Raw genomic sequence first — 56134 nt, 5'->3', positions numbered from 1 at the left:
AAGGTGGCGCGAAGCGCCGGATGAGGGGTCTCCGTCCGCGAGTTCGTTGCAAGAAATTCGTGCGCGGAGAGATACCCCTCACCCGTCTCGCCGCTGCGCGGCGATCCACCCTCTCCCACAAGGGGAGAGGGGAAGCACGCATCGCGCTTCACGAAGGCATTGCCCCCACATAGGACGAGCTCGGCCGGATCAACCGCCCCGTGCGCTGCTGCTCGCGCGCATGCGCGGTCCATCCTGCGGCGCGCGCCACCGCGAAGATCGGCGTGAAGGCCTGCCTCGGAATCGCCAGCGCATCGAGCAGGATCGCGGTGAAGAACTCGACGTTCGTCTCCAGCGGCCGCTCCGGGTTCTTCTTGCGCAAGGCGCTGCGGATATAGGCCTCGACCTCGCCGGCAAACGGCAGGTCGGCGCCGTTGGAGGCAAGCGCCTCGACCGCGGTCTTGAGCACGTCGGCGCGCGGATCGCGGACGCGATAGACGCGGTGACCAAAGCCCATCATTCGCTCGCCGCGGGCGAGTGCCGCGTCCACCCAGGGCTGGATGCGCTCGCGCGAGCCGATCGCATCGAGCATTTCCAGTACCGGCTCCGGCGCGCCGCCGTGCAGCGGCCCCGTCAGCGCGCAATAACCGGCGGTCACCGCCGCAAACAGGTCGGCCTGCGTCGAGGCGACCACGCGTGCGGTGAAGGTTGAGGCGTTCATGCCGTGGTCGCTGGCGGTGACGAGATAGGCGTCCAGCGCGGTGACTTCGCGCGAGGCGGGGGCGCGCCCGTGCAGCATGCGAAGCGTATCGGCGGCATGGCTCACGTTCGGATCGGGGGCGATCGGCTCGAGCCCTTTGGCGCGCCGGACCAGCGCGCCCGCGATCACCGGGAACGCGCCGACAATGGTCGCTTCATGCGCGAGCCCGTGCTCGGCGCGAAGTCCCGCGACGGCCGCGCGAAACCCGTCAACGATGCCCATGCCGCGCGTCGCCGGCAGCAGCTCGTCCAGCCGCGCGAAGGCCCGCTCGCGCGCGGCCCCCAGGCTCGCCCGCACATTGGCTTCGCTCAGGCTGGTCTTGCTGGCGCCGTTCCAGAGCCGGGCGGTGACGCCCTCGAAGCTCGAGATAGCGGCGAGGCGTCCGACATGCTCGCCAGCGATGATCAGTTCGCCGCGCTCGCCATCGACATGGCTCAGCACGGTTTCAGCCGCGGGAACGCCGTCCAGCCCGATCTGGCTTTTGGTGAGGTGGATGTTCATGGCCCAAATCTCCTTGTTCACGGGAGAAAAATCGGGCCTCTCGACAGATTGATCAATCTTGATTACATAAATCAATATGAAAAATTCCGATGGGCTCTACCTCTCCGCCCGGGAAGCCGCCGCCGAGCTCGCGATCTCGCCGGCAACGCTCTACGCCTATGTCAGCCGCGGCCTGATCCGCTCCGAGCCGACGCCGGACTCGCGAAAAAACCGCTACCGCGCCGAGGACGTCCGCTCCCTGAAGGAGCGCCGTGTCCCGTCGCCCGAGCCGCGCGGCCTGCGCAGCTTCGACGCTGACCTTCCGGTCATGGACACGGAGATCTCGACCATCACCGAGGACGGTGCGATCTACCGCGGCGTCAATTGCGTCGATCTCGCCGAGAATGACACGCTGGAGCACGCCGCGACGCTGCTCTGGGACGTCTCCGACGTCGATCCGTTTGCGCCGGACAATCAACCCGAGATCTCCGACGAGATGCGCGCGATCGCGGAAGCCGCACGTCGCGCGGCTCCGATCGACCGCGCCATCGCCGTGCTCGCGCTTGCCGCGAGCGCCGATCCCCGTGCCTTCACCCGCGCGCCCGATGGCCGCGCGATGGTCGGCGGGCGCATCGTCAGGCTCTTGGTTGCAACCATGCTGAACGCCGAGCCCTCATCCGAGCCGCTGCATCAGCAGATCGCGAAGGCCTGGGCGGCGGACAACAAGCATGCGCCCGACCTGATCCGCCGCGCGCTCGTGCTGCTCGCCGATCATGAATTGAACGCTTCGACCTTCACCGCACGCTGCGCGGCCTCGACCGGCCTCAATCTCTACGACTCCGTCATCGCCGGCCTCGCAGCGCTGAAGGGACCGAAGCACGGCGGCGCCGGTGTGCTGGCCTCGCAGCTGGTGAAAACGCTGATCGATCGCGACGTCGGCCCGATGGTGCGCGAGCGCGTCGCGCTTGGCGAGCGCTTTGCCGGCTTCGGCCACGGCGTCTACAAGCGCGGCGATCCCCGCGCGCAATCGCTGCTGAATGCGCTCACCCGCGCCGGCGCGCCGCGAAAATTCACCCGCGAAGTGCCCGAGCGGATCGTCGAAGCGACCGGCGAGCTCGTCAATATCGACTACGCGCTCGCCGTGCTCGTGCATGCGCTGCGACTGCCGGTGGGCAGCGAGCTCGCCTTGTTCGCCATGGCCCGCAGCGTGGGCTGGATCGCGCACGCCAGCGAGCAATTGCAGTTCGGCAAGCTGATCAGGCCACGGGCGAGGTATGTTGGGCCCGCGCCGGGGCGGAGAATGGGGGCGGCGGACTCCAAAAGCTAAACCCTCATGGTGAGGAGCGCGGAACGCGCGTCTCGAACCATGCAGGCCCGGCTATCGCCTGCGGCCATTCTTCGAGACGCCGCTTTGCGGGCTCCTCGGGATGAGGTCAGAGTGCTTGGATGCAGCAGATTCAGGCTGGTGGCTTCGCAGTCGCGACCGCACCGCCGCCGCTCCGCCGGCGATAGATCCACACCCCCACGCCCAGCACGATGGCGACGCCGACTACGGTCAAAATCCACATGTGCTTGCCGATATGCTCGTGGTGCGGCAGTCCGGCATATTCATGCAGGGCCGACACGGCCAGCACGCCCGGCAGCACATGGGCCGGTGCCCAGACCAGGATCGCCGGGATGTTGACGGCGTAGAAGCGCACAGGCGGCATGCCGAGCGCGCCGGCGGTCACGGGCACGAAGGCGCGGATCGGCGGCACGAAGCGGGCGAAGAACACGGCCCAGGTGCCGAAGCGGTTGAAGAAGCTTTCGCTCTGCTCGACCACACGCGGATAATTGGTCAGCGGCCAGGTGTTGAGGATCTCGCGTTGCTGCCGGTGCCCGATCCAGTAGGCCGAGCCGTCACCCAGCACCGCGCCGAGCGCGGCGGCCAGTAGCACCCACTGCAGCTTCAACTCGCCGCCCGGGATCAGGGCGCTCAGCGCCAGGATGATGGTCGAGCCGGGGATCACCGATCCCACCACCGGAACGGCTTCGAGCAGCGCTGCCAGGAACAGGGTCAGATAAGCCAGCCACGCATGGGCCGAAACGAACGAGATGAGGGGATCAAGGAAGGATGTCACGACGTCTTTCGTGTCGGCGGCGGGTCCAGGGGTTCAGAAGGGTTCAGAAGAGTTCAGGCCCTTAAGGGCCCAGACCCTACATAAGTAAGGAGAGACGGGAAAAGTGCCATTCGCATGGGCAGACCCGTTACCCCGCCCGAAATTCGAGCGTGATTCGCAAGGCAGCCCTCCAAAAACTGCGTTCCTCGCCTATCTAAATGAAAAGACAACGGAACTTTGATTGTGGGGCGGGCTTCTGCCCGCACGTTGTCTCTGATAGGTTCGCAAACGCACCCAGCCGCAGCCACCGTGCAAATAACTGGTCTCGGGATCGCCCGGGACCTCGGAGGATTGATGACGACCGCCGCTCTGTCCAAAGTTGAGGAAGTTTCCGGTTTGCCCGACATGAAGGTGTCGGTCCGCCAGGTGTTCGGGATCGACAGCGATCTCGAAGTGCCGGCCTATTCCGAAGTCGATCCTCATGTGCCCGAAGTCGATTCCGACTACCGCTTCGACCGTGCCACCACGCTCGCCATTCTCGCCGGCTTCGCCCGCAACCGCCGCGTGATGGTGACCGGCTATCACGGCACGGGCAAATCCACCCATATCGAGCAGGTCGCCGCCCGCCTGAACTGGCCCTGCGTGCGCGTCAACCTCGACAGCCACATCAGCCGTATCGACCTCGTCGGCAAGGACTCGATCGTGGTCCGTGACGGCAAGCAGGTCACCGAATTCCGCGACGGCATCCTGCCCTGGGCACTCCAGAACAACGTCGCGCTGGTGTTCGACGAATACGACGCCGGCCGCCCGGACGTGATGTTCGTGATCCAGCGCGTGCTGGAAGTCTCCGGACGCCTGACGCTGCTCGACCAGAACAAGGTGATCAAGCCGCACCCGTCGTTCCGGCTGTTTGCGACCGCCAACACGGTCGGCCTCGGCGACACCTCGGGCCTCTATCACGGCACCCAGCAGATCAACCAGGGCCAGATGGACCGCTGGTCGATCGTCACGACGCTGAACTACCTCAGCCACGACGAGGAGGTTGAGATCGTGCTGGCCAAGGCCAAGCACTATCGGACCCAGGAAGGCCGCGACATCGTCAACAAGATGGTCCGCCTTGCCGATCTCACCCGTAACGCTTTCGCCAATGGCGATCTGTCGACGGTGATGAGCCCGCGCACGGTGATTACCTGGGCCGAGAACGCCGACATCTTCAGCGATATCGGCTTTGCGTTCCGCGTCACCTTCCTCAACAAGTGCGACGAGCTCGAGCGTCCCCTGGTCGCCGAGTTCTACCAGCGCTGCTTCAATGCAGAGCTGCCGGAATCCTCGGTCAACGTGGCACTCAGCTAGTCCATGGCCACCATCACCGTCGAGCGCACCATTGGGACGACCAAGAAGGCTGTGCTCGCCGGGCTCGGCGCCTATAACGACGAGCACTTCGGGAAGCAGAAGTTCAAGGGCATCGCGGTCTCGCTGAAGGACCGCGGCAAGATTGTCGGCGGCATCGTCGGGCACCTCTGGGCCACGGTTCTGTTCATCCAGTATTTCTGGATCGATCAGAAGCAGCGCGGCAAGGGCGTTGGCACGAAGCTGATCGCGGCGATCGAGGACGAGGCAAGACGGCAGGGCGCGGTCCAGGCCCATGTCGATACGATGAGTTTCCAGGCGCCGGGCTTTTATCGTTCCTGCGGGTACGAGGAATTCGGCACCCTCAAGGGCTATCCCGGCGGCGTGACGCGCCATTCGTTTACGAAGTCGCTATGAGCACATCATCATCCAACTCCAAATTCCGTAACACCAAGGAAGCGCCGACCGAGCCGTTCAAGCGCTCCGTCGCCTCCTGTCTCAAGGCGATCGCCAAGTCGCCGGAGCTCGACGTCTCCTTCGCGGCCGAGCGTCCGGGCCTCGCGCCCGGCAAGGCGCGGCTGCCGGAGCCGGCGCGCAAGATGACAAAGCGCGACGCCGCGATCGTGCGCGGCCACGCCGACTCCATCGCGCTCAAGATCGCCTGTCACGATGCCAAGCTGCATCGCAAGCTGATGCCCGGCAATCCGCAGGCGCGCGGCGTGTTCGAGGCGGTGGAGCAGGCCCGCGTCGAGGCAATCGGCGCGCGCCGCATGGCCGGCGTTGCCAAAAATCTCACCGCGATGCTCGACGACCATTTCCATCGCGGCAAGTTCGACGAGATCACCGACCGTGCCGATGCGCCGCTGGCCGATGCGCTGGCGATGCTGGTGCGCGAGCGCCTGACCGGCATGGCGCCGCCGACGGCCGCCAAGAAGATGGTCGACCTCTGGCGTCCGATTCTCGAAGACAAGATCGGCAAGCGGCTCGACCGGCTTGATAACCTCGTCGAGGACCAGACCAGGTTCGGCGACGCGGTGCATGACCTCCTGACGGCGCTCGAACTCGGCGACGAGCGCAGTGCCGACAGCGAGGACAATGACGACAACGACGAGAACCAGGACGGCGACAACGATCAGTCCGGCGCCGAGGGCTCGCCCGATTCCGATGCCGCGCAGGAGATGAGTGCCGACCAGGCGCAGGCCTCCAGCGAGGAGATGAGCGACAGCGCGATGGAAAGCGCGCAGGCCTCGACCTCCGACACCTTCGACGACGGCGAGCTCGGCGACGACGAGACGCCGGGCGAGGCGACGCGTCCGAATTCGCACGGCAAGAACGAGCCGCGCGGGCCGGAATACCACGCCTTCGCGCCGAAATTCGACGAAATCATCGCGGCCGAAGACCTCTGCGACCATGACGAGCTGGAGCGCCTGCGCGCCTATCTCGACAAGCAGCTCGCGCATCTGCAGGGCATCGTCGCCCGTCTCGCCAACCGGCTTCAGCGGCGCCTGATGGCGCAGCAGAACCGCGCCTGGGAGTTCGATCTCGAAGAGGGCATCCTCGATCCCGCGCGCCTGTCGCGCGTGGTGACCGATCCCCATCACCCGCTGTCCTTCATGCACGAGAAGGAGGCGACGTTCCGCGACACCGTGGTGACGCTGCTGCTCGACAATTCCGGCTCGATGCGCGGCCGCCCGATCACGGTCGCGGCGACCTGCGCCGACATTCTCGCGCGCACGCTGGAGCGCTGCGGCGTCAAGGTCGAGATTCTTGGCTTCACCACGCGCGCCTGGAAGGGCGGGCAATCGCGTGAGGCGTGGCTTGCCGCCGGCAAGCCGGCCAATCCCGGCCGTCTCAACGATCTCCGTCACATCATCTACAAGTCCGCCGACGCCCCCTGGCGCCGTGCGCGGAAGAACCTTGGCTTGATGATGCGCGAGGGGCTGCTGAAGGAGAACATCGACGGCGAGGCGCTCGACTGGGCGCACAAGCGCCTGCTCGGCCGGCCCGAGCAGCGCAAGATCCTGATGATGATCTCGGACGGTGCGCCGGTCGACGATTCCACGCTGTCGGTCAATCCCGGCAATTATCTCGAGCGGCATTTGCGCCACATCATCGAGGAGATCGAGACCCGCTCGCCGGTCGAGCTGATCGCGATCGGCATCGGCCATGACGTCACGCGCTACTATCGCCGTGCGGTGACGATCGTGGACGCCGAAGAGCTCGGCGGCGCCATCACCGAGAAGCTCGCCGAGCTGTTCAGCGAGACCAACACCGCGCCAACCCAGCCGGCCGGTCGCCCGCGACGCAAACTGCATTCGTGAGCACGCAATCGTCCCGCCGCGGCTTTCTTGGCCACGCGGCGGCGGGATTTTCCACTCTCGCACTCTCGCGCCTCGCGCAGGCGCAAGCCACGACCGAGCCGCCGCCGCGCCCGCTCCAGGTCGAGCACGCCGTCACGGATCCCGTCAGCGTCGAGGTCAACGCGCGGCCGATCCCGAATTTCGAGCCGCGTGACCGTTCGCGCACCCGCTTCGGCGCGCTGGAGTATCGCAGCGGCCTGGTGCTGACCTCGTCCTATCGCGGCTTCGGCGGCCTGTCCGGCATCCGGCTCGACGCGAAAGGCGAGCGCTTCCTCGCGGTCTCCGACCAGGGCGGCTGGTTCACAGGCAGCATCCGCTATTCCGGCGGCAAGATGGTCGGGCTCGACGACGTCGAGGCCGCGCCGGTGCTGGCTGCCGACGGACGGCCGATCACGGAGAAGCGCTACTGGTACGACACCGAGTCGCTCGCACGCGACGGCTCCGTCGTCTATGTCGGGCTCGAGCGCGTCAACCAGATCATGCGCTTCGATTTTGCCAAGGGCGGCACCCGCGCCCGCGGCGAGGTGGTGCCGACGCCCGCGGCGATCCGCAAGCTGCCGTCCAACAAGGGGCTGGAGGCGCTGGTCTTCGTGCCCAGGGACAAGGGCCAGCCGCTCGCCGGCACCCTGATCGCGTTCTCCGAGCGCGGGCTGGACGCCGACGGCAATCTGGTCGCGTTCCTGATCGGCGGTCCCACGCCCGGCCAGTTCAGCGTGCGCCGCACCGAGAAGTTCGACATCAGCGATGCGGTGCTGCTGCCCTCAGGCGAGCTGTTGATCCTCGAACGCAAATTCTCCTGGTTCACCGGCGTCAATATCCGCATCCGGGCGATCCCGCTCAAATCGATCGCGCCGAATGCGCTGGTCGACGGCCCCGCGCTATTCAACGCCGATCTCGGCCACGAGATCGACAACATGGAAGGCATCGACGCCCACGTCACGGCGGAGGGCGAGACCGTGCTGACGCTGGTGTCGGACGACAATTTCTCGCTGCTCCAGCGCACGCTGCTGCTGCAATTCACGCTGGTGGAGTGATCGTCCGCTTGACCCTGGCAATTCGATTGCGCGATGATCGAGGTGTATTTGATCGATTGTGACCGCATTGATTGAGGGGTGGGCATGATGTCCGGGCTCGAGGCGCTCGTTTGGATCGTCGTTCTATTCATCCTGTTCGGACTGAGATATTTCGATTTTGGGACCGCCGGTGACGTCGAAACGATCCCCGGGGAGCACAAGATCCTGGTGGTTTACAGTCCTGCACTCGGGGGGCGAGCCTCGAGGCCAGATCTCGAAAAGCTGGTGCGGGAGGCTTACCCGTCCGCCGACGTGCTCATCCCGACTTACAGCCATGGCTGGGCGTCCAACATCGATCCCTATGACATCACGCAGACGATCGAGACTGCGATCGACAGGGCTCAAAACACGCATGACTATGAGAAGATCATCCTGTTCGGTTACAGCACCGGCGGGCTTCTGCTTCGCAAGGTTCTGCTCTGGGGGCACGGTTTTGAGGACCGTCCCCAGCAGCGCGCGAGCGGTCGGCATGACTGGGTAGGTCGCGTGGAGCGCTTCGTGTCGCTCGCGGCACCGAACCGCGGCTGGCCGAGCCACAAGCCGAAGAACCTGATTTTCCCCAAATACGTCTTCGGCCAACTTGCGGTAGAGATCGGCCGATTGACGGGGACGGGCCGGTTCATAGCAAGCCTGATGCAGGGCTCACCTTTCGTCGCCAACATGCGGGTGCAGTGGATCGAGCTGTTTCGAGCGCTGCCGGACGACGAGCGGCCGCTGGTTATCCATCTGCTCGGCGCCAAGGACGAGTTGGTCGACCGCGACGACAGTATAGACCTCGAAGCAGGGTCTCCTGACAGCGTGATAATCAAGACGCTGGAGGGCCTCTCGCACGCCGAGATTGCTTCGCTTATCTATCGCGATTCCGAAAAGAAGGATCTTACGCCGTCGGGCGAAGCTATCCAGATGGCGCTGACGACGCCGAGAGGTGCGTTTCCGCACTATTGGGCCGACAAGATCACGGCGCTCAAGACCGACCCGAACATTACGCACCTTATCTTCGTCATGCACGGCATCCGTGATGAGGGCACTTGGCCGGCCGAGCTGATGTGGACGATCGAGCGGCAGATCGGCCCCGCTGCGGTGCAGGTCAAGATCGTCCCGCCGCTCTACCGCAGGTTCGCGATGCTGCCGTTCCTGTTCTACTGGGACCGTCAACGCAACGTGCGCTGGTTCATGGATCAATACACGCAGGCGAGAGCGATGTATCCGAATCTCAAGGCGACCGGTGTTGACTATGTCGGCCACAGCAACGGCACCTACATTCTCACAAGTGCGCTGCAGAATTACGTGGTCCTGAAGATCAGAAACGTGTTCTTTGGAGGCAGTGTGGTGCCCGCGCATTTCCGTTGGGACAAGTTTATCGCCGCCGAACGCGTGACGGGGCGGGTCTGGAATATCTGTGCCGCCGGGGACTGGGTGGTCGCGCTCTTCCCGCAGTTCTTCCAGCATATCTCGGATTTCCTGAAGATCGACGAGCCGAAGCCTGGGCTGCTCGACATCGGCTCGGCCGGATTTCGCGGCTTTCGTCATGGCATCGGGGCTAACGGGAAAGTGTTCAACGTGAAATACATCGCGGGAGGCCACGGCGCCGCCTTTGAGCCTTCGAGGTTCGACGATATTGCCCGCTTCGTCGTGCTCGATCCCATGCTGGATTTCAATGCGCTCTGGTGGTCGAAGGACGGGCCGCAGCCCCAACGCCTCGAGATCGCATCCAACCTGTGCTGGGTGATGTGGATCGGTGGCCTTGGTGTGATCGCGTTTTTAGGGGTCGAGAGCTATCGCGAGAGTTGGACCATCTTTGTCATTTATTGGGTGGTGCTGCTGGGTGTCCTGAACTCATGGTGAACATAGCAGGCCAACGGAACGGTTCTTGCAGCGCTCGGGTGATTGAAACGGAGTTCTCGATGAACGGGTTTCTTCGGGCGTTTTGCGTCCTTGTCGGTTTCTGGACAGCCACTGCAGCACAGGCAGAAGGCTGGCCGACGCGGCTGATCAAGGCGACCATCCCGTTCGGTCCGGGCAGCGCGGCCGACGTGGTGCCGCGGCTGGTGTTCGAGCGTCTCTCCGCCGAGCTCGGTCAATCCATCGTGGTCGAAAACCGCGCCGGCGGCGGCGGCGTGGTCGGTTCCGCGCTGGTCGCGAAATCCGATCCCGATGGCTACAGCCTTCTCGCCCAGTCGTCGGCGCTGACCGTCGCACCCCTGATTTTTCCGAGCGCGAGCTTCGACCCCACCCGCGACCTCGCCTCGGTGTTCATGATCGGATCCAGCGCCAATGTGATGATCGTGCCGAAGGAGCGGCCCTGGAAAACCATCCAGGACTTCATCGCCGACGCCAGGGCCAAACCCGGCTCGATCTCGTTCGGTTCGGTCGGCATTGGCAGCGCCGTGCATATCAGCACCGAGAAATTCCGCTTTGCCGCCGGCATCGAGGCCACGCATGTGCCCTATCGCGCAGGCCCGGAAGTGATCGCTGACATTCTCGGCGGCCGGATCGACCTGTACTTCTGCCCGCTCGCGACCGCGCTGCCGCTGATCCGCGAGGGCCAGGTCCGTGCGCTCGTGGTCTCGACGCCAAAACGCGTCGCCGATCTGCCTGATGTGCCGACGCCGGTCGAGATCGGATTGAAGGACGCCGACAGCGTGATCTGGTTCGGCGTGTTCGTGCCGGCGAAGACGCCGCGCGAGATCGTCGAAAAATTGCATGCGGCGGGCGAGAAGGTGCTGGCCGATCCGCAGATGCAGGCGAGCCTGAAAAAGCTCGGCATTGAGCCGATGCCGATGAAGCCGGCCGCGATGGACGATCTCGTCAAGCGCGAGACGGCGGCCAATCTGGAGCTGGTCAAGGCCGCGGGCATCAAGCCGTAGGGGGAGGGTTGCGCGCCGGCGGCTTGAGGAGAGGGAAGAGGCTCGCTAGCATCGCGGCCAGCTTTCCCTCCATTCCCCGGAACTCCCCGCATGAGCGCCCTGTTTTCCCCGATCAAGCTGCGCGGCCTGAATTTGAAGAACCGTCTCGTGGTGTCGCCGATGTGCCAGTATTCGGCCGAAGACGGCGTTCCCACCGACTGGCATTTCACCCACATCAACAATCTCAGCCTGTCGGGCGCGGCGATGTTCTGCATCGAGGCGACCCATGTGGAGGCGATCGGCCGCATCACGCCGGGCTGCCTCGGGCTCTACAGCGATGCCGCCGAAGCCGCGCTGAAGCAGATCCTCGCCTCCGTGCGAAAACATTCCACCACCGCGATCGCGATGCAGCTCGCCCATGCCGGCCGCAAAGCCTCCAGCGCGCGGCCCTGGGACGGCGGCCAGCTGATTCCGGTCAGCGAAGGCGGCTGGCAGACGGTGGCGCCATCGGCGCTGCCGCACAAGGAGGGCGAGGCCGCCCCGCTGGCGCTCGATGCCGCGGGCTTAAAACGCATCCGCGATGCTTTCGTCGATTCTGCAAAGCGCGCCGAGCGCATCGGCATCGACGCCATCGAGCTGCACGGCGCGCACGGCTATCTGCTGCATCAGTTCCTGTCGCCGATCTCCAACAAGCGCACCGACGAATATGGCGGCTCGCTCGAGAACCGCATGCGCTTCCCGCTGGAGGTCTACGATTCGGTGCGCGCGGTGTTCCCGCACGACAAGCCGGTCGGCATGCGGGTATCCTCCACCGACTGGGTCGAGGGCGGCTGGGACCTGGCGCAGACGATTGAATTTGCGAAGGCGCTGAAGGCGCGGGGCGTCGACTGGATCGATGCCTCCTCCGGCGGCGTCTCGCCGCTGCAGAAGATCGCGCTCGGCCCCGGCTATCAGGTGCAGTTCGCCGAGGCCATCAAGCGCGAGACCGGATTGCCCACCATCGCCGTCGGCCTGATCACCGAAGGCAGGCAGGCCGAGGAGATCGTGGCCTCCGGCAAGGCCGACATGATCGCGCTCGCCCGCGGCATGCTCTACGATCCCCGCTGGGGCTGGCACGCCGCCGCTGAGGTCGGCGGCGAGGTCGAGGCCCCGCCGCAATATTGGCGCTCGCAGCCGTCCACGCAAAAGGCGCTGTTCGGCAAGACCACGTTCGGGGCGCGGTAGGCGCTTCGCGCGTGTTGCAGGTGTGGTGCGAGGCTCGCGCCACACACTCCGTCATTGCGAGCGAAGCGAAGCAATCCAGAATCCCTCCGCGGAAACACTCTGGATTGCTTCGCTGCGCTCGCAATGACGATGGGGAGGCAGACGTGCGCCACACGTCAAGGTCGCGTCCTTGCGAAATCAGGGGCCGATCCCCTCACGCATCCGTAAACCTCCTCAGCTTCCACCCCCCGCAAAACTGGCCTAACCTCCGCTCTGTTCAACGCCTCACGGAGGCCGGCCATGCGTTTTCGTGTTCGTAAAGCAGCTCACATGCTGGAGCGCCTCGGCCTCGCGATGGCGGGGGCGGCGTGCGGGCTGTTCGTCGGCGCCTATGTCGGCTCGGCGATCGCGCCGCTGACCACGCAAGGTTTTCTGCTGGGGATGATGGCGCTGGGCGCGGTCGGCTTCTATCTCGGCATCGACACGCCGCAGCTGCCCTTCGACGAGGCCCACAGCAGCATCGATGCCGCCGAGCTGCTGAGCTCCGCCGGCACGCTCTGCGCCACGCTCACTGCGCTTGCCTCCGTCGCCGTCATCGTGCTCAGGCTCGAGCCGCACATCCTCTGGACCTGGCTCGCGCTGTTCGGCTGGATCGCCGGCGTCGCCATGCAGATCGTCGCCGGCGCGAAGGCGAGGATGCGGAAATAGGGCGGCTTACCCTCTAAAACACCACGCCCACCCGCGTGCCGCGCTTCCAGGCGATGCGGCAGCGCTTCTTGGTGTTGACGTGCAGCAGCTCGAACCGGTCGGGGATGCTCACCTGGCCGCCGAGATCGACGCAGGCGCCGCCGGGCGAATAGTCGACCAGCGTGCAGGGGATCACGGGCGCGCGCGGGTCGGTGATGATCTTGGCCTGGCGGGACACCAGGCCCGCCGGTTTGACGCGGGCGAACTTTCGCGGATGCATTGGCACTCTCCTCCAATTCCGCAGATGGCGCGGCGGGTGGTCTGCCCCCATGATGGAAAGGAGATGATGCGATCCGGCTAAGGCGGGCGCGAGAATTTTAATGAAAAGTAGCGGCGAATGCGGAAAGTGGCGGTAGTGGGGTGCCCCGCGACTGCCTCACCCCCGTCATTGCGAGGAGCCCGCGACAAAATTGCGAAGCAATTTTGCGCTGGCGACGACGCAATCCAGACCGTCTCCGCGGCGCGCTTCCGGATTGCTTCGCGGCGCTCGCAATGACGAGGAGAGAGCGCCTCCTCCTCACCCCGCCACCCCCTCATCCACCGCCGTCCCCACTGTCGCCCGCACCGGCATCGGCACCGTCTCGTACCGCGTCGGCAAATTCACCGGCCTGTACTTCGGATCCACCTCCCTCCGCTTCAACACGCTCTCATGCACATAGGCGCCTTCGGGGATGAGGCGCGGCTCGCAGCAGGGAATGTAGACGCCGAGAAACACCTTCCGCTTCGGCCATTCCCGGTACTTGGCGCTTTTCGGAATGACCTCCAGCGCGCGCCAGGCCCAATTCATCGAATTGTGCAGCTGGCCGGCCTCGCCCTGGTAGGTCGGCGGCACGTATTTGAACGGCGAGTTCTTGCGCTCGTCGCCCCAGGCGAGCTGGTTCACGGCGCTGGTGCTGAACCTCAGCCCGGCCTTTTTCGCCTCGTCGATCATCCAGATCAGCGGATATTTGGACTCGCCGCTCTCGGCCTCCGGATAGCCGCCGCCAACGTCGCAATGCACGCCGGCGAACCACACCTGCAAGATGTCCTGCGGCACCTTCTTCTCGTCCGGCACGTAGCGGTTGCTCCAGAACTCCTGCGGCTCCTCGTATCTGTTGAGGCGGAACATGCGCCGCCGCTCGTCGATCGCGATCGCCTGCCGGAAGATGGCGACGCTCGGATTACGCCGGGTGAAGGCAAGCTCCTCCAGGCTGAACACGAGGAAGAGATTGTCGCGCCGCGGCACGATCACGCTCGCCACCGTGTCCCACACGCCGATGAAGTGGATGGTCGGCCAGCGCGTCGAGGTGATGCGCGCGAACTGGGCTGCGAGGTCGAATTTGCCCTGCGGCAGCGGCCCCTGGTCGTCTACGGCGATGTCCTTGAGGTCGTCGACGTCGTTGCCGCGCCCGGTGCCGGAATATTGCTTGTAGGCGACCATGCCGCTTCCGGCGAGGTTCACCTGCTCCGGCGAGATCAAACCGATTTTGTGGATCAGCGCCGCCAGCACGCGCACCGTGTAGGCGCCGCGCGAGAAGCCGAACAGATAGATCTTGTCACCGTGCGCGTAATGCTCGACCAGGAAGCAATAGGCCGACAGCACGTTGTCATCGAGCCCGTAGCCGGTGGCGAGCCCCAGCACCAGATTGATATTGGCCTTCCAGCGATGCCACGTCGTCGGCTCCGTCACCGTGCCGACGCCGGGATCGTAGAACACCATCTGCCGCGGCGACGTTTTGTCCGTCTTGCGCAGGCAGCGATACAGCTTCAGGACGTTGGAGATGTTTTCCGAGATCTCGTTGCCGGTGCCGTCACAGCAGATGACGAGGTTTTTCGGATCGGATTTGTGATCGTGCTCCACAGGTCAGCCCCTCCCGGTGATACTACCGGAGCGAGTATAGCCGAAAAGCGCGACGGGGAAGAGACGATGGTGGTTGCCGCGACGGAGGTGCGCTCCCTCGCCCCGCTTGCGGGGGCGCGACGAGCTTCGCTCGCGCTGGGAGCGTTGGGGTGAGGGGTGCTTCCACAATCACGGTGAGAGTTGGACTCGCGGAGAGTCCCCCTCACCCGGAATTTGCTCTCGCAAATTCCGGCCTCTCCCCGCAGGCGGGGAGAGGCGAAGAACCGCCGCCTACTTCTTCTTGCCCGGGCCGAAATCCGGTTGCCACGCCGCGTCCTTGCGGTTCGGCGCTGCGGCGATGACCTTGGCCTTTTCCTTCTTCGGCTTCTTGGTTTCGCGATTGCCCTTTTGCTGTCCCTTGGCCATGGCGTCGGTCTCCTCTTGAGATTTGTGTGGGGGTTTGAGTTCGTCCAGTTCGTCCGATTGCAGCACGCGTCCGCGCGGCGTGCAGACGCGCACGTCCATGTAGCCTTCGCGCAGCAGCTTTCGCGCCAGCCGCAGCGCCACGGTCGCGCTGCCGCGGCCGACATTGGCGCAGCCATATTCGGCGGTCGCCCAGACGAGATAAGCCACGCGCGCTGCCCTAGCCATTGAGGACCGCCGCGGCACACACGAGAAGCAGAAGGCACAGCGCGATGTCGGCCTGTGGCAAGATCTGTGGCAAGATCCATTCCGAGGCGCGAAAACGCGGCATCGCATACTCCTGCCGGAGCATGAGGACATCATGCCCGAACGACGAGTCTGTCGGCGGGAGCGCAAATGACCCTCAGTCACCGGTCGAAATGCCGTAGCGAAAGTTGCGGTGATGGCAAGGACCGTACGCCTGCCTCGGAGCAATAGCGAGGACTAAAGCGCCGCGGCGACGATAGTGCTGGCTATTGCGGGGCAGGAAGCGCATGCTCGCCACAGCTGGCGTCGGTTGGGGCCCCTTGCGCAGGAAGGCAGGCAGACATGACCATCCGCTCGCGGCGAGAAACCGTCACGTTCAAGCATCCATTCCGCATCCACGGCATCGAGCGATTGCTGCCGGCGGGCGGCTATGAGGTCGTCACCGACGAGGAGATGATCGAGGGCCTGTCATTCCCGTGCTGGCGCCGTGTCGCCACCATGATCACGGTGCCCGCCGAAGGCGCGGGCGGCGGCGTGACGGAAATGCTGTCGATCGGCTCCGTCGATCTCGCGACCGCGCAGGCCGCGGATGCGCAGGCCGCGCCTGCGAGCCTCGCCCATGACTGACATTCCCGTTGATCTCGACAGGCACCGCGGCATGGCGGCGCAGAAGGCGACTGATTTGCGCCGCGCGCTGGCCGAGGTCGAAAACAATGTCAGGGAGCTGCGCGAGCGCGAGGCCGATCTCGAGAACCGTTTGATGACGGTGCCCGCGACCTCGTGGGCCGAGGCCGCGGTGAAGGCGCGCTACCTGCTCAACCTCTATGCCGCCAGCCTGTCCACCGAGGACACGCGCCACCGCGCGCTGGTGACGGCGCTGTTCGACGATTTCGCCAGGCTCTCGGGGGAGAGCTGAGGCGATCTCGGCCGCTCGCGTCCCGCCACGCGCAGGCCGCGGTCGGCACGCGGGCGGCCGGCCACGGCCGGTGAGGGCTCTCTCCACACGGGGAGTGTTTAACAATGCAATCGCGTAGGGAGTAAGCCATGACGCTGACCAGCAGCCGCTTCGTCGGCTACGAACAGGACCGGGGCATCGTCCAGTTCCTGATGCAGGACGGATCGAAGGAGATCGCCTGCGCGATCTCGACCTCCGCGATGGACTATCTCGAGCGCGGCCCGCAGACGCGGCCCGAGCAGCGCGAAGCCCAGTTCACCCGCCTGCGCGACCGCATCGAAGCCCGCGCCGCGAGCAAATATCGCGCGACGGAGTTCGAGGGCACCCCGCCGGGGATCGTGCTGCGGAGCATTGATTTTCGGGGGTAGGGGGCACCCAAGAACCTCTCGGAGGTGTTGTCGTCAAGCTCGCCGTCGTGCGTGAACTCAGCAGATCGATGTAGGCCTTCGATCTGTGCCGCGTGGTCAATTCCGGGACGTCTCGGCAGCATAGAAGACCATTTGCCGCGATTACGCCCTGGCGTTGCCGTGCAGTTATGGCAGATGACGAGTTTTTGGTTCGGTCTTGTGGTCTTGCTGCGCGGTACGCCCTCCCAGCGATGCGACCGGAGCGAGTACAGCAACTTAGTTGGTAGCGACCGCGCTAGGTGTGGGGTTAGCATCGACGCCAGCCTACGAAATAGTGGATCGTTTATTTGACTCGGGACTTGTTCGCCCAATCTATGAGATAGATGCATAATAACGATTTGTTCTTAGTTTGTTCTTATGATAGCTAGCTGCGGAGAACAGGAATAACCCTATGGAACTTGATCTCGGTTCACCAACGGAGCGCAAGCTTGGCATCTCGCCTCAAGAAGAGATGGGAGCTTATGAAGCGCTATGGGATGAAGCGGGAGCAACGTTCAAAACTATATCGGAAAAGCTGAATAAGCGTCCGAACACCGTTCCGTCAGACCTTGTCGAGCCGCAACGGGTGGACCTATACGGCGAAGCGGTTCGAGATGTTCTCGCGAAAGCGAAGGTCCAGCATGTTGGCATTCGAGTCTTAGGTGCGGGCGAGTATCCATCTGGCTTACGTGATGCAGAGTATCCTGTCGCTGTACTCTACTATCGAGGTTGGTGGGACTTAGTTAATTCCCGTTGCGTGGCTGTCGTGGGGACGCGCGCTCCGAGCGAGGATGGTCTCAAGCGAACCCGTGCGCTAGTCCGAAATCTTGTGAATGACGATTTCACGATCGTTTCTGGCCTCGCGAAGGGAGTTGATCGCGTCGCGCACGAGACTGCGATGGCCGCGGGCGGTCGAACGATTGCTGTGTTAGGGACCCCCATCAGCCATGCGTATCCAGCTGAAAATCGCGAACTACAGGAAAACATCGCCAGAGACTTTTTAATAATATCGCAGGTGCCAATTAAGCGTTGGCAAAATCAGGGGCCCAAGCAGAACAGGATTTTCTTCCCTGAACGGAACATAACGATGTCCGCGTTGACCGAGGCCACGATCATTGTAGAGGCGGGAGAGACTTCCGGAACGCTTGTACAAGCGCGCCATGCTTTGAAGCAGAAGCGGAAGCTCTTCATTCTGGATAGTTGTTTCAATAATCCGGACATCACTTGGCCGCATCGATTTGCGGAAGAGGGGGCCATCCGAGTGCGCACTTATGACGACATCTCAAAGCACCTTTCCTAGCCGGCTTACCCAGATTGACGATTTGACTCGGCCACACCACCATTACCTTGGTGCGGGGGACCAATGTCTATTTCTCGGCGAGTACACTGCCAGGAAGGGATTTAGCTTTAGCGCGACGAACCAGGTCATTCTCAATTTCAAGAAGTCGGTAGATCGTCGCGGCCGGGCTGAGTGGCAACATAAAGAGCGCGCGATACGCGAAGTGGGGCAAGCGTTTGCAAATGCAATTGCGGCGCACTGGCTGACTAGCACCACGCTAGTACCAATACCTCCCTCGAAACAGAAGGATGACCCACTCTACGACGACCGTATGCTAAGAATGCTGCAGGCGATCCCCGCAGCACAACCATTGGACATTCGCGAACTTCTGACACAGCGGCATACTATGGAAGCCGCGCATGACGCTGACGTTCGTCCGGGGCCCGATGAGATAGCGCAATGTTACCAGATCGATGGCAGCCTGTGTCAGTCAATTCCCAAGACGATTGCGTTGTTTGACGACGTCATTACTACCGGGGCGCACTTCGTCGCCGCACGACGCCTTATAGAAAACCGCTTTCCAGGAGTGCCAATCTACGGCTTCTTTATTGCCAGGCGTGTTCCGGAAACGACCGATTTCAGTGTGTTCCTTAGAGATCCGAGTACCGATCCGTAGTTTTATTTCAACTCAGGCAACGCAGCATACTTGTACTTGAAGGCATTAATCGAAAAGCCGAAGTTGATTTTCATCTGGCTTCGAAACGTTCTCTTCTTGTCCGGCTGTTGATGTCTTGGATTGGCCGTTGAGAGTCTCAACGGCCAGGAAGTAGCCCTCAGCAAATGCCTCTAGCATTTGAGTCTTACGAGCTTCGTCGATCGGCGGAATTTCCTTCGCATCAACTACCCGAAGAATCCGCGGCTGTTTGGGCCCAAGGCAGCTAAAGTCAAGTATCTCGAAACGCGCATTTTCTAGATCCGGGTCTTGCATCATCACATCGCGAACAATCGCGATGAATAAGGCGAGTCGCTCCCTGGCTAGCGGGTTCTGTCGCCAAAAGCTGAACCACGGAAAATAGAGCTGCCCTCCCACGCCATAAATCATTGGCGGTTCAAATGGGACCATTAATCCACGGGCAATAGGATAGTACCGCCGTTCAATCGATTGAAAAAAATCCGGCGTAATGCCGGCGAAATGATCTCGGATCAGCGGAAGCACGCTCAGCAAATTTTCGCGAACGTTTGCCCGTTTGATCTTCTTGATACCTTCAACAACTTGATCGTACGGAACGTTCAAGATCAGAAGGTCGCGCACCGCGCCGTATAGCGGATTGTAGTTGAAGAGCGGCGGATTCTCAGCAAGCCGAACGAGGATCTTTGCGATCATCGTCGGATCAGCTCGCCAATTGCGAGCCAGATGTTGAACCGTGGGAATATGCAATTCCGCCATTGGTCTACACCATCATTGGATTGAGAATGGCCGAGTAGCTTTGGAATAGAACCTCAATATTTCCGAATCGGCGATTCTCATGCCGGGGTTCACTATTTCTCCGTGATTCCATACCTTGTGCCAAGGTCCTCCATCAACATGAGTGAGTTTAACTAGCTCGCTTGAACGCAAGCGGCTGTAAAACTCCGTGATTCTTTGCAGCAATGCTTCAGTTTGTGAGTCGATTCGATATTCGGCGACAGAAATTTTACCATCGGTTTGACTAAGTTTATTAGCTCTCCCGGTTATGGGGGACCGATCAAACGATTTGAATTCTCGGTAAAGGTAAGGCAGCACAGGGCCAAGTTCCCAAGCTTCGAACTTATGACGGATTAGCGGTCGACCCAGTTCAATCAGGGACCATACGTGGCAGAAGTACACAATTTTCTGAAGTGAGAGATTAGTAACCGGCCGACCTCGGCTACTGCAGTAGTCGAGGATGAAGTTCGCTATTTCGCGGCCGTCGTATTCCACCATTGGCACCGTTGGAAGGAGTTTCAGTTCACTTAAGTCGAAGCTCTTACAGAACGGCGAATGCCGAGCCCGGCGGCGCACAAAGACACGAATGACAAAGCGAATCCTACAACTGCGAAAATGAGACCGTCAGATGAAAGCTGCAATCCGCCCTGATAATTTTCCCAAGTTCGTTCTGCCAACGGCCGGTCGTAATTGAGAGCGAAATAGGTAAAGCGGCCGAACGAAGACCCTTGTCGCATGATCACCTGCTGCTCACGCAGCGTCTGAAGGCGGTTGATTGTTTCTTGCATTCGGACGCTTTGATCGCGGACAAGCTGTTCGGGATTTTTTGCCATGAGTTGAAGTGCGTCTGATCGCTCAAAGCCAGAGCGGCGAGCATCATCTTCGAAGTGCTGGACTATTAGCTGTAACTCATCAACAGCTCCTCCGAGTCTCTGCGCATACTGCTGCATAAATTCGGGTGCTTGGCCAAATATTACAGCAGGGAAGATCGAGATAATCAGAAAGACTAGTGCACCCTGCATGGGCATGCTCCGAGTCGCGCGGAACGTTCCAATAGTATACCACCAACGCAGCACGATCTGCTGAACCCGGCCAAAACAAAAACGGCCGGATCTTCCGATCCGGCCGCAACGCAAAACTCTACTTGGCTAAGCCTACGCCACGCGACGCAACTTAGCCCCCGCCCGATTGCAAAATTGGATTAGCTGGCCTTCTTGACCGGCGCGGTGACGCCGACCTTCTTCTGGATGGCGCGCTTCAGTTCGAGGGCGCGCGGCGACAGGACGTCGGCCTTGGCCTTGAGCAGGAAGGCGTCGAGGCCGCCATTGTGGTCGACGCTCTTCACCGCGTTGGTGGAGACGCGCAGGCGCACGTTGCGCTCCAGGGCTTCGCTGATGAAGGTCACGTTGACCAGGTTCGGCAGGAAGCGGCGCTTGGTCTTGATGTTGGAGTGGCTGACCTTGTGGCCGACGAGGGGGCCCTTGGCCGTCAGTTCGCAGCGGCGAGACATGTCACAAATCCTTCGTTCGAGCCCCCAACGATCTGCGGCCGCCATCCGGGGCGCCACGGGGAGCAAATTCTCTGTCCTTGCAGGGAGCGGGCGGACGTATAGGGGGGAAGCGGCGGGACGTCAAGGTTTTGGGTGGTCTTTTCGCCTCTCCCCGCGTGCGGGGAGAGGCCGGAATGCGCGCGATTAGCGCGCATTCCGGGTGAGGGGGAGTCTCCGCGGGGGAGGAGCGGGTCGAGTGCACCTTGCTCTCACCTCCCCCGCGGAGAACCCCCCTCATCCCGACCTTCTCCCCGCGCGCGGGGAGAAGGGGAAGAAAGAGCCCCGATCACCAAAACGGCAATGTTTAAAACGCCTTACCATCACATAAAGGGCGTATTCGCCGCCGAAAAGTCCGGTGGAGTTCCCGGCCTGATACGCCCGGACGCATTGTTTGCCGCGGTTTTTGGCTTAAGTAACAACCGTTCGCGCCCCGATTGGATCGTTTCGTGCTCAAAACCACCCCTTATTGGCCCCGGCTGGGCTCTGCCGGCCGGCTGGGCTCTGCTTGCAGGGTCGCCTTGGCGGCCCTTTGCGGGCTCGCTTTGGCGTGGGGAGAAAAACCTGCGGCGGCGCAGGGCAAGCTCGAGGCGCAGTATGAGGCGACGCTGGCGGGCATTCCGGTCGGCAAGGGCGCCTGGAACATCGACATCCAGGACGACGTGTTCGCGGCGGCCGCTTCCGGCGGCACCACGGGGCTTTTGAAATCGTTCGCGGGCGGGTCCGGCACCGGCGCCTCGCAGGGACGCGTGGTCAACGGCGCGCTGGTTGCGACCGGCTACCAGGCCTCCACCACGACGTCGAAGAAGACCGAAGAGATCCACATCACGCTCGACAAGGGCAATGTGAAGGAGTTCGGCATCGTGCCGGAGCCGCCGGTCGATCCTGACCGCATCGTCGTCACCGACGCGCATCGCCGCGGCGTCTGGGATCCGATGACGGCTTCGCTGCTGCGCGTGCCCGGCAGCGGCGATCCCGTCACGCCGGACGCCTGCCACAACGCAGCCCCCGTGTTCGACGGCCGCATGCGCTACGAGCTCAAGCTCGATTTCAAGCGCATGGAGACTGTGAAGGCCGAGAAGGGCTATCACGGCCCTGTCGTGGTCTGCTCGCTGTTTTTCGTGCCTGTGGCCGGCTACATCCCCGACCGCCCCGTGATCAAATACCTCGCCGCCCAGCGCAACATCGAGGTCGCGTTCGCGCCTGTCGCCGGCACGCGCATCCTGGTCCCGTTCTGGCTGAAAGTGCCGACGCCGCTCGGGCCGGCGATGCTGGAAGCCACCAGCTTCCTGACGTCAGCCCAGCCGCCCAAGGTCGCGAAGACGCAGTAAGGCTGCGGCCACCGGCGGCCGGCTCCAGGTCGAAAATAAAGCTCAATGAATTCAATGACATGTCTACTGTGCATGGGGTTGTTTTCGCGAAAATGAGTTTGGCGGCCAAGGTCCGGGAATCCATTTGACTCCTCCCCGATTCTGATTCGACTCCGCGCCGTCCCCAATTTTAAGGAACTCGCCCTCAAATCGTCGCTTGTACGGCAGCCCAAAACTCCATCTAGTGCGATGAAACACAGGGCGCCGCGACATGTTGCGTGAACGTAACAGGACTCCCGGGGGAGTCAGCGATTCGGCCGCGATTCGTTCTAGAGTCGTTCCGAAGCTTAAGGACAACGGGAAAAGCGTCGCAAAGTGAGACAGTTGCGCGGGAATTTGAGGGAGGCTCCCACACACTCCGCTGTCATGCCCCGGCTTGACCGGGGCATCCAGTACGTCGCGGCCTCTCGGTTCAGCCATCGCCGTCTCGGCGTACTGGATCGCCCGGTCAAGCCGGGCGATGACAGCAGCGAGTGTGGCCACAGCACAGCGTTCGGAGACATGGTCGACACCTCGGAGTCGCCGCCCCGCCCCAAACAGCACTGACATTCGCCCAAATCGGCACTACCTAATCCCCCAGATGCCCTTTTCCTCCTCCCCCTTCGGCTCCGAGCGCGCCCCTTCCGGTCGGGTCCCCGGCGCCGGCGTCACTGCGGTGCTCGGGCCGACCAACACCGGCAAGACCCATCTCGCCATCGAACGGATGCTCGCGCATCCCTCGGGCCTGATCGGCCTGCCGCTGCGGCTGCTCGCGCGCGAGGTCTACAACAAGATCGCCGCCAGGGTCGGCAGCGAGGCGGTCGCGCTCGTGACCGGCGAGGAGAAGATCAAGCCGAAGAACCCGCGCTATTGGGTCTCCACCGTCGAGGCGATGCCCAGGGATCTCGATGTCTCCTTCCTCGCCGTCGACGAGGTCCAGATCGCCTCCGATCTCGAACGCGGCCACGTCTTCACCGACCGCATCCTCAACCGCCGCGGCCGCGACGAGACGCTGCTGCTGGGTGCTGCGACCATGCGCCCGATCATCGAGCGGCTGCTGCCGGGCGTGTCCATGATCACGCGGCCGCGGCTGTCGCAGCTGGAATTTGCCGGCGATCGCAAGATCACGCGCCAGCCGCGCCGTACTGCGATTGTCGCCTTCTCCGCCGACGAGGTCTACGCCATCGCCGAGCTGATCAAGCGCCAGCATGGCGGCGCCGCCGTGGTGCTGGGCTCGCTGTCGCCGCGCACGCGCAATGCGCAGGTGGAGATGTTCCAGAACGGCGACGTCGATTATCTCGTCGCCACCGACGCCGTCGGCATGGGCCTCAATCTCGACGTCGACCACGTCGCGTTCGCCTCCGATCGCAAGTTCGACGGCTACCAGTTTCGCCGGCTGACGCCGTCCGAATTCGCGCAGATTGCCGGCCGCGCGGGGCGCGCCACGCGCAACGGCACGTTTGGGACGACAGGGCGCTGCGCGCCGTTCGAGCCTGAGCTGGTCAACGCACTCCAGAACCACACCTTCGAAAACGTGAAGATGCTGCAATGGCGCAATTCGAAGCTGGATTTCTCCTCGCTCGGCGCGCTCCAGGTGTCGCTGAACCAGTCGCCCGGCCATGAGGCGCTGACGCGGGCGCCCATTGCAGAAGACATGCGCGTGCTCGACCACGCCGCCCGCGACGCCGATGTGCGCGATACCGCACATGGCAAGGCCGCCGTGGAGCGGCTGTGGGAGGCCTGCCAGGTTCCGGACTACCGAAAACTGTCGCCGGCGGCCCATGCCGAGCTGGTGACCACGCTGTACGGCTTCCTGATGCAGAAGGGATGCATTCCCGACTCCTGGTTTGCCGCCCAGATCGACCAGGCCGACCGCGTCGACGGCGATATCGACACGCTGTCGGCCCGGATCGCGCAGATTCGCACCTGGACCTTCGTCGCCAACCGCCCGGACTGGCTGAAAGACCCCGAACGCTGGCAGGGGATCGCTCGCGAGGTCGAAAATAAATTATCGGATGCGCTCCATGAACGCTTGACTGAGCGTTTCGTTGATCGCCGGACCAGTGTATTGATGCGCCGCCTGCGGGAGAACACGAGCTTGAATACGGAAATCGGCAAGACCGGCGAAGTCATCGTCGAAGGCCATGTCATCGGCCGCCTCGATGGCTTCACCTTTGCACCGGATGCGGCGGAAGCCGGCTCCGATGCGAAAGCCTTGCAGGCTGCTGCGCAAGCGGTGCTCGCCGGCGAGATCAACACGCGCGCCGAAAGGCTGGGCAACGCGCCGGACGATCAGTTCGTGCTGACCTCGGAAGGCACCATCCGCTGGACCGGCGATGCCGTGGCGCGACTGTCTGCCGCAGAGGAGGCGCTGCATCCGCGCATCCGCATCATCTCCGACGAGCGCCTGACCGGTAGCCCCCGTGAGAAGGTGCAGGCCCGGCTCGACCTCTGGCTCAAGACGCATATCGAGAAGCTGCTCGGGCCGCTGTTCGAGCTGTCGAAGGCCGAGGACGTCACCGGCATTGCCCGCGGCATCGCCTATCAGCTGGTCGAGGCGCTCGGCGTGCTCGAGCGGCCGAAGATCGCCAACGAGCTGAAGGATCTCGACCAGCCCTCGCGTGCCGTGCTGCGGAAGTACGGCGTGCGCTTCGGCGCCTATCACATCTATTTCCCCGGCCTGCTCAAGCCCGCCGGCCGCGCGCTCGCAGCACTGCTGTGGGCGCTGAAGCAGGACAATGTCGATCTGTCCTCGCTGTCGGGCGCGCAGCATCTGGCCTCTTCGGGCCGCACCTCGTTCCCGGTCGACAAGGCTCTGCCGCGCGATGCCTATCGCGTGCTCGGCTACAAGCAGGCCGGCGAGCGTGCGGTGCGCGTCGACATCCTGGAACGTCTTGCCGATCTGATCCGCCCGGCGCTGGCCTGGCGCGAGAACTCGCCGGGCGAAAAGCCCGCCGGCGCGTTCGACGGCCGCAGCTTTATCGTGACGCAGGCGATGACCTCGCTCACCGGCTCCGCCGGCGAAGATTTCGCTTCGGTGCTGCGTGCGCTCGGCTATCGCATGGAGAAGCGTGCGCCGCTGCCGGTGAAGCCGGCCGCGGCTGTCGCGGAGACGCCGGCTGCTGAAGCTTCTGCCGAGACGCCCGCGACAGAGGACGCCGCAGTGCCCGCGGACACCGCGATCGAAGCTGCCGCTGAGCCTGTCACCGTCGAAGACGCGCCCGGCATGGAGCAGCACGACGAGCCCGCGCACGACGAGCCGGTGCTCGAAGCATCTCCTGATGCCCCCGTCACGCCGGAAGATGCCCCCGGCATCGCGCCGCCGGCTGAAGAAGCCGCTGCGCCTGCGGAGGCTGCCGCTGAAGCCGCGCCCGCCGAAGCCGCTGCAACGGAAGCCGCTGCAACGGAAGCTGCTGCATCGCCCGATGCGGCTGCGCCCGCGGAAGCCGCCGCAACGCCTGCCGAGCCGGAGCTGGTCGAAGTCTGGCGCCCCGGCGGCCGTCACGAGGACCGCAAGCCGCGTCACGAGCGTCATCGCCACCAGCGTCACCACAACAACCAGCCGCGTCCCCAGGCCGGTGCGGAAGCAGGTGCCGCGCCCGCTGAAGGTGAGGCCGCTCAGGCTGCCGACGGCGAGAAGCGCGGCGAGCGTCATCGTCACGGCGGTCATCGCCGCGATGGGGCCAAGGACTTCCGCAAGCCGCGCGAAGGTGGCGCCGAAGGCGCGCCGCGCCAGGAAGGACGCGATGGGGGTCGCGACGACAGGAACCGCAGCTTCCAGGGCAAGGATCGCGATAACAAGGATCGCAACAAGGGCAAGTTCGGCGGCGATCGCGACAAGGGTCGCGACAATCGTGGTCGCGACCGCGACAAGGGCCGCGACCGCCAGGGCGGTCCGTCGCTACGTCCCTACGCCTCGAGCGCGACCCCGCGCGAGCGCGATCGTCCCGCCGATCCGAATTCGCCCTTCGCAAAACTTGCCGCGCTGAAGGAGCAGCTGTCCGGTCGGAAGGAGTAATCCCACGACCGAGCGGCAGCGCATCGACAAATGGCTGTGGCACGCGCGCGTCGTGAAGGCGCGCACCTCCGCGGCCGAGCTCGTCGAGTCCGGCCACGTTCGCGTCAATGGTGAGCGCCAGAAGTCACCGGGCCATGCGATCAAGATCGGCGACGTCGTCACCGTTGCGCTCGATCGCACCGTGCGCGTGTTGAAAGTGACAGGCTTCAACGAACGCCGCGGCGACGCTGCCTCGGCGCGCGTGCTCTACGAGGAGCTGAGTGAAGGCAATTCAGATTCTCGGCGCAATTAATTGCGCTTTGAATTCATTTCTTGGTCGATCAATCACATAAAGCCGTCATGATCGGGGTTTCCCGACCTTGCGGCGCCGGGCCATCCGCGCTACGCAAGCCGCGACTTTTAAAAGAGCTTTTCGGAGCGTTGGATGACTTACGTCGTCACTGAAAACTGCATCAAGTGCAAGTACACCGACTGCGTCGAGGTCTGTCCGGTCGACTGTTTCTACGAGGGCGACAACATGCTCGTCATCCATCCTGACGAGTGCATCGACTGCGGCGTGTGCGAGCCGGAATGCCCCGCCGACGCCATCAAGCCGGACACGGAACCGGGCCTGGAAAAATGGCTCCAGGTCAATGCCGACTACGCCAAGAGCTGGCCGAACATCACCCAGAAGAAAGAATCACCCGAAGACGCGAAGGAATTCGACGGGCAGGAAGGCAAGTTCGAGAAATATTTTTCTCCGAACCCCGGCTCCGGAGACTAAATTCCGGCGCAAACTTAACCCTAATACCTTCGTTAGCGTCGAAAACCAGCCCTGAAGACCCCTAAATCATTGATTTTTGCGGGAAATGTGCTATATTGGGCACATTAAGCTGAACCCCCCGTCAGCCCAGTTGGCCCCGTTGGGTTCCCGTGAAACCAAATGTCGAACAGGGGCGTGGCAGTTTCCGCGCGCAGGCTGTGTCACAGAAAACGCGTAAAAAGAGTACTTCAGCGAGGGCTTCCCATAAGGAGGCCAAAAAAGTCGCCGCGGCCAGCCGTAGCGCATCCAAGGGTCGGACCGCGACGAAGGCGCCGGCTGCAAAGTCCTCGAAGAACAAAAGAAGCGCAATGCCTAACAAGACTGCGAAACCGGCCGCGAAAGCGACCGTTGCCAAGCCTGCTGCTGCCAAGCCTGTTCTTGCAAAGGCTCCCGCTGCCAAGCCCGTTGCTCCGAAGGCTCCCGTTGCCGCCACCCCTGCCAAGGCCCCCGTTGCTGCTGCGAAGCCGGTCGTAAAGGCCGCTGCACCCGCGCCGAAGGTCGAGGAAAAGAAGGTCGTGACCCAGCGTCAGGGCTTCAAGGCCAACGAATTCGTGGTCTATCCCGCTCACGGCGTCGGCCAGATCCTGGCCATCGAGGAGCAGGAGATCGCAGGCGCGAAGCTCGAGCTGTTCGTCATCAACTTCATCAAGGACAAGATGACGCTCCGCGTGCCGACCGCCAAGGTCGCCAATGTCGGCATGCGCAAGCTGTCCGAGCCCGCGCTGGTCAAGAAGGCGCTCGAGACCCTCAAGGGCCGCGCCCGCGTCAAGCGTACCATGTGGTCGCGCCGCGCCCAGGAATACGAAGCGAAGATCAACTCGGGCGACATCGTTGCGATCGCGGAAGTCGTGCGCGACCTCTATCGCTCGGAGTCGCAGCCGGAGCAGTCCTACAGCGAACGCCAGCTCTATGAAGCGGCACTCGATCGCCTGTCCCGCGAGATCGCGGTGGTGCAGCACTCGACCGAGACCGAAGCGGTCAAGGAAATCGAGGCCCAGCTCGCCAAGAGCCCGCGCCGCAACGCCAAGGCGGAAGCCGCCGAGGGTGAAGCTGATGCCGAGGGCGAGGCCGACGATACCGATGGCGACGACACCACCGTCGCCGACGAGGCCGCGTAAGCAGCTCTCGCGTCGATTGCAACAGATCAAAAGCCCGGCCGCTTGGCCGGGCTTTTTGTTTGCGCGGGCTTTCGTTTGCGGCTCCGAGCCCGAGCATCGACTTCCACTAAGTTGCGCGGAGACTACCCCGGCAGCGTCAGCGGCTTTCGGCTGTAAAGCGACGTCCATCCGTTGATATCGGCGGCCATGATGCGGGCACTCTCGAACAGGACGCCAGCGCTCAGGTCAAAGTCGAGCCGTTCGAGCGCAATATCGTAGCTATCGTGAAGCAGATCGAGTTGTGCGCCAGTCTTGGCCGACCTCTCGGCGGCGCCCTCGAACTCGCCAGTAAAGCGGATGCCGGCAACCGCCGCCCCGAGTGCGGGAAGCAAGGCGGTTGCCACGGGGACCCCGCGCGCGATCTGGCCGAGGAATGCCGTCAGCGCGTGAAAATGGCCTTCGCCGGAGAATTGGATCATGAGACGTTCGCCGACGAGCGCGGTCAGGAACAGCAGCAGAATGACAAGCGCGGCCAGGAAGCAAAAGTTGCCCGCCCAGTGCAGGCCCAGGTCCTGTGCCCTGCGCAGCTTCAGGTTCGAGGCGTGGTATCGGATCTGAGGGGCCAACTCGGCTGAGAGGGTCGCGCTCAATATCTTACGTTGATATTCCGGGCCGAGATGGCCCGAGGGCATGCCGAGCTCGCGCATCGTCGCGCGGAAATACCACAGCAGCCAGTCGGCCCCTGGTCGCGCCGCGGCCTCGACATAGGAACTCTTCTCGTACTGACCGAAGAGGCTGAGAAATCGCAGGTGCCTGAGGATCTCGGCCAGCGCCCGATAGTCGAGCCAGCGATCGTGCCAGCGTCGTAATCGTCCGCGCCAGACGACCGCGACGATGGCAGCAACGATCAGAAGTTCGGTGACGACGAGCCAGAACTCGCTGGCTGGGACCCCTGAATGTCCGCCGCCGTCGTGCATGACAAGGCTGGCGAGCGCGACGCCAACGGCTACCGACGAAAGCAGATAGGCGGACACATAGGCCGCGCGATAGCTACGGCCATATCGGCGCGCGAGCGCGTCCGCGGCGTGGCAGCGCGGCAGCAGCACATCGGCGAGCCGTGACCTGAAACCGTTCTCGTCGGGTAGCTCCGACAGGAAACTGTCCCACGATCGCTTGGTCCTTTCGTCCGGAGGAGGAACCGATTCGATCAGGAAATCATTCAGCCTGACTGTCGCGTCCGAGCCGTGATGCTTGATATGCCAGACTTCAGGGAGGTGAATGGAGCTCCTGCTGATTGCGAGAGCCTGGTGCACGAGATCAGAGATCGGCCCCGAGGTTGCGTCCGCCATTGGCGTGTCGCGCATGACATCGCTGGTCCGGTTGATGACCCAGGGCCGTTGCGGCCGAACGGCCGCGATCCAGATGACCGGAATACCCGCTTCGGTCGCGTGCTCCACGGTATCGCCGGTGCCGCCTGGAAGTCCGTCACGCGTGCTCCCATCCCACACCGCCACCAGCACATCAATCTGCCGGAGCAGGAGGTCGCGCGTGCGAACCAGCCCCTTGTCGTCGGCCAGCCGCGGTCGTGGCAGGACCGTCACCTGGCTGCAGCGCCGCAGCGCCCCGGTGAATTGGTCGAGCGCCTCGTCGCCGTGACCTGCGGGAGCCGTCGTCTTCAGCGCTCGCTCGTACTCGTCCTGAGGCGAGGGCAGTAAACCAGCGATCGACCAGGTTTGGGGACATTGCCGCACCGCCAAGGCGTCCGTGCCGTCGGCGAGGCCCGACAGCAGCACCATCTGCGGCTTGGTCGGCGCATAGAGGTCGTGCTGCCGTTCCAGCTGCTTGCCGCACTCGTCCTCGATGTTGCGAAAGACGTCCGAGAGCTGATCCTCGATCCGCGTTTCGTGCTCGTGCTTCAGGCGGGCCGAGCGATGACCGGTCACGCCGACAACAAAGGTAAGGACCGGTTTCGCAACCGCCATAATGAATTTGCCTGGAAATATGCGTCCTGCGTCTCAGTTAAGCGGCGGGCGTTTGGGTGCGCAACTGAAATCGGACACGCCGCGGTAGCATGGGGAACAAGCCTCTTACCAAGGCCACGGACGGGGCCAGCCAGGAGCCGGCCGGTCGCGACTACAGCTTGACGTTGTGGCCGGTCCGCGGCTAGCCTGATCGCTGCCGGCCGCCCGCGGGTTACCGCGGAGATTAGCGGAGACTAGATGGCATGACCGATAAGCGCGTCCAATTTTTTATGTCTTATGCATGGAATGACAACCGGCTGCCGCCGGGTGAGCATTCGGACAAGCAGCCATTCGTGTCGGCGCTGGCCGCACAGATCGAATGGTATTTCAACGATGCGAAGCCCAACAGTCCCCTGCTCTGGTGGGATCGCGACAACATCGATGACGGCACTCAGTTCCGTCCGGCCATTCGCGACGCCATCGAGGCGTCGTCCTTTCTCGTCGTCGTGCTGTCCGAGCATTGGCTCGCGAGCGAATACTGCCAACTGGAGCTGAAGCTTTTCCGTCAACGTTGGGAACAGGAAAGCGACTTCGACTTCAAGCATCGCATCATTCTGGTGCACAAGAGTCAGGTGCCAAAGGAGCGTTGTCCCGAATTACTGCCGGAGCAGCGGGGCTTTCAGTTCTTCTCGCGATCGGGGTCCTTCTACCGAATCGGGAAGCCAAGCGACGAGTTCTATGCGGCGGCAGAGCAACTCGCGCAGGTTCTGATTAGACGTGCCAGATCATCCAAGATCGTAGATCCGTCTCCGCCGCCTCAATCTCCCCCGCCGCACGGGCTGAAGGTCTACCTCGCAAAGCCCGCTCCGGACATGCGGGATCAATACATGCGGCTGCACCGGGAGCTGAAGCGCGAGCGCTTTCATGTCGTTCCGGATGTCGCCGATGACATTCCACTCGATGCCGGCGCGATCGACTTCATCGATCGCGAGTTGAAGGACGCCAGGGTCTCGATTCACTTGCTGGGACGCAGCGCAGGACCGGCGCCGACCGACCTCGAGCACATCGCAAGGCTCCAGCTCAGCAAGGCTGCGGAAAGAATCCCGGCAACCGACGCCGACGACAACGCAGCCTTTCATCGCCTGATCTGGGCGCCCAAGACCTTCGAGGACCCGTCGGGGCAGTCGGCCGAGCGCGATCCAATCGAGACCCTGAAAAGCTTCAGCGCGCAACGGCCCGGCGATCGAATCGAAGGAGACAGCCTCAGTCCCTTCATCGCTTTCGTGATGGGGCATCTCGAGAAAATCAGTCCTCCTCCTCAGCCCCCGGTTCAGATTGAGTTCGATCACATCTATCTGTGTCATGACGAGGCCGACACCGAGTACGCGGCCGAGGTGGCGACGCTGCTCGAAGAGCACGAGATCAACTACGTGATGCCGGCCTACTACAACACGACCGATGTCGAGCGGCGGCAATTCCACCGCGAGCGTCTGTCGGAATGCACGGCCGTGGTCATGTGCTGGGCGAGAGCGTCGGAGATGTGGGCGCGCGCGCAGTCCAAGGAACTCCGAAGCTGGCAGACGCTCGGCCGCAAGCAGCAGTTCATGTGCCGGGGCCTGATCGCGGGACCGCCGCCGCATGTCCGCAAGGACGAGAATATGCTCCGTCATCTCTTTCCCTCGAAGGAGATTGATCTCGTCCTGAACTGGACCCAGACCGGGAAACCGAGCATCGAGGCGCTGAGGCGTATTTTCCAGACAAGCGCTGAACAGCGCGCCCATGAGTGACGCCATGAGGGACCTAGTCAGCTCCGCTCCGACCCAGTCGTCCGCAGCGGCGGCACCCTTTCCGGGTCTGAGGCCTTTCGCCAAGCGGGATCACGAATATTTCTTCGGACGTGAAGACCAGACCTTCGCGTTGTATCGGTTGCTGCGGACGAACCACTTCATTGCCGTGGTCGGCAGTTCGGGGAGCGGCAAGTCTTCGATCGTGCGTGCCGGATTGTTGCCGCTTCTCGAGCAGGAGAATGAGGAATCGGGCCGAAAGGTTTGGCAATACGCGGCGATGCGGCCGGGACGGGCGCCGATCGATCGACTGGCGATTGGGCTGGCCAAGGTCCTCGGCGATAATGACGAGTTCTTCGCGGCGCGCCGCGATCGTATCGCCGCCCTGTTGTTCGCCTCCAGCCACGGCCTGTCGGACGCGTTGCAATACGTGGCCGCGGACCCCGAGACGCAGCTCGTTGTGCTGGTCGATCAATTCGAGGAGCTGTTCCGCTACATGTCGGCGGGCGCGCAGACCAGCACGCGCTTCGAGATGTCGCGGCGGCGGGAAGAGGCGATCAATTTCATTCAGCTTCTGCTTGCTGCGACGCGCAGTCACGACAGCCGAATCCGGGTCGTGATCACCATGCGCTCCGACTTCATCGGCGATTGCGCGCGCTTCCAGGGGCTGCCCGAGGCTGTGTCATCGGCGCAGTTTCTCGTGCCGTCGCTGTCCCGCGATCAGCGTGAGGAAGCGATCCGCGGCCCCATCGAGATGTCGGGGGCGACCATATCGTCCGAACTGGTCGAGCGCCTGCTCAACGACAGCAGTGAAGAGCTCGACCAGCTCCCAATCCTGCAACATTGCCTGGCGCGGCTCTGGATGCGGGCTGGCGCGGTCGCGGGAGAAAAATCCGATGGCTCCACCGGTCCCGAGCCAGCCGCACGGCATCTGACCGAGCAGGATTACCGGGACATCGGCGGCCTTTCCGGTGCCCTCTCCGGCCATGCCGAGGAGATTTTCTCCTCCTTGCCCGGTCGAGAAAAGATTGTCGAACAGGTCTTCCGCGCGCTTGCCGAGATCGATAGCGAAGGGCGGGCCGTGCGGCGCGCGCGTTCGCTGGGACAGCTCGTCGGAGAAACCGGTGCGTCCCGCGACGATGTCTGCGCCGTGCTCGATCAGTTTCGCGCAGACGAATGCTCGTTCCTGGTTCCGCCCCTGTCATCGTCACCGACCGCGAATTTGCCAGACGAAACCATCGTCGATGTCGGCCACGAGGCGTTGCTGCGCCGCTGGACGCGGGTCTCGGGCGATCCGGAGGCGACCGGGGAGCGTGGTGACAAGCGCGAGATCGGATGGTTGCGACAGGAGCTGCGGGACGCCGAGCGATATCGCTTTCTTCATTCCTGCGTCGATCCCCAAAGCCTCAATGAATCTCGTCTATCCGACGACCAGGCGCGACGTTACTGGGACTGGTGGAACAAATGGCATCCCAATGCGGCTTGGTCCGCGCGATACGGAGGAAGATACGAGGAGGTCGAACGGCTCGTGCGCGCCTCCTATGCCGCGAGCGGCCGCAGCCGAAATCTGAGAAACGTGACCTATGCCGGCATCGGCGTTGCCCTGATCCTGCTCGCAGTAGGAAGCACGGCGCTGTACCGGGCCAGCGAGACCTTCAAGCACGTGGCGCTGTCCACCAGGAATCTGTCGAGCGCGGTCCTGGACTCCTTCAACGCCGGTCAGACCTCGCTCCAGTCGGCAACGAAATATCGCGACATCGTGAAAGATCTGTACGATCGTTTCGACGATCTCCCGAATACTGCGCAAGTCTCGCAGCTGAAAACGTCCTGGCTATTGACGTCCTCCGATCTGAACGTCGCGCTCGATGACAAGGCGGCTGCCAGACGGGACGCGGCTAGGGCCGAAGAGACCTCGCGTCCCTATCTGGAGAAGAGCCCCGACGACAAGGGATGGCTGCGCCTGCGCTACGGAGCGCTCTTCAGGCTTGGCGACCTCGATCTCGAGGACTCGGTCGTCTACGACGGTACGGGGACCGTTGTCGCGCGTCATCAGGAGCTGATCGCCGCAGCGCTCGGCAATTACCAGGAAAGCGAGCGGATCGCCGCCAAGCTACTCGACGCCGATGTTGCCAACCCGACGACCCTCAACCCGGAGAGTATCGATCATCTGGCGCTACAGCGATTCGAGCTGGCATTCGCGATCAACAAGACCGGCGAGGCACTTCAGGTCAAGCAGGACTTCGCCGGGGCAACTTCGAAGTTCAAGCGGGCCTTGGAGTATGCGACCATGATCCAGGGTGCCTCGCGGATGGAATGGAAGCTCCAGGCCGCCGGCACCCAGATTAAGATCGGACGTGTGCAGCGAGATTTCGCCGATATCGATGGCGCGTTGCAGAGCTATTCAGAGGCCATCGATCGGGAGGAGCTTCTGTTCCTGGCATATTCCAGCGACAAGATCCTTCGATCGAATCTCGCATCTTCATATGAAGATCGCGCGGCGCTCTATCGCGCGAAGAAGAACTACGACTTTGCCCTTCAGGAATTCGCCAAAGCCGGGCAGATCCTGACCGCACTCAACGAAGAGGACCCGCGGAATATGAGGATTCTGGACAGCCTCGCCAGAATCTATGCGAAGGCCGGGGCGGTCGAACAGGACAAGGCGGGGTCGCAAAACCTGCCCTTGGATATGGCGATCGCGCAATTCCGCAAAGAAGTGAGCGTTCGCGAAAAGATCGCGCAGCGCCGCGCCGGCGATCAGGCATTTCAGGACCGCTTGCTTCAGAGTCAGGACAAGCTCAAGCGCGTCGAATTAGCTGCGCAGGACGCCATCAGGGGGGTCAGCAAGTCCGTGGAGGCGAAGTGAGAGAGCTAGCTACCTCACCGGGCGCTTCTCGAGCTTCCTTGCCAGCGTGCGCCGATGCATCCCCAACCTTCTCGCCGCTTCCGAGATATTGAAATCGGTCTCGATCAGGGTCTGGTGGATGCGTTCCCATTCCAGCGTCTTGATCGACGTCGGCCGCGCATCGAGCGCGACTTCGGCGTTGCCTTCGGCCTTGTTGAAGGCGGCTTCGATGTCGTCGGTGTTCGATGGCTTTGCCAGATAGTGGCAGGCACCCAGCTTAATCGCCTCCACGGCGGTGGAGATGCTGGCAAAGCCTGTCAGCACCACGATCAGCATCTCCTCATCGTGCGTATGCAGCAGCTCGACGCAGGCGAGCCCAGAGGCGCCGCCGAGCTTGAGATCGACCACGGCATGGCCGAAGGAGCGCTCCTCCAGCACCTTGCGCACGTCCTCGATCGAAGCCGCCAGCACGACATCATAGCCGCGGCGCTCGAACGAGCGCTTGAGCGTGCGCGCGAAGCCGGCGTCGTCCTCGACGACGATGAGCGAACGGTCAGGCGTCAAAGCTGCCTCCAATCGCGAGCGTGGCCAGCGGCAGCGTCAGGCGGACGGTGGCGCCGCGCTTGCGATGGTTCTCGGCAGTTACGCTGCCGCCTAATTTGCGCACGACGTTCACCACCAGGAACAGACCGAGCCCGCCGCCGGCGCGGCCCTTGCTCGACTGATAGGGTTTTCCGAGCTGCGCCAGCATCTCAGGCGCGAAACCCGGGCCGCGGTCGCTGATCGACAGCACCAGATTGTCGCCCTCGCGTTCGGCCAGCAGCTCGACCCAGTCGCGCGAGACCTCATAGGCGTTGTCGAGCACGTTGAAGATGACCTGCTTCAGCGCGATGTCGGAGACGATCGCGACGTCCTCGCCGAATGTGTTGACGAAATAGAGCGTGCGCGCCGAGCGCGCATCGCGCCACTCCTCCACCAGCGCCGTCACGAAAGCCGTCACCGTGGTCGGCGAGGAGCCTTCGCCGCGCGCTTCGCCGGCCGAGACCAGAATGCCCGTCACGATCGACTTGCAGCGCTGCAGCGAGGTCTCCATCTCCGAAAGGTCCTCGGCGAGCTCCTGATCGGCGGCGAGATCCGGCATGCGGCGCCAGTCGCTGAGGATGACCGAGAGCGAGGCCAGCGGCGTGCCGAGCTCATGCGCCGCGCCGGAGGCGAGCAGGCCCATGCGCACGATGTGGTCCTGCTCGGCGGCATGCTGGCGCAGCGCGGCCAGATGCGCATCGCGTTCGCGCAGGTTCCTGTTGATCCTGGTGACGAACACCACCAGCAGCACCGCATTGAGCGCGAAGCCGAGCAGCATGCCGGCGACGGTGAGCGTGTAGGTCTCGCTGAGCGGATTCGGCGGCAGGTCGAGCGGCCGGTAGGCCAGCGTCAGCCAGACAAAGCATGCGCAGGTCAGCGCCACCAGCGACCAGGTCGAGCGGGCATCGAGCAGCACCGCAGCCAGCGTCACCTGGAGCAGGAATAGCGAGGTGAAGGGATTGGTGGCGCCGCCGCTGAGATAGAGCTGCGCGGTCAGCGCGGCGACGTCGAGCATCAAGGCGACCAGCAGCTCGTTGCTGGAGACGGCGGCGCGGTGGCGCACCCAGACCAGGCTCGAGACGTTGAGCAGCACCAGCGCGCCGATCACCGCGCCCATCCGCTCCAGGGGCAGGGGGATGCCGAGCCAGAAATGCACGCCGCCGATGGTCACGATCTGGCCGACCACCGCGGTCCAGCGCAGCTGGATCAGCAGCGCCATGTTCTTGCGGTTGGTCTCGTCGTCCGTGGGCGCAGCGCCGATCAGCTCGCTGCGCGCGTCCGCCTGCGATTGCAGTGTGACGGCCAGCTCGCCAAGTGGTCGGGGAGGCGTTCTTCCGTCGTCAGGTCTGTTCGACGATCGTTCCAGCATCTGATCCCGTCCTGCGGGCGGAGGCATCGGGGCCGCCGGCCGGTTCGTGGACGAAGCGCTTGCGGCGGAACAGCCCGCCGCCGAATGTGACGAAAAGCCTGCCGGCCAGCATGAAAGCCAGGGCAAACCACGTCAGCGCATAGATCAGGTGGTTATTGGGAAAGCGGATCACGGTCAATCCGCCGATTGGGCCGCCAGCGGTTTGTGATCCGGCGTCAGCATCGACGAAAAACGGCGCGACATCATCGAGGCCGCGCGCCGCGGCGATCGCGGCGACATCGCGCGAATACCAGCGGTTGTGCTGGGGAACGTTGTTTCGGAGGAATCCGCCCTTCGGCTCCGTGATGCGGAGCAGTCCGGTGATCTCGACCCGGCCATCCGGATTACCGCCCTGGCGCGTCGATGCGTCGCGCCGCTCGGACGGCACGAAGCCGCGGTTGACCAGGACCGTCGTGCCGTTGTCGCGCTGAAGCGGCGTCAGCACCCAATAGCCGGGGCCTTCCTCGGTGACGGCCTGAACCAGCGTCTCGCGGTCATGCAGGAAGCGGCCGGTGACGCTGACGTGCCTGTATTCGTCGTTTGCGGCCGAGACCGCCGGCCACGATGCGGGCGAGGAGATGGGCTGGGCCGGCGTATGGACGCGCTGCTCGACGCGGTCGATCAGCGCCAGCTTCCAGGCGCGGCGCTCGATCTGCCAGACGCCGAGCGCAATCAGAACAGCAAAGGCCGTGAGCGAGAGGACCGTGAGCCACAGGCGCGGACGCGCAGCCTTGCGGCTCGCGTCCTCTGCCTCGCTCGTCACGGTCCGGGTTTCGCTCACTTCATTCCCGTCATCTCGTGCATCGGCATCATGTTGCTGTTGAGGTGGTTCATCACCCACAGCGAACCGGACAGCGCGATCACCACCATGACGATGGTGAAGATCAGCGCCATCATGGTCCAGCCGTTCTCGGACTTGGGGCTCATGTGCAGGAAGTAGATCATGTGCACGACGATCTGCACGACCGCGAAGGCCATGATGACCAGCGCGGTGATCTGCTTGCTCGGCAGCGCGCCGCTCATCACCAGCCAGAACGGGATCGCGGTGAGAACCACCGAGAGCACGAAGCCGAGCATGTAGCCCGAGAACGTGCTGTGGGCGTGGCCGTCGTCGTGGTGATGGTCGCCTGCGTGGGCGGCGTGGGTATCGGTGTTCATCGCAGAACTCCCAGGAGATAGACGAAGGTGAAGACGCCGATCCAGACCACGTCGAGGAAGTGCCAGAACATCGACAGGCACATCAGGCGGCGGCGGTTGGCTTCGACCAGGCCGAACTTCCAGACCTGAACCATCAACGTGACGAGCCAGATCAGGCCGCAGGAGACGTGCAGGCCGTGGGTGCCGACCAGGGTGAAGAAGGCGGACAGGAAGGCGCTGCGCTGAGGGGTAGCGCCTTCGTGGATCATGTGGGCGAACTCGGTGAGCTCGATGCCGATGAAGGCGAGACCGAACAGGCCGGTGATCGCCAGCCACATCTGCGTCTGCGCGACCTTGTTCTGCTGCATCGTCAGCATGGCAAAGCCGTAGGTGATCGACGACAGCAGCAGCATCGAGGTGTTCACCGCGACGAGGTCGAGGTCGAACAAATCCTTCGGCGCGGGCCCGGCGGCGTAGTTGGCGCCGAGCACGCCGAAGGCGGCGAACAGCATCGCGAAGATGAGGCAGTCGCTCATCAGGTAGATCCAGAAGCCCAGCGAGGTGCTGTAGCCTTCCGGATGCGGGTGCTCGTCGGCGACATAGAAGACCGGCTCGCCGGTCTGCGAGGAATTGACGGCGACAGTCATTTACTTGGCTCCGGCGAGCAGTTTGGTGCGCGCGTCCTCGGTCCGGATGACGTCGTCAGCCGGAATGTCGAAGTCGCGGTGATAGTTGAAGGTGTGACCGATGCCGACGACGAGCATCGCGGCGAAGCTCACGGCGGCCAGCCACCAGATGTACCAGATCAGGCCGAATCCCATCGCGGTGGCGAGGCCGGCGAGGATGATTCCGGTGCCGGTGCTGCTGGGCATGTGGATCGGCTTGAACCCGGTGAGCGGACGCTGGTAACCGCGCTTCTTCATGTCCCACCACGCGTCATTGTCGTGAACGACGGGGGTGAAGGCGAAGTTGTAGTCCGGCGGGGGCGAGGAAGTCGCCCATTCCAGCGTGCGTGCGTCCCAGGGATCGCCGGTGACGTCCTTGAGCTGCTCGCGCTTGAGGAAAGAGACCGCGAACTGCATCAGCATCGAGAGGATGCCGATGAACACGCAGACGGCGCCGATCGCGGCGATGATGAACCAGATCTGCAGGGACGGATCGTCGAACACGCGCAGGCGACGGGTCACGCCCATCAGGCCGAGCACATAGAGCGGCATGAAGGCCATGTAGAAGCCGACAACCCAGAACCAGAACGACATCTTGCCCCAGAACGGATCGAGCTTGAAGCCGAACGCCTTCGGGAACCAGTACGTAATGCCGGCAAACGCACCGAACACCACGCCGCCGATGATCACGTTGTGGAAGTGCGCGATCAGGAACAGGCTGTTGTGCAGGACGAAGTCGGCCGGCGGCACCGCCAGCAGCACGCCGGTCATGCCGCCGATCACGAAGGTCAGCATGAAGGCGATCGTCCACATCATCGGCAGCTCGAAGCGGATGCGGCCGCGATACATCGTGAACAGCCAGTTGAACATCTTCGCGCCCGTCGGGATCGAGATGATCATCGTGGTGATGCCGAAGAACGAGTTGACGCTGGCGCCCGAGCCCATCGTGAAGAAGTGGTGCAGCCACACCAGGTACGACAGGATGGTGATGACCACCGTGGCGTAAACCATCGAGGTGTAGCCGAACAGCCGCTTGCCGGAGAAGGTCGAGGTCACCTCCGAGAAGATGCCGAACGCCGGGAGAACCAGGATGTAGACCTCGGGGTGGCCCCAGATCCAGATCAGGTTCACGTACATCATCGGGCTGCCGCCGAAATCGTTCGTGAAGAAGTTGGTGCCGACATAGCGATCGAGCGAGAGCAGCGCGAGCACGACGGTCAGGACCGGGAACGAGGCGACGATCAGGATGTTGGTGCAGAGCGCGGTCCAGGTGAACACCGGCATCTTCATCATGGTCATGCCGGGGCAGCGCAGCTTGACGATGGTGCAGATCAAATTGATGCCCGATAGCGTCGTGCCGACGCCTGCGACCTGCAGTGCCCAGATGTAATAGTCGACGCCGACGTCAGGACTGTAGCCGATGTTTGAGAGCGGCGGATAAGCCAGCCAGCCGGTGCGGGCGAACTCGCCGATGAACAGCGAGGCCATCACCAGCACTGCGCCACCGACCGTCATCCAGAAGCTGAAATTGTTCAGGAACGGGAACGACACGTCGCGCGCGCCGATCTGGAGCGGCACGACGTAGTTCATCAGGCCGGTGACGAACGGCATCGCCACGAAGAAGATCATGATCACGCCGTGGGCGGTGAAGACCTGGTCGTAGTGATGGGCGGGGAGGAAGCCTTCGGAGCCGCTGAATGCGAGCGCCTGCTGCGCGCGCATCATGAGGGCGTCGGCGAAGCCGCGCAGCAGCATCACGATGCCGAGGATCATGTACATGATGCCGATGCGCTTGTGGTCCACCGTGGTGAACCATTCGCGCCACAGATAGCCCCAGAGGCGGAAATAGGTGAGGCCGGCGAGCAGCGTCGCGCCGCCGAGCGCGACCATCACGAAGGTGCCGACGAGAATCGGCTCGTGCAGCGGCAGCGAGTCGATGCCGAGCCGGCCGAAGATGAGCTTGAGAAGATCAGGAGACATGCGGGATCTCTTTAGGAGTCTGACTTCGGACGCTGTCCGAGGAAGAAGGATGAGGACTTCAGCGGCGCGAAGACCGGCCGCTTCAGGCCGGCGCCGGTGAGCGGCGCAGTGTCGAGGGGGGCCGTGATGGACGCGGTGGTCTTGCCCTGGGGAGCATCGGGCGTGCAGGTGCCGGCGACGAAGGTCGGTTCCGGCCCGAGCGGGCTGCCCCGGCGCGCGTACTTGTCGTAAGCGAGCGGCAGCGTGTTATTCAGGCCTTCGTGGCCGCGCCCGCCCTTGGCGTCGATCGCCATCATCTCGCTCTGGCACATCTTGCCGGTCTCGACGCACATGTTGAGGATCAGGCGGTAGAGATCGGCATCGACCGTGCCCCAGCGGCGCACCGGCTCGTTTTCGCTCGGTTTCTCGAGCTGGAGATATTCGGTGCGGCCGAGTGAGCCGCCGGCGGATTTGGTCTGCGCGATCCAGGCGTCAAAGCCCTTGTCGTCGAGACCGTGGAAGTTGAAGTGCATGCCGGAGAAGCCGGCGCCGCTGTAGTTCGCCGAAAAGCCCTTGTAGATGCCGGCGTGGTTGATGACGGCGTGGAGCGACGTCTCCATGCCCGGCATCGCGTAGATCTGTCCGGCGAGGGCGGGGATGTAGAAGGAGTTCATCACCGAAGACGCGGTAATGTGGAAATTGATGGGGCGATCGACCGGCGCGGCGAGTTCGTTGACGGTGGCGATGCCGTAGTCCGGATAAATAAAGAGCCATTTCCAGTCGAGCGCGACGACGTCGACTTCGAGCGGAGCCTTGGATTGGTCGATGGCGTGCTCCGCCTTGATGCGGCCGATGTTGCGGTAAGGGTCGAGCAGATGCGTGCCCATCCAGGTCAGGGCGCCCAGGCAGATGATGATCAGCAGCGGCGCCGACCAGATCACCAGCTCGAGCTTGGTCGAGTGATCCCATTCCGGCTCGTAGCGGGCCGCGGTGTTGGACTGGCGGTAGCGCCAGGCGAACACCACCGTCAGCGCCATCACGGGGACGACGATCAGGAGCATCAGGACGGTGGAGATGATGACGAGGTCGCGCTGCTGGGCAGCGATGTCGCCGGCTGGCGCCAGCACGACGTAGTTGCAGCCACTGAGCGCGACTGCCAAGGGTAGCAGCGCCAGGATCTTGAGACGGGACACGGGCCGAGCCTTTGAGAATGAGTTTCCGTTGCGGGGCCAACGGGTAGCTGCGGCGCAGCAATCGGGACATTGGACAATTTGTCCAATGTTGCAGTGCGAAATGTTGCGCCAGACAGGGCCGGATTGCCTGGCGCCCCGCCGGGCGGTCGGCTTTGGTTTTCAGGACGTTAAGGGCGCACGAATGGCGACGGCACAGACCCCCGCACTGGCAGAAATCCCCTCGGGCGAGCACGGCCACGACCTGGCCAGTCCCGGCGAGATCGCCATCGGCGTCATCATCGGCCGGACCTCGGAATTCTTCGACTTCTTCGTCTACGCGATCGCCTCGGTGATAGTGTTCCCGCGCCTGGTGTTCCCGTTCACCAGCGAGCTGACCGGCACCTTCTATTCCTTCATGATCTTCGCGCTGGCCTTCATCGCCCGGCCGCTCGGCACCGTCATTTTCATGACGGTCGACCGGGAATACGGCAAGACGGCCAAGCTGGTCTCGGCGCTGTTCCTGCTCGGCACCGCCACCGTGGCGCTTGCCTTCCTGCCCGGCTATTCCGAGATCGGCGTTGCTGCGATCTGGCTGCTGGCGCTGGCGCGTATCGCGCAGGGTCTGGCCTGGGGCGGCGCCTGGGACGGCATGGCCTCGCTGCTGGCGCTGAATGCGCCGGCCTCCCAGCGCGGCTGGTACGCGATGGTGCCGCAGCTCGGGGCCCCGCTCGGGCTGATCGTGGCCAGCGCGCTGTTCGCCTATTTCGCCGGCAATCTCTCCGCCGACGATTTCTTCGACTGGGGCTGGCGCTATCCGTTCTTCGTCGCCTTCGCCATCAACGTCGTGGCGCTGTTCGCGCGCCTGCGCATGGTGACGACGGAAGAATATGCCACGCTGTTCGAAACCCGCGAATTGCAGCCCGCGCGCATCTCCGAGACGGTCGCGCGTGAAGGCCAGAACATCATGCTTGGTGCGTTCGCGCCGCTGGCGAGTTTTGCGCTGTTCCACATGGTCACGGTGTTTCCGCTGTCCTGGGTGTTCCTGTTCACCCGCGAAAGCCCGGTGCGATTCCTGATCATCGAGATCGTTGCCGCCGTGTTCGGTGTCGCCGCGATCGTGGCCTCCGGCATCATCGCCGACCGCGTCGGCCGCAAATCGCTGCTGATGGGATCGGCGATCGCAATCGCGATCTATAGCGGTTTCGCTCCGCAGCTGCTCGACGCCGGCGCGTTCGGCGAGACCATCTACATGGTGATCGGCTTCATCCTGCTCGGTCTCTCGTTCGGCCAGTCCTCAGGCGCGATCGCCTCGAACTTCCGGCAGGCGTACCGCTACACGGCTTCGGCGCTGACCTCGGATATGGCCTGGCTGTTCGGTGCCGGCTTCGCTCCGCTGGTCGCGCTGCTGCTCGCCACCAATCTCGGGGTCATCGCTTCGGGCGCGTATCTGCTGTCCGGCGCATTCTGGACCCTGCTCGCGCTCTGGCTCAGCGGCCAGCGCGAGGCCGGCGATATGGACGCGGGCGCCTGAACCGCGTCCCGCGGACGGGAATAAAACTCGGGGCGAACGATCCTGTTTGCGGTGACGCAAGCAGGAGATCCCATGAACGTCCGGTCCAATCCCGCCCACCAGCGAAGCTTTGCAAGCCTGGTCTTTGCCGCCGTCGCGATCATCTGCTCGACCGGACTTGCCCACGCCACCGGCAACGTCGCGCGCGGCCAGACGCTCTACAAGGGCTGCGCGGATTGTCATTCGATCAGCGAGAACGCTGTCGGTCCGATGCACAAGGGCGTGGTTGGGCGCAAGGCGGGCAGCGTTCCCGGCTACGACTACTCGCCCGATCTGAAGAACTCAGGGATCGTCTGGACCGAGGACAATCTCGACAAATGGCTGGCCGGGCCGCAGGCCATGGTGCCAGAAACCAAGATGTTTTTCGACGTGCCGGATGCGCAGGATCGCGCTGACATCATCGCGTTTTTGAAGGAGAAGGCGCGGTAGTCGGCGCGCGTCAATCCGCCACGATCTTCACGCGATCCCGCACCTTCACCTGCGCGTTGCGATCGAGCCCGTTCAGGACGCGGAAGCGCTCGGAGGGATGGTCGACGCCGGCCATGCGGTGGGAGAGCGACTCAACGGTGTCACCCGGCTGCACGGTGATGACCTTGATGCGCAGCGGGCGCGCGGCCTGGATCTCGTCGAGCGTCAGGCGGCGGAATGAATTGACGGTCTCGCGCGCGTTGCGCTCGCTTTCGGTCGATTTCTGCCGTGTGGCGAAGATGAAGCGATAGACGTCGCTGCCAAAGCGCAGCGCATAGACCTTGAACTGCCACTGGTCGCCCTTGGCGGTGGCGGACGCGGCGGGGAAGCCGTTGATGTTCAGGTCCTCGGTCGAAGCCTTCTCGACGCCCTCCATCCAGCCGGAATTGAGGTAATCACCGAGCGACTGCTCGGCCGGCACCCGCACGACGTCGAAGCGCATCGCCTGCGAGCCGCCGTCGCGCACGCCGATCACCGCCTGCGCGGTGTTGTCGAGCGTAAAATTGTCCGGCGCCTGGAAGGTGAAGCCGAGTTTTGGATGCAGGAAACGCCGCCCGCGCACAAAACCTTCGCTGGGGTCCTCGCCATAGACGAGGTTGTCGATCGCGGCGAGATAGCTCTCGCGGTCGCGCTCGCCGCCTTCCGGGGCAACGTATTGCCGCGCGATGGTCTGCGCGTTCTGCACGCGCTCGGGCGTTGCCGGATGCGACGAGGTGAAATCCTGCGCGCGCGGATCGAGCGAGGTCTTGCCGGCCTTCAGCTCGGCATTTCGCTCCATCGCGGAGAGGAAGCGGGCGGCTCCATACGGGTCGAAATGGGCCTTGGCGGAGATGCCGACGCCGATGCCGTCGGCCTCGAACTCCTGGTTGCGCGAAAAGCTCGCCATGGTGAGCTTGGTCTTGGCCAGCGCGAGCGCGGTGAGGTCAGGGTCGTTGCTCATGTCGGTGACGACACGGGTGACGATCGCGGCCTGGCGCGCCTGGTCCTCGCGCATCGCCGCGTGCTTGGACAGCACATGCGCCATCTCGTGGCTGAGCACGGAGGACAATTCCGACGTATCGCTCGCGAGCGCAAGCAGACCGCGCGTGACATAGAGCTGGCCGTTCGGCAGCGCGAAGGCGTTCACCGCGCCGGAATTGAGGATCGTGACCCGGTAGCCCTGGTCGGGGCGGTCGGAGGCGGCGACGAGCCGGTCGACAGTCTTGCTGACCAGCGATTCGAGCCTGGGGTCGTCATAGGTGCCGCCATAGCTCGCCAGGATGCGCTCATGCTCCTTCTCGGTGGCGGGGGTCTGCGCGACGGCCGGTTTCGGCTTCGGCATCGCGACGGTCGCCGGCGCCGCTGCGGTCTGGAACCGGTTCATGTCGCCGCAGCCGGCAAGAAGCCCGCCCAGCACAAGGCATAGCGCAGCCGGCGCAGCCCGCAGGCGGCGGCCTTCACCCGTCCAGTGCTGTTCTAGCACCCCATTCACGTCGCTTAACCCGTGCCTGGCCCGTTTAAGGCCTTACCCCTGTCGGCTCGTTTGCGCCCAGCAACTCGATCTGCCCCACCCTGAGCACATCGATACGCGGCCCCGTATTCCCCTCAATCCAGCCCCGGACTCGAATACGCCGATTTTCCAGGGACTTAAGGGCCACACCGGCGCTCTCGAACGCCGGTAACGCGCGCCTTGAAATAGTCACGGCAAAGCCGCGTGTCCAGTTCCGTCCGAAGTTGAGGTAGGTCATTGCCCCAGCTTGCCGGACCGACAGGACTTTGCCCTCGACCACCATAAAGCGCCCGATCCCGGCCAAAATATCGTCCGGACTTTCCGCGTTTTTTATGGCCGACGGGTCAGCCCAGTTGCCCTTTTTTTGACGGCGCGCCTCGGCCTCCGCCGCCATCAGGGCGGCCGCGCAGTCCTTGTCGGTGACTTCCGCGGAGACGATGGCCTCGCCCTGGGCCAGGAGCGTGGCCTGGACCGAGGTGTCGTTCTCGCCGATGAACAGGATCGCGCCCTGCCGGCCATAACGGTCCGGCGTGTCGTCCGCGCTCCGCAACGTCACGTCGCGGCCGACGAGCAGCGATATCAGCGCCTGCTTCGTCGTCGATGTCGCCTCGATCCCGCTGAGGCGGATTTCGCGACCGTCGTCGAGACGTACACTGCGGGGATCGATGATGGCGGCGACGCGGCCTTCGCCCTGCGTTTCGAATTGGCACGGCGTGGCGAACGCAGCGCGACCCGCGACGAGAAGAAGTGCGACGATGAGGTGATGCAGTCGCGTCACGTTGCCCGGAGAGGTTGCGTTGCGCTCTAGCTTTAACCCAAGCCCGGCCGGCGGCGAAAGGGTGTGACGTTCCGTTCTCTCCTCACACGCCGTCATTGCGAGCGCAGCGAAGCAATCCAGAATCTCTCCGCGGTGGCAGCTGGGTTGCTTCGCTGCGCTCGCAATGACGGCGTGGAAGCGTTTCGCCGCATCTCGCCATTCCGCTTTGCGGAAAACATGCACGGCAATCGCGCGCTTGTAGCGCCCCTCGCGCTTGCTGCGCTGCCGCGCATGCGGCATGATTATGGCAACAGCAATAACCAAGCCGCCATCAGAGACAGGCGATCAAGGGAGGTCTTTTTCGATGAAGCATATTTTGTCGGGCATTTTTGCCGCAGCGTTTGCCTTGAGTGCGAGCGCCGCCGCGCAGGCCCAGGACAAGCCGCCACTCAAGATCGGCGGCATTCTCGACATGTCGAGCCTGTACGCCGACATCACCGGTCCCGGCAGCGAGACCGCGGCCAAGATGGCCGTCGAAGACTTTGGCGGCGAGGTGCTGGGACGCAAGATCCAGGTGCTGGCCGCCGACCATCAGAACAAGGCCGACCTCTCCGCCAACATCGCCCGCGACATGCTCGACAATCAGGGTGTCGAGATGATCTACGACGTCGCGGCCTCCGCGACCGCGCTTGCGGCTGGCGAGATCGCGAAAGCGCGCAACAAGATCATCATGTTCAACGGCCCGGGCTCGATCCGTCTCACCAACGAGGCCTGCGGTCCCTATACCGTGCATTACGTCTTCGACACGTTCGGCCAGGCCAACGTGACCGGCCTTGCCGCCGTGAAGTCGGGCCTCGATACCTGGTTCTTCCTCACCGCCGACTACGCCTTCGGCCAGGATCTGGAGAAGGACACCAGCGCCGTCGTCACCAAGACCGGCGGCAAGGTGCTCGGCAGCGTGCGCCATCCGCTCAACACGTCGGATTTCTCGTCGTTCCTGCTGCAGGCCCAGGCCTCCAAAGCCAAGGTGATCGGGCTTGCCAACGCCGGCGGCGATACCGTCAACGCCATCAAGCAGGCGGCCGAGTTCGGCATCACCAAGGGCGGCCAGAAGGTCTCGCCGTTGCTCGCCTTCGTTTCCGACATCGACTCGATCGGACTGGAGACCGCGCAGGGCCTGCTGCTGGCCGAAGCATTCTACTGGGACCTCAACGACGACACGCGTGCGTTCTCGAAGCGCTTCATGGAGCGCACCAAGCGCGTGCCGACCTCGGCGCAGGCCGGCGTCTATTCGTCCGTCACGCATTATCTGAAGGCCGTGAAGGCGGCCGGCACGACGGATGCAGCTACGGTCATCAAGGTGATGAAGGAAACGCCGATCAACGACTTCTTCGCCAAGAACGGCAAGATCCGCGAAGACGGCCGCATGATCCACGACATGTATCTGTTCGAGGTGAAGAAGCCGTCGGAATCCAAGGGGCGTTGGGACGATTACAAGCTGCTCGCCACCGTCCCCGGCAACGAGGCGTTCCAGTCGCTGGAGCAATCGCGCTGTCCGTTGGTGAAGAAGTGACGGCGTGACCTAAGCCACGATGTCATCCCGGGGCGCAAAGCGAACCCGGGATCTCGAGGTTCCGGGTTCGCCGCTTTCGCGGCGCCCCGGAACGACGGTGAGGAACAACAACAAGGGAGACGTCCCATGAGCAACGACATGGTCCTGCAAAAGCTCGAAGGCGGGCTGCTCACCATCACGATGAACCGGCCCGAGCGGAAGAACGCGCTCAACCCCGAGATGGTGGCGGGGCTGGTCGAGGCGGCGCGGCGCGCGGCTGACGATCCCGAGGTGCGCGCGGTGCTGTTCAAGGGTGCCGGTGGCTCGTTCTGCGTCGGCGGTGATGTCAAGTCGATGGCGGCAGGCCGGGCGCCGCTGCCGTTCGAAGTGAAAATGGCGAACCTGCGCCGCGGCATGGAAGTGTCGCGCATCCTGCACCAGATGCCGAAGCCGGTGGTGGCACAGCTTGACGGCGCCGCGGCCGGTGCCGGCCTCTCGATGGCGCTGTCGTGTGATCTGCGCGTCGCCTCGGAATCCTGCAAGATCACGACGGCCTTCGCAAAAGTCGGCTTCTCCGGCGATTACGGCGGCACTTACTTCCTCACCCAGCTGCTCGGCAGCGCGCGGGCGCGCGAACTCTATTTGACCTCGCCGGTGCTCACGGCGAAGGAGGCCCACGCGATCGGCATGGTGACGAAGGTCGTGCCCGACGCCGAGATCGATACTGCCGCGCACGAGCTTGCGCTGTCGCTGGCGCAGGGGCCGTCGATCGCGCTCGGCTTCATCAAGCGCAACATCAACAACGCCGAGCATCTGCCGCTGGAGGATTGCTTCGACGGCGAGGCGATCCACCACACCCGCTGCAGCGACACCGAGGATCACAAGGAAGCCGCAAAGGCTTTCGTCGAGAAACGCAAGCCATCCTTCAAGGGCGCATGACGATGTCCTCCTACATGCGGCTGCGGCAGATCTGTCTCGTCGCGCCGCAGCTCGCGCCTGTCATCTCCGATATCGCCGAGATCATGGGCCTCGCCGTCTGCTACCGCGACGGCAATGTCGCGAAATACGGCCTGGAGAACGCGCTGCTCCCGGTCGACACGATTCTGTTGGAGGTGGTGGCGCCGTTCAGGGACGGCACCACGGCCGGCCGCTTCATCGAGAAGACCGGCGGCCGCGGCGGCTATATGGCGATCTTCTGCTGCGATGATCCGGACGAGCGTGGCCGCAATGCCAACGCGCTTGGCGTGCGCACCGCGAACGTGATCGACCACGCGCCCTATCACGGCGTGCAGCTCCATCCCCGCGACTGCCGCGCCGCTTTCATCGAGTTCAACCACACCGAAGGCAGCGACGACGTTCTGGGTGCCTATCCGCCGGCGGGGCCGGACTGGCAAACCTTCATTCGCAAGGACGTGACGCAGGCGCTGACGGCCGTGGAGATGCAGAGTCCGGATCCGCGAGGGCTGGCGGAGCATTGGGGCAAGATCATCGGTGTTGCCCCGAGTAGCGATGCCGAATTGAAGCTGCCCAATGCAAACTTCCGGTTCGTCAAGGGCGCCAGCGAAATCATGAGCGCGCTGGAGTTTCGGGTAACCGATCCCGCGAGCGTGCTGCATGCGGCGAGGGCGAAGGGGCTGGCGGTGGCGGGGAGCGAGTTCCTGCTCGGCGGGGTGACCTTCCGCGTAAGCTAAGGGCTTGCCGGCGCTTGCCCTCTCCCCTTGTGGAGAGGGTGGCTCGCCGCGAAGCGGCGAGACGGGTGAGGGGTTGTCTCCACAAGCACGCCCTCTTGTATTCGTGGAGAGAGACCCCTCATCCGGCGCTTCGCGCCACCTTCTCTCACAAGGGGAGAAGGAAGAACGGACTCACCTTCCCTTAAAATTCGCGGCCCGCCGTTCTTCCGTCGCCTTCACGCCTTCCTTGAAGTCCTCCGTCGCACGCAGACGCGTCTGCTCCGCGAGTTCGTGATTGGTCGCAGCCATCACGCGGTCGGCGAGGCCGGCGCGCATGGTGGCGCGGGTGGAGAGCAGGCCGAGCGGGGAGCATTCGGCGATCTCGCCGGCAAGCTTCATCGCGGCTGACTTCACCTGGTCCTGCGGCACCAGCTCGTTGGCGAGGCCCCATTCCACCGCCTCTTCGCCGGTGACGCGGCGGCTGGTGTAGAACATCAGCTCGGCGTTGTTCTTGCCGATCAATTCCGGCAGCGTCGTCGTCAGGCCGAAGCCGGGATGGAAGCCCAGCTTGGTGAAGTTCGCGGAGAAGCGCGCTTCCGGGCAGGTGACGCGGAAATCCGCCGACACGGCGAGGCCCAGGCCACCACCGATGGCCGCGCCCTGCACAGCCGCGACGATCGGCTTCTTGGCGCGGAAGATGCGCACGGCCTGGATGTAGAGGTGGTTGATCGGGCCGAGATTGTCGGCCGGATCGCCCTTCTTCTCGGCCTCGCGTGCTTCCTGCGCCTGCCGCGCCGGATCGCCGAAATTGGCGCCGGCGCAGAACGCCTTGCCTTGCGCGGAGAGAACCGAGGCGCGGATCTCGATGTCGCGATCGAACTCGTCGAGCGCATCCGCGATCTGGTTGATCAGCGAGATGTCGAAGAAGTTCAGCGGTGGGCGGCGGATCTCGATGGTGCCGACATGCCCGACCTTCTCGACGCCGATATCTTTATAGGTGCTCATGATGTCCTCGAAGTGTTAGCGCAGGCCCAGTCCGCGCGACTAGCGCAAACCAAGTCCGCGCGCGATGATGCCGCGCAGCACCTCGGTGGTGCCGCCCTGGATGGTGAGTTTCGGTGCGGTCTTGATGGCGAAGTCGAGCTGCCGCTCCAGCGTCTCGCGGTTGGTCGCGGTCTCCTCGACGAAGGCGGCCAGGTCGCGGACGCGGTGCGGAAGCTGCTGCTCCCAGACCGTGCCGATGTCCTTGACGATGGACGCTTCCACGACCGGCTCCTTGCCGGCTTGCAGCATGCCGGCGACGGAGACCGACATGCGGCGCATGGTGTGGAGCTGCGCCACCAGCCGGCCGATGCCTTCGGCGCTACGCGTATCCGGATTGGGACCGACCGCGCGGACCAGCTCGGTCAGCACATAATAGGTCTCGAGGAATCGCTCGGGGCCCGAACGCTCATAGGCGAGCTCTGATGTCGCCTGTTTCCACGCGCCGTCGACTTCGCCGAGCACGTGATCGTCGGGAACGAAGAAGTCGGTGAACACGACCTCGTTGAATTCGTACTGGCCGGTGATCTGGCCAATCGGGTTCACCTGAATGCCCGGCTGCTTCATCTTGACCAGAAACTGCGTCAGGCCGTGGCGGCGGTTTTCCTTGGTCGGCTGCGAGGTCCGGAAGATCGCGATCATGTAGTCGGCGATATGTGCCGACGAGGTCCAGATCTTGGTGCCGTTGATCAGATAGCCGCCGTCGGTCTTGGTCGCGCGCGTCTTTGCTGCGAACAGGTCCGAGCCCGAGTTTGGCTCGCTCATGCCGATGGCAAAGCAGATCTCGCCGCGGCAGATGCGCGGCAGGATGTCCATCTTGATATGCTCGGGCGCGTATTTGATCAGCACCGGCCCGCTCTGGCGGTCGGCGACGAAGAAGCGCCGCGTCGGCGCGTTGGCCACGCGCATCTCTTCCGTCACCACGTAGCGCTCGAGGAAGGAGCGCTCCTGGCCGCCGTATTTCTTGGGCCAGGTCATGCCCAGCCAGCCCTTGGCGCCGACCCGGCGGGAGAATTCCGGCGCGTCGGTGTCTTCGCGGTTGGGCTTGTGCGGATCGAAGGTGCCGGCGGCGATTTCTTCGGCGAGGAACGCGCGCACTTCCTTGCGCAGTTGCTCACACTTCTCGGGCAGGCGGATCGGATCGAAACGGAGGGCAGCGGTCATTGTTGTCTCGTCCCCTGATCAGCGCGAAGCCACGAGCGGCCACAATTCGTCGGCGCCACGCTTGGCGACGAGCTTGCCGAGCTCGACGGCCCAGTGGCTCTCCGAGCCGAAATCGTCGCGCCAGGCCAGCGCCCGCAGCGAAAAGCGGTGCAGGATATGCTCGCTGGTGAAGCCGATCGCGCCATGGACCTGATGCGCGATGGCGCCGCCTTTCTCCGCGGCTTCGGCGCAGCGGATCTTTGCGGAGGCGGCTTCGAGATAAACCTCGTCGTCGAACGACCTTGCATTCGCGATGGCGTCGGCGGCCGAAGTGGCGGCCGCAAGCGCGGCGGCGGATTCACCGGCGAGGCGCGCGAGATTGTGCTGCACCGCCTGGAATTTCGAGATCTTCTTCTCGAAGGCGACGCGCTCGTTGGAGTAACGCACGGAGATGTCGAGCATCGATTCCAGCGCGCCGGCGATCTGCAGGCTGCGCGCGACGCCGCCCATCAGCATCAGATTGGTCTGCTCAAAGCCCTTCGGCGCGGCCTTGATGGTGACCGGCTGGACCTTGTCGAGCGTGACGGTGTCGCTGTGGTCGTAGCCGACATTGAGGCCGGATTCGATCCGGCCCTTGCTTGCGTCGACCAGCGCGATCACGGCGCCGTCCTTGCCATGCGCCAGCACCGCAAAATGCTTCGCCACCTTGGCAAAGGGCACGCCGCGGCAGCGGCCCGAGAGGGCGCCGTCGGCATCGAGCGTGACGCGATCCCTGGGAGAAGCCGGCAGCAGCGTCATCTCGCCCTCGGGCGAGGAAATCTTCGCCTGCGCCAGCAGCCAGCCTGCGAGCATGGTCTCGGCCAGGGGAACCGCAACCGCGAAGCGGCCGGCGGCGTTCAGCAGTGCAAAGCCGTCGGCCAGGCTCGCGCCGGAGCCGCCGAGATCGTCGGGCACCCAGGACAACGGCAATCCAGCCTCGCTCAGCGCTTGCCATAGCGGCGCCTGCCACGAACCCTTCCTGTCATTATTGATTGCTTGCGGATCGGCGAGATCGGCGAAGATTTTTTCCGCGGTCTCGACGACGATATTGTCACTCTCCGCCACAGCGTTCCCCGTGTTTTGCCATTGGCGCGTCCCGCCTGACGGGCCGGCGCGCGGCTTCTTCTTGCGCCCGATGATCCGAAAAAGCCATGGCCCTGACAAGCGTTGATCGCAGGCCCATCTGCGGCTTCGGCATGGGCGCAAGAGGTGATCTGGACTAATTCCGCTTAGCGGAGTTTGCTCGATTTGCAGGGCGCGACAAACTCGCTAAACAGGGCGCCAAGATCAGATACAGGGAAGGACATCAGGATGGCAACGGACGGCTTGTGCGCAATCGTGACGGGGTCCGCATCCGGACTAGGGGCTGCGACCGCGGCAATTCTCGCAGCGAGCGGGGCGCGGCTCGTCATCAACTATTCGTCGAGCCAGAAGGAAGCCGAGGCCACGGCAGAGCTCTGCCGCAAGGCGGGCGCAGCCGAGGTGCTGGTCGCGCAGGGCGACGTTTCAAAGGATGAGGATTGCCGCAAGATCGTTGCGGCAGCCGGTGGCTGGGGCCGGCTCGACGTGCTCGTGAACAATGCGGGCACGACCAAGCACGTGGCCCATGCCAATCTCGACGGATTGTCCGCGGAAGATTTCCAGCGGCTCTATGGCGTCAATACCATCGGCCCGTTCCAGATGGTGCGTGCGGCGCGCAGCCTGCTCGAGACCGGTGCGAACGCGTCGGGGCGCCCCTCCGCCGTGGTCAACATTTCCTCCGTTGCCGGCATCAGCGGCGTCGGCTCGTCGATTGCGTATGCCGCGAGCAAGGGCGCGCTGAACACGATGACGCTGTCGCTGTCGCGCGCGCTGGCGCCGCTGATTCGCGTCAACACGGTGTGCCCCGGCTATATCGACACACCCTGGTTCACCAAGGGCCGCGGCGAGGCGGCGGCAAAGCAGGTGCGCGACAGCGTGGTGGCGAAGGTGCCGCTGAAGGTCGCGTCAACGGCCGACGACATCGCGCAGCTCGTCTGTTTCCTGGCGATGCCGGCGTCCGGCAACATGACCGGCGAGATCGTGCGCATGGATGCGGGGGCGCATCTGATTGCGTGATGCTACACGACGTCATTCCGGGGCGATGCGTGAGCATCGAACCCGGAATCTCGAGATTCCGGGTTGGCGCTTTGCGCGCTCCGGAATGACAGTAGCTACCCCTTGATCACGCCGCTCGCCACCAGCCGGTGCCAGATGAACAGCACCACCACCGCGCCGATTGTGGCCATGATGAAGCCGGCGCCCTGGTCGGGGCCATAGTGCCCGATCGCCTGGCCGACGAATGTCGCCAGAAACGCACCCGCGATCCCGAGGATGGTGGTGAGGATGAAGCCGCTCGGGTTGTTCGGTCCCGGCGCGAGCCATCGCGCGATGAGGCCGGCGATGAAGCCGACGACGATGATCCACAACAGGCCGCCCATGCTCATGTCAGTGCTCCCCTTCCCGAGAACGCGTAGCTCAACATTTTGATTAGATTCTGCCCGAGAGTTCGTTCTCGGTCGGCAGCCGTCCGTCCGGCGTCAGATGGTCGACCACCTGCGGCAGGTACTGGCTGAGGCCGGAGAGCAGCTCCTCGCGCGACAGGCCGCTCTGGGCGGACAGGCTTTCGATCTGGTCGGCGCCGAGCGCGTTCGCGAGATCGCCGGGCGCGATCGCCTTGTTCTCGCCCTTGCCGACCCAGGTGTTCGCGGTCTCGCCGTGGCCGCCCTGCTGAAGCTGGTTGAGGAGATCGCCGAGGCCACCGCTGAGCACGCTGCCGGCCGCGCCGCCCGCGAGAAGGCCGCCGAGGCCGCCCTTGAGCAGGTCGCTGAGACCGCCGCTCCCGCCGGGAAGAGGGCTCCCGCCAGTATTCACAGGCGTCGGAGGCGGCAGGGGTGAGCGCTGCTGCGGGGCAGGCGCCGCGCCGGGCTGGCCTGCCGTCAAATGCTTGAATGCTTTCCACCCAAGCAGGGCAATGATCGCCATCGTCATCGGCGACATGCCGCCGGACGATGGTTGCTCGCCCGTACGCGATCCGTGCGGGCCGTTCTGCATGCCGTTGAGGACGTCGAGTAGACCCATGGTGCTCTCCTTTGGCGTTCTCGTCGGCGAGTTCTCGCCGGTGACAGCCCCCGAAACGAAAACATATGGGGCTCTCATGACGGTTACAAGGCGAATGCGTCGCAAGCGATGGGCAGCCGGCGTTGCCTCTGCTATCGAAGGCGGGACGTTAAGGAGAGCGAGGTCTGGTGGTTACGGATCGACCGATCGTGGTGGCGGGCGCGGGCGCCATCGGCTGTTTTGTCGGAGGCCAGCTGGCAGCCTCAGGCCGCCGCGTCGCGCTGCTGGTGCGGCCGCGGGTGAAGACCGAGATCGAGCGGTTCGGCCTGCGGCTGACCGATTTCGACGGCTCCGAGAAGAAGCTCGGCCCGGGCCAGCTCGCGCTCTCGGAAGACCCCGCCATCTTCCACAGTGCCGGCATCGTGCTGGTGACGGTGAAGAGCGCCGATACCGCCGATGTCGCCGACCAGATCGCACAGCATGCGCCGCAGGACGCGGTCATCGTGTCCCTGCAAAACGGCGTCGGCAATGTCGCGGTGCTGCGCGAGCGTCTCGGCGGCCGGCGCGTGCTCGCCGGCATGGTGCCGTTCAACGTGGTCGCCATGGGCGAGGGGCGCTTCCACCGCTCGAGCTCGGGCGACATCCATGTCGGAGAAGATGCCGAGAACACGGCCGGGGCGCTCTCGGTGCCCGGCCTCGCGGTGCGCGCGAGCGGTGACATCACCGGCGTGCAATGGGGCAAGCTGATCATCAATCTGAACAACGCGCTCAGCGCGCTCTCCGACATGCCGCTCGCCGCGCAATTGGCGAACCGCGATTGGCGAAGGCTATTCGCCGACCAGATGGCCGAAGGGCTGGCCGCGATGAGAGCCGCCGGCATCACGCCGGCTTCGGCGACGCCGATCCCGCCAAACTGGATGCCGACCTTGCTGCGGCTGCCCGACATGATCTTCAACGCGATCCTGGGGCGGACCATGAAGATCGATCCCGAGGCGCGCTCTTCGATGTGGCAGGATCTGAAGCTGGGGCGCAGGACCGAGATCGACTATCTCCAGGGCGCGGTCATTTCGCTTGCCGAGCAGAACAATGTCGCCGTGCCGCTGATGCGCCGCATTGTTGCGCTGATCAAGGAGGCTGAGATTGCCGGCAACGGCCCGCCCGGGCTGACGCCGCAGCAGATTCGCGGGTAGCGGCCTGAGCGCGAGGGAGAAACGCGATGAAGCATTGTCTAATGATCGGGCTGGTGCTGGCCGCGCTCTGCGCTGCGTCCACGCTGGCGCAGGCAAGGCCGCCGACGGTCATGAACTCCCCCGGCTATGACAGGCGATTGCAGGAGAGCCGGTCGCAATTGGGCAGCTCGCCGACGACAACGGCGCCGGCGGATGCGCCGGTGGTCAAACCGAAGCGCAGCAAGAAGAAGCACGCGAACTGAGGCTGTGAACGCGAGTCTCCATCCTACTCGTCATTGCGAGCGCAGCGAAGCAATCCAGAATCCCTCCGCGGAAAGACTCTGGATTGCTTCGCTGCGCTCGCAA

The 56134-nt window shown here is 63.9% G+C and carries 53 protein-coding genes; 29 read left to right on the top strand and 24 right to left on the bottom strand.

What is annotated here, in order from left to right:
- Positions 1–148 precede the first annotated feature (148 nt).
- Positions 149–1240, bottom strand: coding sequence for a citrate synthase/methylcitrate synthase (locus AC1RR3_RS37305; protein ID WP_492830119.1), 1092 nt, complete (start codon positions 1238–1240; stop codon positions 149–151).
- Positions 1241–1316: 76 nt separating this feature from the next.
- On the opposite strand from AC1RR3_RS37305, the gene AC1RR3_RS37300 reads away from it, so the two are divergent.
- Entirely contained in the window at positions 1317–2546 is a 1230-nt protein-coding gene (locus tag AC1RR3_RS37300; protein WP_492830117.1) for a citrate synthase, read from the top strand.
- 130 nt (positions 2547–2676) lie between these two features.
- Here AC1RR3_RS37300 and AC1RR3_RS37295 read toward each other — a convergent pair whose 3' ends face one another.
- Entirely contained in the window at positions 2677–3339 is a 663-nt protein-coding gene (locus AC1RR3_RS37295) for a DedA family protein (RefSeq protein ID WP_492830115.1), read from the bottom strand.
- A 333-nt stretch (positions 3340–3672) separates the two neighbouring features.
- On the opposite strand from AC1RR3_RS37295, the gene cobS reads away from it, so the two are divergent.
- The 8 genes from cobS to AC1RR3_RS37255 all read left to right on the top strand — a co-directional run bounded on the left by cobS (position 3673) and on the right by AC1RR3_RS37255 (position 12858).
- Positions 3673–4671, top strand: a complete 999-nt coding sequence (cobS, locus tag AC1RR3_RS37290) for a cobaltochelatase subunit CobS (protein WP_492830113.1) — start codon at positions 3673–3675, stop codon at positions 4669–4671.
- Between the two features lie 3 nt (positions 4672–4674).
- Entirely contained in the window at positions 4675–5085 is a 411-nt protein-coding gene (locus tag AC1RR3_RS37285) for a GNAT family N-acetyltransferase (protein WP_492830111.1), read from the top strand.
- A complete protein-coding gene (gene cobT, locus AC1RR3_RS37280) occupies positions 5082–6989 on the top strand; it encodes a cobaltochelatase subunit CobT (protein ID WP_492830109.1) in 1908 nt (635 codons plus the stop codon). Before AC1RR3_RS37285 ends, cobT begins: the two co-directional genes overlap by 4 nt.
- Positions 6986–8062 (top strand): esterase-like activity of phytase family protein, encoded by a 1077-nt coding sequence (locus tag AC1RR3_RS37275; RefSeq protein ID WP_492830107.1) that lies wholly within the window; start codon positions 6986–6988, stop codon positions 8060–8062. The genes cobT and AC1RR3_RS37275 overlap by 4 nt, the downstream gene beginning before the upstream one ends.
- 84 nt (positions 8063–8146) lie before the next feature.
- Complete coding sequence (locus AC1RR3_RS37270) at positions 8147–9946, top strand: hypothetical protein (protein WP_492830105.1); 1800 nt, start codon at positions 8147–8149, stop codon at positions 9944–9946.
- A gap of 59 nt (positions 9947–10005) precedes the next feature.
- Positions 10006–10968 carry a Bug family tripartite tricarboxylate transporter substrate binding protein gene (locus AC1RR3_RS37265; protein WP_492830104.1) on the top strand — a complete coding sequence of 321 codons (963 nt, stop codon included), beginning with the start codon at positions 10006–10008 and terminating at the stop codon, positions 10966–10968.
- A gap of 90 nt (positions 10969–11058) precedes the next feature.
- On the top strand, positions 11059–12171 hold the full coding sequence (locus tag AC1RR3_RS37260; protein ID WP_492830102.1) for an NADH:flavin oxidoreductase/NADH oxidase: 1113 nt from the start codon (positions 11059–11061) through the stop codon (positions 12169–12171).
- Positions 12172–12450: 279 nt separating this feature from the next.
- Positions 12451–12858: a hypothetical protein gene (locus tag AC1RR3_RS37255; RefSeq protein WP_492830099.1), complete on the top strand. Its 408-nt coding sequence runs from the start codon at positions 12451–12453 to the stop codon at positions 12856–12858.
- A gap of 13 nt (positions 12859–12871) precedes the next feature.
- On the opposite strand, the gene AC1RR3_RS37250 is transcribed toward AC1RR3_RS37255, so the two are convergent.
- The 3 genes from AC1RR3_RS37250 to AC1RR3_RS37240 all read right to left on the bottom strand — a co-directional run bounded on the left by AC1RR3_RS37250 (position 12872) and on the right by AC1RR3_RS37240 (position 15367).
- Complete coding sequence (locus AC1RR3_RS37250; RefSeq protein ID WP_492830098.1) at positions 12872–13117, bottom strand: PilZ domain-containing protein; 246 nt, start codon at positions 13115–13117, stop codon at positions 12872–12874.
- A gap of 297 nt (positions 13118–13414) precedes the next feature.
- Positions 13415–14737 carry a T6SS phospholipase effector Tle1-like catalytic domain-containing protein gene (locus AC1RR3_RS37245; RefSeq protein ID WP_492830096.1) on the bottom strand — a complete coding sequence of 441 codons (1323 nt, stop codon included), beginning with the start codon at positions 14735–14737 and terminating at the stop codon, positions 13415–13417.
- Positions 14738–15007: 270 nt separating this feature from the next.
- Complete coding sequence (locus tag AC1RR3_RS37240) at positions 15008–15367, bottom strand: hypothetical protein (protein WP_492830094.1); 360 nt, start codon at positions 15365–15367, stop codon at positions 15008–15010.
- Positions 15368–15727: 360 nt separating this feature from the next.
- Between AC1RR3_RS37240 and AC1RR3_RS37235 the strand changes: the two genes are divergently transcribed.
- The 5 genes from AC1RR3_RS37235 (at position 15728) to AC1RR3_RS37215 (ending at position 18681) form a co-directional block, all read left to right on the top strand.
- Positions 15728–16012 carry a hypothetical protein gene (locus AC1RR3_RS37235; RefSeq protein WP_492830091.1) on the top strand — a complete coding sequence of 95 codons (285 nt, stop codon included), beginning with the start codon at positions 15728–15730 and terminating at the stop codon, positions 16010–16012.
- Entirely contained in the window at positions 16005–16301 is a 297-nt protein-coding gene (locus AC1RR3_RS37230; RefSeq protein ID WP_492830089.1) for a hypothetical protein, read from the top strand. The genes AC1RR3_RS37235 and AC1RR3_RS37230 overlap by 8 nt, the downstream gene beginning before the upstream one ends.
- Before the next feature lie 128 nt (positions 16302–16429).
- On the top strand, positions 16430–16708 hold the full coding sequence (locus tag AC1RR3_RS37225) for a DUF1488 family protein (protein ID WP_492830088.1): 279 nt from the start codon (positions 16430–16432) through the stop codon (positions 16706–16708).
- A 430-nt stretch (positions 16709–17138) separates the two neighbouring features.
- Positions 17139–18026, top strand: coding sequence for a DNA-processing protein DprA (locus AC1RR3_RS37220; RefSeq protein WP_492830086.1), 888 nt, complete (start codon positions 17139–17141; stop codon positions 18024–18026).
- Positions 17998–18681, top strand: a complete 684-nt coding sequence (locus AC1RR3_RS37215) for a hypothetical protein (protein ID WP_492830084.1) — start codon at positions 17998–18000, stop codon at positions 18679–18681. Before AC1RR3_RS37220 ends, AC1RR3_RS37215 begins: the two co-directional genes overlap by 29 nt.
- A 45-nt stretch (positions 18682–18726) precedes the next feature.
- Here the strand turns inward: AC1RR3_RS37215 and AC1RR3_RS37210 are convergent, their stop codons facing one another.
- The 4 genes from AC1RR3_RS37210 to rpmB all read right to left on the bottom strand — a co-directional run bounded on the left by AC1RR3_RS37210 (position 18727) and on the right by rpmB (position 20980).
- A complete protein-coding gene (locus tag AC1RR3_RS37210) occupies positions 18727–19452 on the bottom strand; it encodes a hypothetical protein (protein ID WP_492830082.1) in 726 nt (241 codons plus the stop codon).
- Between the two features lie 12 nt (positions 19453–19464).
- Entirely contained in the window at positions 19465–19968 is a 504-nt protein-coding gene (locus AC1RR3_RS37205; RefSeq protein WP_492830080.1) for a Panacea domain-containing protein, read from the bottom strand.
- A gap of 29 nt (positions 19969–19997) precedes the next feature.
- Entirely contained in the window at positions 19998–20492 is a 495-nt protein-coding gene (locus tag AC1RR3_RS37200) for a DUF2937 family protein (protein ID WP_492830078.1), read from the bottom strand.
- A gap of 179 nt (positions 20493–20671) precedes the next feature.
- Entirely contained in the window at positions 20672–20980 is a 309-nt protein-coding gene (gene rpmB, locus AC1RR3_RS37195) for a 50S ribosomal protein L28 (RefSeq protein ID WP_492830076.1), read from the bottom strand.
- Positions 20981–21537: 557 nt separating this feature from the next.
- On the opposite strand from rpmB, the gene AC1RR3_RS37190 reads away from it, so the two are divergent.
- The 5 genes from AC1RR3_RS37190 to AC1RR3_RS37170 all read left to right on the top strand — a co-directional run bounded on the left by AC1RR3_RS37190 (position 21538) and on the right by AC1RR3_RS37170 (position 28303).
- On the top strand, positions 21538–22347 hold the full coding sequence (locus AC1RR3_RS37190; protein ID WP_492830074.1) for a DUF3108 domain-containing protein: 810 nt from the start codon (positions 21538–21540) through the stop codon (positions 22345–22347).
- A gap of 619 nt (positions 22348–22966) precedes the next feature.
- Positions 22967–26383, top strand: coding sequence for a helicase-related protein (locus AC1RR3_RS37185; RefSeq protein ID WP_492830072.1), 3417 nt, complete (start codon positions 22967–22969; stop codon positions 26381–26383).
- 22 nt (positions 26384–26405) lie between these two features.
- Complete coding sequence (locus AC1RR3_RS37180) at positions 26406–26675, top strand: RNA-binding S4 domain-containing protein (protein WP_492830147.1); 270 nt, start codon at positions 26406–26408, stop codon at positions 26673–26675.
- 132 nt (positions 26676–26807) lie between these two features.
- A complete protein-coding gene (fdxA, locus tag AC1RR3_RS37175; protein WP_008140202.1) occupies positions 26808–27146 on the top strand; it encodes a ferredoxin FdxA in 339 nt (112 codons plus the stop codon).
- Between the two features lie 347 nt (positions 27147–27493).
- A complete protein-coding gene (locus tag AC1RR3_RS37170) occupies positions 27494–28303 on the top strand; it encodes a CarD family transcriptional regulator (protein WP_492830069.1) in 810 nt (269 codons plus the stop codon).
- Positions 28304–28425: 122 nt separating this feature from the next.
- On the opposite strand, the gene AC1RR3_RS37165 is transcribed toward AC1RR3_RS37170, so the two are convergent.
- On the bottom strand, positions 28426–30264 hold the full coding sequence (locus AC1RR3_RS37165) for a DUF4231 domain-containing protein (protein WP_492830067.1): 1839 nt from the start codon (positions 30262–30264) through the stop codon (positions 28426–28428).
- A gap of 242 nt (positions 30265–30506) precedes the next feature.
- Between AC1RR3_RS37165 and AC1RR3_RS37160 the strand changes: the two genes are divergently transcribed.
- Positions 30507–32030: a toll/interleukin-1 receptor domain-containing protein gene (locus AC1RR3_RS37160; protein ID WP_492830065.1), complete on the top strand. Its 1524-nt coding sequence runs from the start codon at positions 30507–30509 to the stop codon at positions 32028–32030.
- Positions 32023–34890, top strand: a complete 2868-nt coding sequence (locus tag AC1RR3_RS37155) for an nSTAND1 domain-containing NTPase (RefSeq protein ID WP_492830063.1) — start codon at positions 32023–32025, stop codon at positions 34888–34890. The genes AC1RR3_RS37160 and AC1RR3_RS37155 overlap by 8 nt, the downstream gene beginning before the upstream one ends.
- Before the next feature lie 9 nt (positions 34891–34899).
- Here the strand turns inward: AC1RR3_RS37155 and AC1RR3_RS37150 are convergent, their stop codons facing one another.
- The 7 genes from AC1RR3_RS37150 to cyoA are packed head-to-tail and all read right to left on the bottom strand — an operon-like array spanning position 34900 to position 41813.
- Complete coding sequence (locus AC1RR3_RS37150) at positions 34900–35433, bottom strand: response regulator transcription factor (RefSeq protein ID WP_492830061.1); 534 nt, start codon at positions 35431–35433, stop codon at positions 34900–34902.
- Complete coding sequence (locus AC1RR3_RS37145; protein ID WP_492830059.1) at positions 35423–36820, bottom strand: ATP-binding protein; 1398 nt, start codon at positions 36818–36820, stop codon at positions 35423–35425. The genes AC1RR3_RS37150 and AC1RR3_RS37145 overlap by 11 nt, the downstream gene beginning before the upstream one ends.
- Positions 36792–37640, bottom strand: a complete 849-nt coding sequence (locus AC1RR3_RS37140) for an SURF1 family protein (protein WP_492830057.1) — start codon at positions 37638–37640, stop codon at positions 36792–36794. Before AC1RR3_RS37140 ends, AC1RR3_RS37145 begins: the two co-directional genes overlap by 29 nt.
- On the bottom strand, positions 37637–38017 hold the full coding sequence (gene cyoD / locus AC1RR3_RS37135) for a cytochrome o ubiquinol oxidase subunit IV (RefSeq protein ID WP_492830055.1): 381 nt from the start codon (positions 38015–38017) through the stop codon (positions 37637–37639). The genes AC1RR3_RS37140 and cyoD overlap by 4 nt, the downstream gene beginning before the upstream one ends.
- A complete protein-coding gene (cyoC, locus tag AC1RR3_RS37130) occupies positions 38014–38643 on the bottom strand; it encodes a cytochrome o ubiquinol oxidase subunit III (RefSeq protein WP_492830053.1) in 630 nt (209 codons plus the stop codon). Before cyoC ends, cyoD begins: the two co-directional genes overlap by 4 nt.
- Positions 38644–40641 (bottom strand): cytochrome o ubiquinol oxidase subunit I, encoded by a 1998-nt coding sequence (gene cyoB / locus AC1RR3_RS37125; RefSeq protein ID WP_492830051.1) that lies wholly within the window; start codon positions 40639–40641, stop codon positions 38644–38646.
- Positions 40642–40652: 11 nt separating this feature from the next.
- Positions 40653–41813, bottom strand: a complete 1161-nt coding sequence (cyoA, locus tag AC1RR3_RS37120; RefSeq protein WP_492830049.1) for a ubiquinol oxidase subunit II — start codon at positions 41811–41813, stop codon at positions 40653–40655.
- A 181-nt stretch (positions 41814–41994) separates the two neighbouring features.
- Here cyoA and AC1RR3_RS37115 point away from each other — a divergent pair, with 181 nt between their 5' ends.
- Positions 41995–43323, top strand: coding sequence for an MFS transporter (locus AC1RR3_RS37115; protein ID WP_492830047.1), 1329 nt, complete (start codon positions 41995–41997; stop codon positions 43321–43323).
- A 72-nt stretch (positions 43324–43395) separates the two neighbouring features.
- Entirely contained in the window at positions 43396–43791 is a 396-nt protein-coding gene (locus tag AC1RR3_RS37110; RefSeq protein WP_492830045.1) for a c-type cytochrome, read from the top strand.
- A gap of 10 nt (positions 43792–43801) precedes the next feature.
- On the opposite strand, the gene AC1RR3_RS37105 is transcribed toward AC1RR3_RS37110, so the two are convergent.
- Both AC1RR3_RS37105 and AC1RR3_RS37100 read right to left on the bottom strand, forming a co-directional pair.
- Positions 43802–45301 (bottom strand): M48 family metalloprotease, encoded by a 1500-nt coding sequence (locus tag AC1RR3_RS37105; RefSeq protein ID WP_492830043.1) that lies wholly within the window; start codon positions 45299–45301, stop codon positions 43802–43804.
- Positions 45302–45326: 25 nt separating this feature from the next.
- Entirely contained in the window at positions 45327–46193 is an 867-nt protein-coding gene (locus AC1RR3_RS37100; protein WP_492830145.1) for a thermonuclease family protein, read from the bottom strand.
- A 247-nt stretch (positions 46194–46440) separates the two neighbouring features.
- Between AC1RR3_RS37100 and AC1RR3_RS37095 the strand changes: the two genes are divergently transcribed.
- The 3 genes from AC1RR3_RS37095 to AC1RR3_RS37085 all read left to right on the top strand — a co-directional run bounded on the left by AC1RR3_RS37095 (position 46441) and on the right by AC1RR3_RS37085 (position 49319).
- Positions 46441–47649, top strand: a complete 1209-nt coding sequence (locus tag AC1RR3_RS37095; RefSeq protein WP_492830041.1) for an ABC transporter substrate-binding protein — start codon at positions 46441–46443, stop codon at positions 47647–47649.
- Positions 47650–47775: 126 nt separating this feature from the next.
- Positions 47776–48567: an enoyl-CoA hydratase gene (locus AC1RR3_RS37090; RefSeq protein ID WP_492830039.1), complete on the top strand. Its 792-nt coding sequence runs from the start codon at positions 47776–47778 to the stop codon at positions 48565–48567.
- A 2-nt stretch (positions 48568–48569) separates the two neighbouring features.
- Positions 48570–49319, top strand: a complete 750-nt coding sequence (locus tag AC1RR3_RS37085; RefSeq protein WP_492830143.1) for a VOC family protein — start codon at positions 48570–48572, stop codon at positions 49317–49319.
- Between the two features lie 171 nt (positions 49320–49490).
- Here the strand turns inward: AC1RR3_RS37085 and AC1RR3_RS37080 are convergent, their stop codons facing one another.
- The 3 genes from AC1RR3_RS37080 to AC1RR3_RS37070 are packed head-to-tail and all read right to left on the bottom strand — an operon-like array spanning position 49491 to position 52586.
- The gene (locus AC1RR3_RS37080) at positions 49491–50303 is read right to left on the bottom strand and encodes an enoyl-CoA hydratase/isomerase family protein (RefSeq protein ID WP_492830038.1); all 813 of its coding nucleotides are present in this window, start codon (positions 50301–50303) and stop codon (positions 49491–49493) included.
- Positions 50304–50342: 39 nt separating this feature from the next.
- Positions 50343–51503, bottom strand: coding sequence for an acyl-CoA dehydrogenase family protein (locus AC1RR3_RS37075; protein WP_008133127.1), 1161 nt, complete (start codon positions 51501–51503; stop codon positions 50343–50345).
- A gap of 18 nt (positions 51504–51521) precedes the next feature.
- Positions 51522–52586 carry an acyl-CoA dehydrogenase family protein gene (locus AC1RR3_RS37070; protein ID WP_492830035.1) on the bottom strand — a complete coding sequence of 355 codons (1065 nt, stop codon included), beginning with the start codon at positions 52584–52586 and terminating at the stop codon, positions 51522–51524.
- Positions 52587–52832: 246 nt separating this feature from the next.
- Between AC1RR3_RS37070 and AC1RR3_RS37065 the strand changes: the two genes are divergently transcribed.
- Positions 52833–53618, top strand: a complete 786-nt coding sequence (locus AC1RR3_RS37065; protein WP_492830033.1) for an SDR family NAD(P)-dependent oxidoreductase — start codon at positions 52833–52835, stop codon at positions 53616–53618.
- 95 nt (positions 53619–53713) lie between these two features.
- Here AC1RR3_RS37065 and AC1RR3_RS37060 read toward each other — a convergent pair whose 3' ends face one another.
- Both AC1RR3_RS37060 and AC1RR3_RS37055 read right to left on the bottom strand, forming a co-directional pair.
- The gene (locus AC1RR3_RS37060; protein ID WP_492830031.1) at positions 53714–53986 is read right to left on the bottom strand and encodes a GlsB/YeaQ/YmgE family stress response membrane protein; all 273 of its coding nucleotides are present in this window, start codon (positions 53984–53986) and stop codon (positions 53714–53716) included.
- A 43-nt stretch (positions 53987–54029) separates the two neighbouring features.
- The gene (locus tag AC1RR3_RS37055) at positions 54030–54620 is read right to left on the bottom strand and encodes a YidB family protein (protein ID WP_492830029.1); all 591 of its coding nucleotides are present in this window, start codon (positions 54618–54620) and stop codon (positions 54030–54032) included.
- A 167-nt stretch (positions 54621–54787) separates the two neighbouring features.
- On the opposite strand from AC1RR3_RS37055, the gene AC1RR3_RS37050 reads away from it, so the two are divergent.
- Positions 54788–55789, top strand: a complete 1002-nt coding sequence (locus AC1RR3_RS37050) for a 2-dehydropantoate 2-reductase (RefSeq protein ID WP_492830027.1) — start codon at positions 54788–54790, stop codon at positions 55787–55789.
- 26 nt (positions 55790–55815) lie between these two features.
- Positions 55816–56031: a hypothetical protein gene (locus AC1RR3_RS37045; RefSeq protein WP_492830025.1), complete on the top strand. Its 216-nt coding sequence runs from the start codon at positions 55816–55818 to the stop codon at positions 56029–56031.
- Positions 56032–56134 lie beyond the last annotated feature (103 nt).

This window comes from Bradyrhizobium sp. GW821-FHT13H05, assembly GCF_058804065.1.
The sequence above is the reverse complement of the archived record's forward strand: the minus strand, read 5'-3'. Positions and strand labels throughout refer to the sequence as shown.

Coding starts and splice junctions, on each gene's coding strand:
- AC1RR3_RS37305 (WP_492830119.1), bottom strand. CDS start 1,240: ATGAACATCCACCTCACCAAAAGCCAGATCGGGCTGGACGGCGTTCCC.
- AC1RR3_RS37300 (WP_492830117.1), top strand. CDS start 1,317: ATGAAAAATTCCGATGGGCTCTACCTCTCCGCCCGGGAAGCCGCCGCC.
- cobS (WP_492830113.1), top strand. CDS start 3,673: ATGACGACCGCCGCTCTGTCCAAAGTTGAGGAAGTTTCCGGTTTGCCC.
- AC1RR3_RS37285 (WP_492830111.1), top strand. CDS start 4,675: ATGGCCACCATCACCGTCGAGCGCACCATTGGGACGACCAAGAAGGCT.
- cobT (WP_492830109.1), top strand. CDS start 5,082: ATGAGCACATCATCATCCAACTCCAAATTCCGTAACACCAAGGAAGCG.
- AC1RR3_RS37270 (WP_492830105.1), top strand. CDS start 8,147: ATGATGTCCGGGCTCGAGGCGCTCGTTTGGATCGTCGTTCTATTCATC.
- AC1RR3_RS37265 (WP_492830104.1), top strand. CDS start 10,006: ATGAACGGGTTTCTTCGGGCGTTTTGCGTCCTTGTCGGTTTCTGGACA.
- AC1RR3_RS37260 (WP_492830102.1), top strand. CDS start 11,059: ATGAGCGCCCTGTTTTCCCCGATCAAGCTGCGCGGCCTGAATTTGAAG.
- AC1RR3_RS37255 (WP_492830099.1), top strand. CDS start 12,451: ATGCGTTTTCGTGTTCGTAAAGCAGCTCACATGCTGGAGCGCCTCGGC.
- AC1RR3_RS37250 (WP_492830098.1), bottom strand. CDS start 13,117: ATGCATCCGCGAAAGTTCGCCCGCGTCAAACCGGCGGGCCTGGTGTCC.
- AC1RR3_RS37240 (WP_492830094.1), bottom strand. CDS start 15,367: ATGGCTAGGGCAGCGCGCGTGGCTTATCTCGTCTGGGCGACCGCCGAA.
- AC1RR3_RS37235 (WP_492830091.1), top strand. CDS start 15,728: ATGACCATCCGCTCGCGGCGAGAAACCGTCACGTTCAAGCATCCATTC.
- AC1RR3_RS37230 (WP_492830089.1), top strand. CDS start 16,005: ATGACTGACATTCCCGTTGATCTCGACAGGCACCGCGGCATGGCGGCG.
- AC1RR3_RS37225 (WP_492830088.1), top strand. CDS start 16,430: ATGACGCTGACCAGCAGCCGCTTCGTCGGCTACGAACAGGACCGGGGC.
- AC1RR3_RS37220 (WP_492830086.1), top strand. CDS start 17,139: ATGGAACTTGATCTCGGTTCACCAACGGAGCGCAAGCTTGGCATCTCG.
- AC1RR3_RS37215 (WP_492830084.1), top strand. CDS start 17,998: ATGACGACATCTCAAAGCACCTTTCCTAGCCGGCTTACCCAGATTGAC.
- AC1RR3_RS37210 (WP_492830082.1), bottom strand. CDS start 19,452: ATGGCGGAATTGCATATTCCCACGGTTCAACATCTGGCTCGCAATTGG.
- AC1RR3_RS37205 (WP_492830080.1), bottom strand. CDS start 19,968: ATGGTGGAATACGACGGCCGCGAAATAGCGAACTTCATCCTCGACTAC.
- AC1RR3_RS37200 (WP_492830078.1), bottom strand. CDS start 20,492: ATGCAGGGTGCACTAGTCTTTCTGATTATCTCGATCTTCCCTGCTGTA.
- rpmB (WP_492830076.1), bottom strand. CDS start 20,980: ATGTCTCGCCGCTGCGAACTGACGGCCAAGGGCCCCCTCGTCGGCCAC.
- AC1RR3_RS37185 (WP_492830072.1), top strand. CDS start 22,967: ATGCCCTTTTCCTCCTCCCCCTTCGGCTCCGAGCGCGCCCCTTCCGGT.
- fdxA (WP_008140202.1), top strand. CDS start 26,808: ATGACTTACGTCGTCACTGAAAACTGCATCAAGTGCAAGTACACCGAC.
- AC1RR3_RS37170 (WP_492830069.1), top strand. CDS start 27,494: ATGCCTAACAAGACTGCGAAACCGGCCGCGAAAGCGACCGTTGCCAAG.
- AC1RR3_RS37165 (WP_492830067.1), bottom strand. CDS start 30,264: ATGGCGGTTGCGAAACCGGTCCTTACCTTTGTTGTCGGCGTGACCGGT.
- AC1RR3_RS37160 (WP_492830065.1), top strand. CDS start 30,507: ATGACCGATAAGCGCGTCCAATTTTTTATGTCTTATGCATGGAATGAC.
- AC1RR3_RS37155 (WP_492830063.1), top strand. CDS start 32,023: ATGAGTGACGCCATGAGGGACCTAGTCAGCTCCGCTCCGACCCAGTCG.
- AC1RR3_RS37145 (WP_492830059.1), bottom strand. CDS start 36,820: ATGCTGGAACGATCGTCGAACAGACCTGACGACGGAAGAACGCCTCCC.
- cyoD (WP_492830055.1), bottom strand. CDS start 38,017: ATGAACACCGATACCCACGCCGCCCACGCAGGCGACCATCACCACGAC.
- cyoC (WP_492830053.1), bottom strand. CDS start 38,643: ATGACTGTCGCCGTCAATTCCTCGCAGACCGGCGAGCCGGTCTTCTAT.
- cyoB (WP_492830051.1), bottom strand. CDS start 40,641: ATGTCTCCTGATCTTCTCAAGCTCATCTTCGGCCGGCTCGGCATCGAC.
- AC1RR3_RS37115 (WP_492830047.1), top strand. CDS start 41,995: ATGGCGACGGCACAGACCCCCGCACTGGCAGAAATCCCCTCGGGCGAG.
- AC1RR3_RS37110 (WP_492830045.1), top strand. CDS start 43,396: ATGAACGTCCGGTCCAATCCCGCCCACCAGCGAAGCTTTGCAAGCCTG.
- AC1RR3_RS37100 (WP_492830145.1), bottom strand. CDS start 46,193: ATGACGGCGTGTGAGGAGAGAACGGAACGTCACACCCTTTCGCCGCCG.
- AC1RR3_RS37095 (WP_492830041.1), top strand. CDS start 46,441: ATGAAGCATATTTTGTCGGGCATTTTTGCCGCAGCGTTTGCCTTGAGT.
- AC1RR3_RS37090 (WP_492830039.1), top strand. CDS start 47,776: ATGAGCAACGACATGGTCCTGCAAAAGCTCGAAGGCGGGCTGCTCACC.
- AC1RR3_RS37085 (WP_492830143.1), top strand. CDS start 48,570: ATGTCCTCCTACATGCGGCTGCGGCAGATCTGTCTCGTCGCGCCGCAG.
- AC1RR3_RS37080 (WP_492830038.1), bottom strand. CDS start 50,303: ATGAGCACCTATAAAGATATCGGCGTCGAGAAGGTCGGGCATGTCGGC.
- AC1RR3_RS37075 (WP_008133127.1), bottom strand. CDS start 51,503: ATGACCGCTGCCCTCCGTTTCGATCCGATCCGCCTGCCCGAGAAGTGT.
- AC1RR3_RS37065 (WP_492830033.1), top strand. CDS start 52,833: ATGGCAACGGACGGCTTGTGCGCAATCGTGACGGGGTCCGCATCCGGA.
- AC1RR3_RS37060 (WP_492830031.1), bottom strand. CDS start 53,986: ATGAGCATGGGCGGCCTGTTGTGGATCATCGTCGTCGGCTTCATCGCC.
- AC1RR3_RS37055 (WP_492830029.1), bottom strand. CDS start 54,620: ATGGGTCTACTCGACGTCCTCAACGGCATGCAGAACGGCCCGCACGGA.
- AC1RR3_RS37045 (WP_492830025.1), top strand. CDS start 55,816: ATGAAGCATTGTCTAATGATCGGGCTGGTGCTGGCCGCGCTCTGCGCT.